Consider the following 57,671-nt stretch of genomic DNA (forward strand, 5'->3'; position numbering starts at 1 on the left):
GCGCCGCTCAGTTCCTCCTGAGCAATCGGCTGGAGGCCTCCTGGTCGCGAATTGCACACGAGGAGCGGGCAGGGGCGGGCGGGGACGGGCTGAGGCGGTTCCGCGCTGACGAGGACGGCGAGGGCGAACGGAGGTCAGCGGGCAGGGGCGGCGGTGCCCCGCTCGGCGACGACGCGTTGTCCGACGACGGCGCTGACGCCGTCCTGACGCATCGAGACGCCGTAGAGGGCGTCGGCGATCTCCATCGTGCGCTTCTGATGCGTGATGACGATGAGCTGGCTCGACTCGCGGAGGTCTTCGAAGATGGTCAGCAACCGGCCGAGGTTGGCGTCGTCGAGGGCCGCCTCGACCTCGTCCATGATGTAGAACGGGCTCGGCCGGGCCTTGAAGATCGCGATCAGCAGCGCCACGGCGGCCAGCGACCGCTCGCCACCCGACAGCAGCGACAGCCGCTCGATCTTCTTGCCGGCCGGTTTCACCGTCACCTCGATGCCGGTCGCCAACAGGTCGTCGGGGTCGGTCAGGTGCAGCGAGCCGCTGCCTCCGGGGAAGAGGATCGGGAAGACCTCGTCGAAGGCGGCCTGGGTGTCGGCGAACGCGCTCGCGAAGATGGTCTGCATCTTGTCGTCGATCTCGTCGATGATCGTCAAGAGGTCCTTGCGGGTGCCGGTCAGGTCGGTCAGCTGCTCGGTCAGGAAGACGTGGCGCTGCTCGAGCGCCGCGAACTCCTCGAGGGCCAGCGGGTTGACCCGCCCGAGCCGGGCGAGCTTCTTCTCGGCCGCGGCGAGCCGGCGCTGCTGGGCCGCCCGGTCGAAGGGCACGCCCCGAGGAGGCGCGGCGTCGTCCTCGCCCGCGGCGTCGCCCTCGCCCGCGGCGTCGCCCTCGCCCGCGGCGTCGCCCTCGCCCGCGGCGTCGCCCTCGTCCGCGGCGTCGTCTTCGCCCGCGGCGTCGACGTCGACCAGGTCGACCTCGTCGTCGACGGACGGTCGGGCCACGACCTCGTCGTCGCTCGGCACGAGCACGTGCGGTCCGTACTCGGCCACGAGGACGTCCTCGACGAGGCCGAGCTCGGAGCCGGCTCGTTCGAGCAGCCCGGACAGGTGCAACTTCTGCTCGTAGATCTCCATCTCGAGGCCGTGCACGCTCTCGGTCACGGTGGCGAGCCGGTCGCGCAGCTCGCGCTCGGCCCGGCGCAGCGCCTGCAGCTCGGTGTTCTGCTCGGCCCGGGCCGCCTCGGCCTCGGCCAGCACCGCGCGCGCCTCGGCCACCGACCGGGCGACCGCGTCCAGGGTCGGCGGCAAGGCCTCGAGCACCGACGACGTGGCGGCCATCTGGCGCTGCCGCACCACCGTCTGACGCGCCTGCAGCTCGGCGGCCGCCCGTTGCTCGTCGAGCTGGCGTTGCAGGGCCTCGGCACGGGCGATCTCGGCCCGGACCCGTTCGCGCACCGTCTCGAGGGCGATGCGGCGCTCGGTCTCGACGGCCCGCGCGGCCTCGACCTCGGCCCGCAGGCCGTCGCGCGCCGACGCGCCGAGCAGCGGCCGCGGGCGGGCGGCGCGCTGGCCGCGGGCGGCCGGGGCCGCGGCGCCGGCGCGGCCCGCGGCGTCGACGGCCTCGACCGACGCGTCGAGGGCGTCCGAGAGACGGTCGACCTCGGCCTCGGCGGCCTCGACCCGGGCACGCAGGCGACCGAGCTGCTGCCCGTGGGAGGTGACCCGCGCCTCCTCGTCCCGGGCGGCTGCCGCCGCCTCTTTCGCATGGGTGCGCGTCGTGGTGAGCCGCTCCCGCAGCTCGGCGAGTTCGGGGGCGAGACGTTCGATCTCGGTGGCCACGCCGGTGAGCCGGTCGGCGGCCGCGTCACGCTCGGCGACGAGCCCGAGGCGCGCCCGCCCGGCGCCCGACCCGCCGCGCAGCACGTAGTCGGTCCGCACCTCGCCCGCCCGCGCGATGACGGTCACGGGGCCCGGGTGGCCGGCGAGGGCCTGCCAGGCCGTGCGCGCGACCACGAGGTCGTCGGCCACGACGGTGGCGGCCAGCAGTCCGAGCACCCCGGGAGGCGCGGTGACGACGGCCGTGGCGGCGACGGCTCCGGTCGGGAGGTCGACGTCGAGCGTCGACAGGGGCCGCACGGGCTCGGCCACGACGACCTCGACCCGGCCGAGCTCGGCCTCGGTGGCGTGCGCGACGGCGTCGACCGCGGCCTCGACGTCGTCGGCCAGCACCGAGTCGACCACGCTGCCGAGCGCCGCGGCGACGGCGGCCTCGTAGCCGGGACGCACCTGCACGTGCTCGGCCACGAGGCCGCGGATGCCCGGTCGGTCTGCGGCCACGAGAGCGGCCGTGGCGTCGTTCTGGTCGAGGGCGAGAGACAGGGCGCTCCGGCGGGCCGCGAGGGCGTCCCGCTCGCGTTCGGCCGCGTGCAGGCGGTCGCGCAGCTCGTCCACGCTCGCCGTGAGAGCCGTCAGTCGCTCTTCGGCCTCGGCCTGGACGGCGGCGTGATCGACCCCGTCGGCGTCGGCACGCGGTGACCGATGCTCGAGCTCGGCGTACTCGGCCCGCCCGGCGTCACGACGCGCCTCGGCGGCCTCGAGCGCGGCACGCTGACGCAGCTGCTCGCCACGGACGGCGGCGAGCCCGGACCGCGCCGTCTCGAGGGCGCCACGCAGGCGGGGCGCCGCGAGGTCGTGCTGCGAGACGAGGACGCTCTGCGCCTGGATCTCGACGTCGAGGGCGTCGAGGGACGCACGGATGGTAGCCAGTTCGGCCCCGGCGGCCCCCACCGCCGCCTCGGCCTGTGAGACGTCGCCGCGCAGACGCTCGGCCTCGTCGCGGGCGTCGGCGACCATGCCCGCGCTGACGGTGGTCGCCACGGCGGGCTGGTCCGCCTGCTGGGCGAGCAGCTGGAGACGCTGCTGCGCGAGACTCGACAGGCGGCGCAGGCGCTCGTGGACCGACTCGAGCCCGAAGACCACCCGGCGGGCGTCGTCGACGGCGTCGCCGATCATGGCCTGCTCGAGGCGGTGCTCACGCTGCTTGTTCTCGTCGAGGCGGTCCTGCAGCACGATGCGCTCGCTCTTGCGCTCGGCCTCGGTGCTCGACCTGGCCGTGAGCGACTCGCGCAGGGCGACGACCTCGTCCGCCAAGAGACGGGCGCGGGCGTCCCGGACGACCGCGGCGATGGTCTGCGCCTCGCGGGCGATCTCGGCCTGGCGCCCGAGCGGTTTGAGTTGACGGCGGAGCTCGCCCGCGAGGTCGCTGAGCCGCGTGAGGTTCGTCTGCATGGCCTCGAGCTTGCGGAGGGTCTTCTCCTTGCGACGACGGTGCTTGAGGATGCCGGCGGCCTCCTCGACGAAGCCCCGGCGGTCCTCCGGGGTGGCACGCAGCACGGCGTCGAGCTGCCCCTGCCCCACGATGACGTGCATCTCGCGGCCGAGGCCGGAGTCGCTGAGCAGCTCTTGCACGTCGAGCAGCCGGCAGCCCTCGCCGTTGATGGCGTACTCACTGCCGCCGTTGCGGAAGAGGGTGCGGCTGATCGTCACCTCGGTGTAGTCGATCGGCAGGGCCCCGTCGGAGTTGTCGATCGTCAACACGACCTGCGCCCGACCGAGCGGGCCGCGGGTGGAGGTGCCGGCGAAGATGACGTCCTCCATCTTGCCGCCGCGGAGGTTCTTCGCCCCCTGCTCCCCCATCACCCAGGCGAGGGCGTCGACGACGTTGCTCTTGCCCGAACCGTTCGGGCCGACGACGCAGGTGACCCCCGGCTCGAAGGCGAACGTGGTCGCCGAGGCGAACGACTTGAAGCCCTTGAGCGTGAGGCTCTTCAGGTACATGCGCCGCGCCTCCTCGGGGCTCGTGACGGGTGGTGGACGGGGCGGACAGGTGCGCCGACGGCCGGTCGTGACCCGTTCTCAAGGATACGGGTGGAGGCCCCGCCGTCCGGGGAGGCGGGCGGCGCCGGACGAGGCAGGGATCAGCGCGTGCGCACCCGCTGGCAGCGGGGGCAGAAGTGGCTCGGGCGGGTCATGAAGGCCTCGCGCACGACGGGGGTGCCGCACCGGGGGCAGGGGCGCCCCTGCTGCCCGTACGCGGCGAGGCTGTGGCTGAAGTAGCCGGACTGGCCGTTGACGTTGACGTACTGGGCGTCGAAGCTCGTCCCGCCCTCGCCGAGCGCCTTGAGCAGCACGACACGCACCTCGGCCAGCAGCACGCGGGCACGCGCCCTCGACAGCGACTCGGTGGGCTGTTCGGGGTGCACCCGCGCGGCCCAGAGGCTCTCGTCGGCGTAGATGTTGCCCACCCCGCTCAGCAGACCCTGGTCGAGGAGCGCACGCTTCACACCGGTGCGTCGGGCCAGCAGCCGGGTGATCACCCGCGACTCGTCGAAGGCCGGGTCGAGCGGGTCGCGAGCGATGTGCGAGACCTGCTGCGGGACCCGGCGCACCCACGCGGCCGGATCGGCGTCGGTCCCGGCGGCGCTGGTCGGCGGGGCGTCCGTACCGGCGTCGTCGGAAGCCTCGACAGCGGCCTCGACAGCGGACCCCAGGAGGCGCGGGCCGGCGAACCCCGCCGCCCGCCCGTCCGGCGTGGGCACGCTCTCGTCGAGGGCCATCGAGCCGAAGATGCGCTGGTCGACGAAGGCGAGTCGCACGGGACCGAGCGAGGGGCTCTCGACCTCGAGCCGGATGCGCATCAGGCGGTCGGGCTCGGCGTCCCGGCTGCGGAGCAGCACCTGACCGCTCATGCCGAGGTGAGCCACGAGGGCCAGGGGCTGCTCGTGCGGCTCGGCCGGCTCGAAGGGGAACCAGAGGAACTTGCCCCGGCGGACGGCCGAGTCGATGGTGCCACCGACTAGCCGGTCGGCGAAGTCGTCGCTCGGACCGCGGTGTCGCTTGAGCGACCGCTGGTCGAGGACGTCGACCGCCGTCACCACGGCACCGGCCACCACGGGGTGCAGACCGGCTCGGACGACCTCGACCTCGGGCAGTTCGGGCACGATCAGTCGGCGGAGGCTGCGGCCCGACGGGCGGCGGCCACCCCGGCGGCCGACGCGTTGAGCGACGTCCAGGCCCCGAGCGCGGCGGCCATCTCGGCCTGCTTCTTGCTGCTACCCGACCCCTCGGCGACGCCCTGCTCGTCACCCAGGGCGACCACGGCGTGGAAGCGCTTGTCGTGATCGGGGCCGCTGTCGGTCACCGAGTACGAGGGCATGCCGCGCCCCAGGGTCGCGGCCAGTTCTTGCAGGCTGGTCTTGGGGTCCATCGCGGCACCGAAGCGATCGGGGTCGACGAGCAGCGGCGCGACGAGACGCAGCACGAGCGCCGTGGCGGCCTCGCCCCCGGCCTCGAGGTAGGTCGCACCGATGATGGCCTCGACGGTGTCGGCCAGGATCGAGTGCTTGTCGCGACCGCCGGTCAACTCTTCGCCGCGACCGAGGCGCAGGTGCGGGCCGAGACCGATGATGCGGGCGACCTCGGCCAGGGCGACGGTGCTGACGAGACTGGCCCGACGCTTGGCGAGGTCACCCTCGTCGAGGTCGGGGTTCTCGGTGAAGAGCATGACCGTGACGGCCTGGCCCAGGATGGAGTCACCGAGGAACTCGAGGCGCTCGTTGTTGCCGACGCCGCCGTGCTCGTACGAGTACGACCGGTGGGTGAGCGCCTGGTCGATCAGGTCGTCGCTGAGCTCGATCTGCAGCCGGGACAAGAGAACAGCCCGGTCGGCACCAGGGCTCGACTCGGGCTGACTCATGCGCTCACCGCGAGGGTGGACGGGTTCACGTCGGTGATCAGACGTCGGCGACCTTGCGGCCCTTGTACTCCATGTACAGGGCGGTGCCGGCGCTGTCCTCGACGACCTTGGCACGGTGCGGGAGGCTGTAGGTGACCTTGCCGTTCTCGATCGTCTTGACGAGCTGGACCGGCGTGGCCTTCCACTGCGAACGACGAGCGTGCGTGTTGGAGCGTGACTGCTTGCGCTTCGGGACGGCCATGGGTTTCTCTTCTCTCTGTCGGCACCCTCACGGGTGCCTGGGTCTGACGATGGTGGGTGACGCGGTGGTGTTCAGTGCTGCTCGTCGGCCGGGCGCCGGTCGTCGTGACCGGTGCCCTGTGACGTGCCGTCGGCGGGTGCCGATTCAGCCTGGAACCCTGCCAGGGCCGACCAGCGGGGGTCGGCGATCTCGCGGGGCTGGTAGTCGGGGATGTCGTCCACGCGCTCGCCCGTTTCGGGGTCGAGGCCCGGACAATCCGGCCGACAAACCGGCTGGAAGGGCAGTGACAGAACCACTGCGTCTCTGACCACGGGTTCAAGATCCACGTGATCGTCTTGAACCTGATAGTCAAAAGCTTCGTCGACATCGTACGCGAAAAGCTCGGCGAAATCGACTTCGACGGGCTCGGAGATGTCACGGAGGCATCGGCTGCACTCACCGACCGCCGTGCCCGAGACGTGCGCGGACACCAGGATGCCGTCGTGCAGCCCCTCGAGCTTGACGTCGATCGCCAGCTCGGCACCCTTCGGCACCGAGATCTGGCCCTCGCCGAGCTTCTCGGGCACGACGACGTCGAGTTCGTGCTCGCGCATCTCGCCCGGACGGTGCACGAGGTCGAACACCGGGACGGTGTAGGGGGTCTGGGTGAAATGAGGCACGAAGAGAGAGTTTACGCCGTCGAGCCGGACGCCGCCTCCGTGCCCCCGACGAGCGATCGCGGCGCGATCGTGGCCGCGACGCGCTGCCCCACGGACGAGGAGGCGCGGAGCCCGTCGATCACGCGACGCGCGTCCGCCTGCACCTGCCGAGCGGCCGGCTCGGCCCCGAAGCGCTCGGCCTGCAGAGCGTCCAGCAGCGCGACCGAGGCGACCCGCGCCTCCTCGGCCCTGGGCGACCGGCCGGAGGACGGTGTCGTCGCCGTTCCGGTCACGGCGCCCCCTGCCCCGAGGCGCTGCGCCAGCAGGTCGGCGACGGCCGACGGGGTCATCGTGGCCGTCACCGGGACACCCAGGTCTCGAGCGGTGTCGACCACCTCGTGCCAGGCGTGCAGCGCCAGGTCGGGCGGGGACGCCGACAGACGACGACGTCGACGGCCGACGCGCAGACCCGAGGGGACGACGAGGGCGGCGAGCACGAGCGCCGCGAGCACCGACAGGGCGATCGACGGGACGGGCCCGACGCCGGAGCCCGGACCCGAGGCGGCGGACGTCGGCGTGGCGCTCGCGCTCGGAGCTGCGCTGGTCGGAGCGGTCGAGGCCGAGGGGGCCGTGCTCGCGTCGGGCGCGGTGCTGGCGTCGTCGCTGGGGACGTCGCTCGGCTCGACACCGGTCTGCTGCAGGTACTGCTGGGGGGCGCCGAGGCCGACGGTCGGCTCGAACGGGACCCAGCCGAGCCCGGCGAAATACAGCTCGGGCCAGGTGTGCAGGTCGTCGCTGCTCACCCGGAACGCGGCGTCGTCACCCACGCCCTGCAGGTCGCCCGGCAGGAAGCCCACGGCCACCCGCGCCGGGATGCCCAGCGTCCGGGCCATGACCGCCATCGCCGAGGCGAAGTGCACGCAGTACCCGCTGCGGACCTGCAGGAACGTCTCGATCGCGTCGAGGCCGCTGCCGTCGTAGCCTCGCTGGACCGGGGTGTCCTCCGAGTACGTGAAGTCGCCGTCGCGGAAGAAGTCCTGCAGCTCGACGGCCGCGTCGAACGGGTTGGCCGAGCCGGCGGTCACCTCGGCGGCGAGGTCGGTGACGGTCTGCGGCACCTCCTCGACCGAGAGGTAGGGCGCCATGTCGGGCCCCGTGTCGTCGAGCGATGCGACGACCTGCGCGGGGCTCGGGTCGACGGGCCGACTCGTCACCTCGTACTCGAGGCCCTGCGTGCCCTCGGAGTCGCTGCGGACGGTGACGCCGCTCTCGTCGACGAAGCGCCACCCGTCGTCGAGGCCCTCGATGGTCGTCGGCGGCACCGGGACGGGCAAGTACGGGCTGCGCAGCGCCCCGATCGTGACGTCGGTCGTGACGTCGCGTCGTGCGGTGCCCGGGTCGATGCCGGGAGCGTCGGGCAGGGTGTCGAGCGTGTTGAGCGGGTCGAGCGGCACGTCGGCGGGACTCCACGTGCGGCCCGAGAAGGCCCCCAGGTCGACGAGCTTGAGGGAGTTTCCCTGCGGGTCGGCGGTCCGGTACGACAGGACGGGGATCGGGGCGCCCCGCCGCAGGTCGTCGCCGAGGCCGATGATCGGGTTCACGCCGGGCGCGAGGCCGGGACCGGCCCCCGAACCGGTCAACGGCGCCACGCCCGTCAGGGGGACTACGGCCGTCAGGAGCCCGGCCACGGCGACCGACGCGGCGGCACCGACGAGGCCGGCACGCGAGGGTCGTCGCCCGGTGGAGACCATGAGCAGCACGAGGTAGGCCAGCACGGTCGCCACCACCCAGGGCCAGCTCGTGACGACGCCCGGCACGAAGGTCGGCACGGCCAGCACGAGGGCCGGGAAGACCCCGGTCACGACCGGCAGCTGCCCCACCGACGACAGCAGGTCGGTGACGACGGCGACCACGAGGACCGAGAGGGCCACCGTGACCAGCAGGCCGTCGTTCACCTCGACGGGGGCCGATCCCTCGACGAGGGCCGCGTTCGCCTGAGCCGAGAGCTCGGGGATGCGCGCGAAGGTCGCCCCCGTCGGCACGACCCCGAGCAGGGCCGTCCCTCCGGAGGCGAAGGCCGTCGTGACGAGCGCGCCGAGGACCGCCCCGCCGACCACGCCCAGCCAGGAGGCGCCTCCCAGCGCCCGGACCGCCAGGGAGCCCCCCAGCACCACGGCGGCCACGACGGCCCCCGCGACCCACCACCCGACCCCGACGAAGACGGGGTGCAGGCCCGCGAGCGAGAGGACGAGCCCGAGCCAGAGCAAGGCCGAGGTCTGCCAGCGGGCCGTGCCCGCGGGCTCGGCCCCGAAGAACCCCACGCGGGTCGGCGAGTCAGTCATCGAGGACCCCCGAGGTCGTGATCAGGCGGCCGCCGTCGACGCTCGAGTCCGTCTCGACGACCCGCCAGCCGGAGTCGCGCAGGGCGCCGGCGACCTCGTCGGGGGCGAGCACGGGGTCGTCGCCCCGGCCCGGACCGTCGGCGAGGCGTGCGGGTCGTGAGGTCAGGCCGGCACCGAGGGGCAGGGCGGCGGTGACGACGACGGCGACCGCCGACGACCCGGGAGCCCTCGAGGCGACGAGCAGCTCGAGATCGAGCCGGCCCAGTCCCGAGACGACCGCCACGACGGGCTCCCGGGGCGACGGGGCGGGAGCCGGTGCCCCGAGCGCGTCGTCGAGCCGCAGGTCGGCGAGGTCGTCGAGGAACCCCGTGGTCGGCGCCGGGTCGTGCCGGGCGACGAGCGTGCCGCCGGGTGTCGTCAGCACGGTCGCCGACCCCGCGTGGCCGACCTCGACCGCGATCGTCGCGGCGAACGAGACCGCCCACTCGAAGGCGTCGCTGACGAGCGGGATCGCGGCGGTCGCCGACCTCGCCCGGACGCCGCTCGTCGGCGGCACCGTCGGGCGCGCGTCGGACCATCCCTCGGCTGCGACGGCGATGACGACCCGCGCGCTGGGCAGGCCGTGCTGCTCTTCTTGTCGGACCATGAGCTCGCCGTGCCGGGCCGTGGCCTTCCAGTGCACCCGACGCATCGGGTCACCCCGGCGGTACTCACGCGTGACCGGATCGTCCTCGCCACCGGCCAGGCTGTGCTCGCGCTGCCGTCTCGACCCGTCGCCCAGGGCACGGGACTCGCGTCCCAGCCCCACCTCGACGACGTCGGGCACGACGACTAACTCGGCCACGCCGGCCGCCACGACCCGTCGCCGGGCGACGCCGTACGACTCGACGAGGTCGACGTGCAGGGGTCCGATGCGGTGCCGACCGCGCGGCAGGTCGTGGTGACGGAAGACCGCCGAGGAGGCACGGCCCGGCACGAGCAGGACGGCCGCGGCCTCGGAGTCGGACAGTCGCCCGAACGGCAGCTGCTCGCGGACCCGCACGGTACCGCTGGTCCGAGCCCCTCGGGGAAGGACCGTGACCGTCTCGACGGCGGACCACCCCGCGACGCCACGGTCGGGAGTGAAGCGACGGGTGACCCGCACGTCGGCCGTGCGGAAGAGCAGGGAGAGCGTGACGGCCACGATCAGGACGACGAGCGTCGAGCCGGCGAAGACGAGGGGCGGGGCCTGCAGCAGCCAGCCCACGAGCACGACGAGCACCCCGGCGGCGAGCACGCCGACGCCACGGCCGGTCGGCCTGGGGACCCCACCCCGTCTCACGGTCAGCGGGCGTCGGTCGCGTCGCCGAGCGGGACGGGGGTCTGTTCGACGACCTCGGCGACGAGGTCGTAGGCCGCCGAGACCGCCCCCGCCCCGGCTCGGCCGGCGAGGATGACCCGGTGGCCGAGGACGGGACCGGTGAGGGCGTCGACGTCGTCGGGGACCACGTAGCCTCGGCCGTTGAGGGCGGCCCAGGACTTGGCCGCCCGCATGAGTTGCAGGGTCGCGCGGGGGCTGGCCCCGAGACGCACGTCGGGGTGGACGCGCGTCGCCTGGACGATCCGCACGGCGTATTCTTCGACCGCCTGCGCGGTGTAGACCGTGCGGACGGCGGCGATCATGCGCGTCAGCTCGTCGAGCGAGACGAGCGGGCGCAGCGTGTCGAGTGGGCTGACCCGCTCGCGCTGCTGCAGCATGCGCAGCTCGCTGCGGGCATCGGGGTAACCCAACGAGATGCGGGCCATGAACCGGTCGCGCTGAGCCTCGGGCAGGTTGTAGGTGCCCTCCATCTCGACGGGGTTCTGCGTCGCCACGACGAGGAAGGGCGAGGGCAGCGGGTGCGTGATGCCGTCGACCGTCACCTGGCGCTCTTCGAGGCTCTCGAGCAGCGCCGACTGCGTCTGCGGCGAGGCGCGGTTGACCTCGGCGCCGATGGCGGCGTTGGGGAGGAGGGGCCGGGGCTTGAACCCGAACCCGCCGCTCTGCCGGTCGTAGACCGAGACGCCCGTGATGTCGCTCGGCAGCAGGTCGGGGGTGAACTGGATGCGGGTGACGGTCGCGTCGACCGCCTTGGCGAGTGCCCGGGCCAGCTGGGTCTTGCCGACGCCCGGGACGTCCTCGATCAACAGGTGACCCTCGGCGAGCAGGACCGTGAGCGCCGTCGAGATGGCGCCGTCCTTGCCGTCGATCACGGTGGCCACGGCCTCGAGGATGCCCCTCGCGCGCTGCTGGACCTCGGCGAGCGACATCGTGGGCCCGGAGCCGGTCGCGCGGACGGCGGCGGGCTCGACGGTGGGGTCGTTGGTCGTGGTCATCGCGGCGTCCTCGTCGGGTGGGGTCGGGGTCAGGTGGTGCTGAGGTAGGCGGCCACGGCCTCGGGCACGTAGGGCGACACGTCCCCGCCGAGCGAGGCCACCTGCCGCACGAGCGAGCTCGACACGTGCGCATGGGCCGGGTCGGGGAGCAGGAAGACGGTCTCGACACCGGCGAGGCTGCGGTTCATGATCGCCATCGGGGTCTCGTAGGCGACGTCGACCTGCGATCGGATGCCCTTGACGAGCACGCTCGCCCCGACCTCGGTGCAGTAGTCGACGAGCAGCCCGACGCTCCAGCTGTGGACCGTGACGGTCTCGGGCAGCCCGGCCGCCCGGAGCGATTCGGTGAGCAGGGAGACGCGCTGCGCGAGGGGCAGGAGCGCACTCTTCTCGGGGTTGTGCACGACGAGGACGTGCACTTCGTCGAAGATGTTGGCGGCCCGGGCGATCACGTCCACGTGACCGAGGGTCACGGGGTCGAACGAACCCGGCACGACGGCGATCCTGCTCATCCGGTCACTGTATCCCGCCGACCCCGGACGGACACCCAGGGCGACGGCGGGGTCGAGGACGCATCACGCACCACGGCGCGCTCAGTTCTTGCCCATGGCCTCGCGGCCCCGGTCGTCGAGTCGACGCGCGATGGCCGCGGCGAGGGCGGGGTGGTCGACCAGGCGGGGATCGGCGTCGAGGACCTCGGCCGCGTGCTCGCGGGCGAGGCCGATGAGGTCGCCGTCGCGCGCCACCCGCAGCAGACGCAGGGACGACCGGCCGCCCGACTGGAGGTTGCCGAGCACGTCGCCCTCGCGACGCAGGTCGAGGTCGACCTGCGCGAGCTCGAAGCCGTCGAGTGTGGCCGCGACCGCGTCGACCCGCTCGCGGGCCACGGTGTCGGCCGCAGCATGGGTGACGAGCAGGCAGAGCCCCGGGTGACCGCCGCGGCCGACGCGACCGCGCAACTGGTGCAGTTGCGAGACGCCGAACCGGTCGGCGTCGAGCACGACCATGGTCGAGGCGTTCGGCACGTCGACCCCCACCTCGATGACCGTCGTCGCGACGAGCACGTCGATGTCACCGGCCGCGAAGCGACGCATGACGTCGTCCTTCTCGTCGGACGACATGCGCCCGTGGAGGGGCTCGACGCGCAGGCCCTGCAGCACGGGGATCGTGGGCACCCGGGCCATGACCCCCTCGACGCTCGCGCGTTCGGGTGCCGGAGCGACCGACGCGTCGGCCCCGGGCTGATCGTCGCCGGGTCCGACGTCGGCGTCGGGCGGGTCGCCGGGTTCGGCCGTGACCGCGTCGATCGCCGGGCAGACGACGAACACCTGTCGCCCCTTCGCCACCTCCTCGGCCGAGCGCTGCCAGATGCGGCCGCCCCAGGTCGGGTGGTCGGCGAGGGGCACGACGAAGGACTCGATCGGCTGGCGGCCCTTCGGCAGTTCGGCGATGGTCGACACGTCGAGGTCGCCGAAGACCGTCATGGCCACGGTGCGCGGGATCGGCGTCGCGGTCAGGACGAGCACGTGCGGCGGCGTGGCGCCTTTCTTCCGCAGCGCCTCACGCTGGTCGACGCCGAAGCGGTGCTGCTCGTCGACGACGACGAGGCCGAGGTCGAAGAACTCGACGGTCTCGCTGATCAGGGCGTGGGTGCCCACGACGACGTGCGCCTGGCCGCTGACGATCGACAGCAGCGCTTTCTTGCGCTGGGCGACCGTCATCTGACCGGTCAGCAGGGTCGGGCGCAGTCGGGCCGCCAGGTCGGGCCCGAGTGTGGCCGTGATCGACCGCAGGTGCTGTGCCGCGAGCACCTCGGTCGGGGCCAGCAGGGCCGACTGGCCACCGCTCTCGGCCACCGCGAGCATCGCCCGCAGGGCGACGAGGGTCTTGCCCGAGCCGACCTCGCCCTGCACGAGGCGGTTCATGGGCACCTCGGCCTCGAGGTCGCGGGTGATCTCGTCGCCGACGAGGCGCTGGTCGCCCGTCCGGTCGAAGGGCAGGGCGGCGTCGAAGGTGGCGAGCAGGCCGTCGGGCGTGGCACGGCGTGGGGTGGCGGCCGATCGACGCACGAGCGCCCGCTGCTGGAGCAGGGCGCTCTGCAGCACGAAGGCCTCGTCGAACCGCAGGGTGTCACGGGCCGTGAGGTGGTCACGGTCGGTCTCGGGACGGTGGATGCGCTCGTACGCCTCGGACACGGGCATGAGGTCGAGCTCGGACCGGACCGACGCCGGCACCACGTCGTCGATCGGCGGCAGGCCGTCGAGCAGCACCTCGACCGACTTCTGCACCTGCCAGGACGCGACGGAGGCGCTGGCCGGGTAGATCGGGATGGGCTGCTTCGCCCACTTCTGGGCCTGCTGGTCGCCGACCCCGGCGACGGCCTCGTGAGAGGCGTCGAACAGCTCGTAGTCGGGGTGAGCCAGCTGACGGAGCCCCCGGTAGTCGCCGACCTTGCCGGCGAAGATGCCCCGAGCACCCGGCACCAGGTCTTTGGCCCGCCAGGCCTGGTTGAAGAAGGTGAGCGTCAGGATGCCCTGGCCGTCGCCGATGCGCACCTCGAGGATCGACCCGCGCCGGGCGCGCATCGTGCGTTCGCGCACGTCGAGCACCTGGGCCACGATCGTGACGGACTCGCCGAGGGGCAGTTGGTCGAGCGCCGTGAGCTCGCCCCGACGGGCGTAGCGCCGGGGGAAGTGCGTCAGCAGGTCGCCGACCGTGCGCAGGCCGAAGGCCTTCTGCAGGGCGGTGGCCGTCCGGCCGCCGAGGGCCCCGGCCAGCGACGCGTCGAGGGGTGAGTCGGGCACGGACACCACGCTAGCGCCCGCCCCCGACAGCGCCCGCGCCAGGCTGCGCCGGACCCCGTCGGGCCCGCCCGTGATCAGAGCGAGAAGGAGTACCCGCCGGAGGCGCGGGTCGACTTCGCGAGGTCGGCCACGTGCCCGTCGTCGTTCACCTCGAGGGCCCGCAGCTGCCGTCCCACTCCGCGGGCGGACTGCTTGCAGAAGCCGACGGCCAGGTGACGCTCGGCGTCGGAGTCGGCCCGCGCCTCCTGCAGGGCCGTCGAGGCCCGGGAGAGGACGGCCGTCTGCGCGTAGATGCCGCTCGCCGCGTCGGCGAGGCGCTTCTGGACGAGCTGCCTCTCTTGCACCTTCTTGCCGTGCTTGCGGAGCGCCCCCTCGGTGCGCTCGCGCAGCCGCGAGACCTGGTCGCCGAGCTCGGCGGCCTGCTTGGCGAGCGCGGGATGGACCCCGACCGGCCGCTCGGGCCGGATGCGTCGCTGCACGCGCCCTGCGACGTACGGCGCGAGCACCCCGAGCGCCCGACCGGGGTCGCCGAGTCGCAGCGACGCGACGTCGGGCAGCTCCTCGCTGAGCGTCTTGAGGCCGTTCAGGGCGACGAACGCGCGCAGGACGTCGTTGGCCCCCTCGAAGATCGGGAAGATGCGGAAGTCGCGCAGGGCCTTCGACAGCGGGTGCCCCTCCATGTACGCCTCACCGCCGTGCAGCTGCACGGCCCGGTTGAGGGCGTACCAGCCGGTGTCGCTCGCGGCGACCTTGGTCAGGGCGGACTCGAGCGCGAAGTCGGTGTCGCCGCGGTCGACGAGGCCCGTGGTCAGGTACGACATCGACTCGACGCCGTAGATCTGCTGCGTCATCCAGGCGAGCTTGTCGCCGACCATCTCGAAGTCGGCGAGCGGTCTGCCGAACTGGTGCCGCGCCTCCGTGTGTTCGAGGCTCAGCTCGAGGAACCGCTTCATGCCGCCCGCGATGGCCGTGCCCATCGACATGCGACCGTTGTTGAGCGTGTTGACCGCGATGCGGAAGCCGTCACCCGGCTCGCCGAGCAAGTTCTCGGCGGGCACCCGGACGTCCTTGAAGTGCACGCGCTGCAGGTGGTTGGCCTTGAGGCCGTGGGTCTCGAACCGCGGGCCGGTGCTCAGCCCCTCCATGCCCTTCTCGACGATCAGCGCGACGTGTCCGAGGTCGCTCTGCGCGAAGACGGTCAGGACGTCCTTGTCGCCGTTGCCGATCCACCGTTTCTCGCCGTTCAGCAGCCAGCTGCCGTCGCTCTGCCGCTCGGCCCGGGTCTCGAGCGCGTAGGCGTCGCTGCCCACGTTCGGCTCGGTGAGCACGAACGCCGCGAGCTTCCGGCCGCTCGCCAGGTCGGGCAGCCACCGCGCCTTCTGGTCGTCGGTGCCGTAGAGGTGCAGGGGCTTCGTCCCGATCGACTGGTGCACCCCCATGACGGTGGCCAGGGTGCCGTCGACCCGACCGAACTCCTCGTACACGCGGCAGTAGGCGCTCTGGCCGAGCCCGAGACCGCCGTACTCCTCGGAGACGAAGAGTCCCATCAGACCCCGCTCGCCCAGTTCGCGCACGAGGTCGTCGCCGATCCACCCGTCGCGTTCGGCCTTCAGCGGGTCGTAGCCGGCGAGCACCTCGCGGGCGGACGCCGAGACCGTCTCGACCCGGGCCTTCTCGGCCGCGGTCATCTGCGGGTACGGGAAGACGAGTTCGGAGGCGATGCGCCCGGCGAACAGCGACTTCGTGAACGAGGGCCTCACAGTACGATCAACGCTGGTCATGGCACCGATGCTGCCGACGTCGGCGGGCACCGCCAACTCGGTTGTGCAGGTCCGACGACCGGGCGGGGTGGTCGACGGTGATGCGTTGTCGGGATGCTCGAACCACGTGCGTGCCGGGTGCGCGCCCGGTGCGCGCCGGGTGTCGCGTGTCGACCTGGCATGGTTGACCCCATGTCCCGCATCATCTCCGGCTTCGCCGACAACCTCTCGCTCGTCGTCCCCAAGGTCGGGACGCGGCCCACGAGCGACCGGGTGCGTGAGGCGCTGTTCTCGTCGCTCGACGCACGCGACGAGATCCGGGGCCGGCGCGTGCTCGACCTCTACGCCGGCACGGGCGGCCTCGGGCTCGAGGCGGCGTCGCGGGGTGCCGCCTCGGTCGTCCTGGTCGAGAAGGCCCCGGCCGCCGCGAAGGTGCTGCGCCGCAACGTCGAGTCGGTCCTGGCACGGGCACCCCGACCGCCCCGGGGCACTCCCCCGCGAGTCGACGTCGTCGCCCAGCCCGTGCGGTCGTACCTCGAGGGCGGCTCGGCGCTCGTCGACCTCGTCTTCTTCGACCCGCCCTACGAGCTGTCGGCCGCCGACCTCACCGCCGACCTCACGGCCCTGCTGCCCTCGCTCGACGAGCAGGCCCTCGTCGTCGTCGAGCGCGCCTCGCGCGACGGCGAACCGGGCTGGCCCGACGGCCTCACCCTCGACGTGAAGAAGCAGTACGGCGACACGACGGTCTGGTTCGCGCTGCGCGACTGACCCTGGCCAGGAGGCGCGGGTCGGCTCGTCAGCCCTGCGCCCCGGACCACAGGCGGTACGGGGCCCCCCCGCCGGCCACGCCGAGGTCGGGACCGGCGCCGGTGACGCGGGGCGCGCCTCCGGCCGGATCGCGGACCGTGCCGACGGCGCGGAAACCACCGGGCAAGGCGCCGTCGGGCGGGAACGTGGCGAACAGGGAGTGGTCCTCGCCGCCCGAGAGGGCGAGCCGGGGGTCGTCGCCCAGCGCCCGGGCCGACAGGTCGACCACGACGCCGGAGGCGCGGGCCACCCGACCGGCGTCGAGGGCGAGGCCGTCGGACAGGTCGAGCATCGCGGTCGCCCCGGCCGAGGCCGCCGAGCGGCCGTCGGCCACGGGCGGGGTGGGGGCGAGGTGCCAGCCGACGTCCGGGTCCCGCTCGCGCAGGGCGGCGGCCGCGGCGGTGTCGGGCACCCCCTCGTGGTCGCCACCGAGACGGAACAGCAGGTCGAGTCCGCGCGCCGAACGGCCGAGCGCACCCGACACCGCGACGACGTCGCCGACGCGCGCACCGTCCCGCCGCACCGGCGCGCGCCCCTCGAGGTCGCCGAACGCCGTCACCGCGACCGTGAAGGTCGGCGAGACCGAGAGGTCGCCGCCGACGACACCCGCGCCCGGGGCCATCGCGGAACAGCCCTCGCGGAGGCCGTCCGCGAAGGCCTCGAGCTCGGTCACGCGCGTGTCACCGGGCACCGCGAGGGCGACGACCAGCGCCGTGGGCCGCGCGCCCATCGCCGCCACGTCGGACAGGTTCGACGCCGCGGCCTTCCAGCCGAGGTCGTACGACGTCGACCAGGCACGACGGAAGTCGGGGCCGTGCACCATGAGGTCGGTCGTCACCACGAACCGGCCGTCGGGCGCCGCGACCAGGGCGGCGTCGTCGCCGGGACCGAGCAGAGTGTCGTCGCCCCGGGGCAGGCGCGGCAGGATGCGGGCCAGGGTGGCGAGCTCGCCGACGCCCTCGACGGTGTCGGCGTCGTCCGGGCGGGGGTCGGTGGAGCGTCGTTCCATGTGCTGAACGGTAGCCTGGATGCGATGTCGAACCCGTCCTCGCGCCTCGCCGCGCGCCTCCGTCCCCGTCTTCGCGTCTCGGCCCTCGTGCTCGTCGGGGCCGGTCTCGCGACGACGCTCGTCGGCTGCTCGCAAGCCGTCCCGATGCAGCCCGCCGCGGGGGCGAACGACCCGGCCTGCGCCCAGGTCACCGTCCACCTGCCCGAGGTCGTCGACGACGGGCAAGGCCGCCGCGAGACCGACGCCCAGGCGACCGGTGCCTGGGGTTCGCCGACGAGCGTGCTGCTGCACTGCGGCGTCGAGACGCCCGCCGTGTCCGACCTGCCCTGCTACGACATCCAGGGCGTCGACTGGCTCGTCGATCAAGACCCGGACGACGCCGAGACCTCGATCCTCACGACGTACGGCCGCGAACCCGGCGTCCAGGTGGTCGTCGACACCACCAAGGCGAACGGCGGCAACGTGCTGCGCGACCTGGCCGACGCGGTCGGCTACCTGCCGAACGACGGCAAGAAGTGCGTCGGGGCCGGCGACCTGCCCGGCTCGGCCGGGTCGGCCGACGAGCCCTCGGCGACGCCCACGCCGACGCCGACCCCGGCGCCGTAGGGCAGGTCGCGGGGGCGCCCGCTCTCCGTCAGCGTCGGTCTCCGTCAGCGCTGTGCCGCCGTCAGCGCTCGGTCTCGAGGCCGAGCGCGATGAGTTCGTCGATCAGCTCGGGGTAGCTGAGGCCGCTCGCGAGCCAGCAGGCGGGGAACATCGAGATGGGCGTGAAGCCGGGCATGGTGTTGACCTCGTTGATCACCCAGCCGTCCTCGGTCAGGAAGAAGTCGACGCGAGCCAGGCCCGTGCCGTCGAGGGCCTGGACGGCCAGCGCGCCCAGCCGCTGCATCTCGGCCAGGTCGCCCGGGGCGAGGTCGGCCGGGCAGACCAGGTCGGCCCCGGGCGCACCGAGGTACTTCGACTCGAAGTCGTAGAAGGTGTCGCTCGCGAGGACGATCTCACCCGCGACCGAGGTGCGGGGCGCCGCCCCGTCGCGTCCACCGAGCACGGCGCACTCGATCTCGCGGCCGACGACCGCGGACTCGACGAGGACCTTGTGGTCCTCGGCGAAGGCCGTGGCCGTGGCCGTGGCGAGGTCGGCGGGCACGGCGACGCGCGACACCCCCACGCTCGACCCGGCTCGGGCGGGCTTGACGAACATCGGGTAGCCGAGCGGCTCGACGTCGGCGGCCACCCGCTCGGGCGCGGCGTCCCAGTCACGACGACGGACGGTGCGCCACGGGGCGACGGCCACGCCGGCGGCCTGCAGCACCGTCTTCGCGAAGTGCTTGCCCATGCCGAGAGACGAGGCGAGCACGCCCGCCCCGACGTAGGGCAGCCCGGTCAGTTCGAGCAGGCCCTGCACCGTGCCGTCCTCGCCGAACGGACCGTGCAGGATCGGGAACACCACGTCGACCTCGCCCAGCAGGCGCGTCGTACCGTCGGGCTCGGTGACGGTCAGCTCGCGGGTGGCGGACGACTCGGGCCAGTGCACGCGGGTGCCGTTGTCGACGACGGTCGGCAGCGTCTCGGCGTCGAGCGCGAACCTCGCCGCGTCGTCGGGCTGCAGGGTGAACGCCCCGTCGACGGTGATGCCCACGGGCACCACGTCGTAGCGGGCGCGGTCGATCGCCGAGAGGACTCCCCCGGCCGTCGCGCAGCTGATCGAGTGCTCGCTCGACCGGCCGCCGAAGAGGACGACCACGACGGTCTTGGCCGCCTCGGGTGCCGAAGCACCGACCGGCGAGACGTCGACCGACGAGGCGTCGGTCGAGGCGACGCGCGCGGTCGTGGTGGGCTCGGTGCTCGCCATGAGGGGCCTTTCGTCGGTGTCACGGCCCGCAGGCCGACCCGCGGTGAGCGGGCTCTGGTCGTCGCACGCCCCCGGCGAGGACGACCAGCGGTCACTCGCCCTGCGGCTCGTCCGTCTCGGTGAGGTGCGGGGCGATGTTGCGCGGGTCGAGTGTACCGGCGAGCACCTCGGCCACCTGCTGGACGATGGGCATGTCGACGCCGCGCGACCGCGCGAGTTCGAGGATCGGCGCGACGGAGGCCAGCCCCTCGGCGGTCTGGTTCATCTGGCGCACGACGTCGCCGAAGGCGTAACCCTGCCCGAGCAGTCGCCCCGCGGTGTTGTTGCGTGAGAGCGGCGACTCGCACGTGGCGATGAGGTCGCCCAGCCCGGCGAGACCGGCGAGGGTCTCGGCCTTGGCCCCGAACGACACCGCGAAGGCGGTCATCTCGGCCAGCCCGCGCGTGATGATCGACGCCTTGGTGTTCTCGCCGTACCCCACGCCGTCGACGATGCCGATCGCGACGGCGATCAGGTTCTTGAGGACGCCGCCGAACTCGGTCCCGATCACGTCGGTGTTGACGAACGAGCGGAAGTACGGGTTGGTGGCGGTGGCCGCCACCAGGGTCGCCGTGTCGAGGCTGTACGACGACACGACGGCGGCCGTGGGCTGCCGCTTCGCGATCTCGAGCGCGAGGTTGGGCCCCGACGCGACGGCGATCAGGTCGCGGACGATGCCGAGCTCGGCCTCGATCACCTCGCTCATGCGCAACCCGGTGGCCTTCTCGACGCCCTTCATCAGGCTGACGACCGGCACCCCGGACGGGACCATGCCGCGGATGGCCGTCAGGTTGTCGCGCAACGTCTGGCTGGGGACCGACAGGTAGACCTGCTCGGCACCCGCCAGGGCCTGCTCGACCGACGGGGTCGCGACGAGGGTGCGGGGCAGGTTGATGCCCGGCAGGTAGTCGCTGTTGCGCTTGCTCTCGGTGATCTCGCGGGCCACCTCGGGTCGACGGGCCCAGAGGGTGACGTCGGCGCCGCCCTCGGCGAGGACCTTGGCGAAGGTGGTGCCCCAGCTGCCCGATCCCAGGACGGCCACCCGGCGAGGGATCGAGTCGCGCATGACGATCGAGATCGCCTCGGTCGTGACCGCTCCTTCTCCGAGAGCCTCGATGGCGCCTTCGCGTGACTCGGAGCTACTCAAAGCGGCCTGTCTCCTTCTGGTGGTTCTTGGTCGGGTTCCAGCGTTCGACGGGTGCCTTCTCGGCCCGCAGCCGTTCGACGAGCTCGGTCACGGCGTCCATCACCACGGCGGTGGCGGCCGTGACGGAGGCCTGGTCGAGCGGACGATCGCGGTAGGCAGAGAGGTCGACCGGATCGCCGATCACGACGGTGATGCGCTTGCGCGGGAAGGGGTGCAGCCGACTCGAGTAGCGGCCCATGAGGTGCTGACTGCCCCAGTGCGCCATCGGGATGAGAGGGACCCCGGCGGCGAGGGCGAGCCGGACGGCGCCGCTCTTGCCCTTCATCGGCCAGAGGTCGGGGTCGCGGGTCAGCGTGCCCTCGGGGTAGACGATCACGCCGCCGCCCCGGGCGACGAGCAGGCGACCGGCCGCCAGAGGGTCGTGGTCGTGCGTGCGGCCCGCCCGTTCGACGGGGATGTGCCCCATGGCGTGCATCAAGCGGCCGAACACCGGCACCCGGAACAGGGATGCCTTGGCCAGGAAGCGCGGCACGCGCCCGAGAGACCACATCACACGACCGACGACCACCGGGTCGATGTTCGTGTAGTGGTTCGGGGTCAGCACGAAGGCGCCCCCGGCCGGCAGCTTGTCGCCGTCGACGATGTCGATCCGGGCCATCAGGTCGAAGAGGGGCGCGGCAGGGGTCGCGAGGACGCGGAAGAACGCGCCTTTCTCCTTGCGACGCCTGCGCGCCGGGACCGGGACGACGGGCGCGTCGGGGTCGGCTGTGGACACCGGTCGATCAGCCCTTGAAGTCGAAGTCGGCACCCAGCTTGCGCAGCTTCGCGATGAAGTGCTCGTAGCCACGGCTGATGATGCCGACGTTGCTGATCTTCGACTCGCCCTCGGCGGTCAGGGCCGCGATGAGGTGGCTGAACCCGCCGCGCAGGTCGGGCACGCGGATGTCGGCTCCGTGCAGGGCCGTCGGGCCGTTGATGACCGCGGCCTGCTCGAACTCGCGACGTGCGACACGGCGGTCGTGGTCGGGCAGTCCGTCTTTGTGGACCGTGATGTCGGCGCCCATGTCGTTGAGGGCCTCGGTGAACTGGAAGCGGTTCTCGTAGACCGTCTCGTGGACGACCGAGGTGCCCTGTGCCTGGGTGAGGGCGACGATGAGCGGCTGCTGCCAGTCGGTCATGAAGCCGGGGTGGACGTCGGTCTCGACGACGACGGGCTTGAGCTCGCCACCGGGGTGGAAGAAGCGGATGCCGTCCTCGTGGACGTCGAAGTCGCCGCCGACCTTGCGGAAGACGTTGAGGAACGTCATCAGGTCTTTCTGGTCGGCGCCCTCGACGAAGATGTCGCCCTTGGTCGCGAGTGCGGCCGAGGCCCAGCTCGCGGCCTCGTTGCGGTCGTTGATCGCCCGGTGCGTGTAGCCGCGGAGCTTCTCGACGCCCTCGATGAAGATGACGCGGTTCGGCTCGACCGAGACGACGGCGCCCATCTTCTGCAGGATGGCGATGAGGTCCATGATCTCGGGCTCGATCGCGGCGTTGCGCAGTTCGGTGACGCCCTTGGCGAGCACCGCGGTCAGCAGCACCTGCTCGGTGGCGCCGACGCTCGGGTAGGGCAGCTCGATGTTGGCCCCGGTGAGGCCGTTGGGCGCGGTGAGGTGGATGCCGTTGTACGACTTGTCGACGACGGCACCGAAGGCACGCAGGGCGTCGAGGTGGAAGTCGATGGGCCGGTCGCCGATGCGGCAGCCACCGAGGTCGGGGATGAACGCCTCGCCCAGGCGGTGCAGCAGCGGTCCGCAGAAGAGGATCGGGATGCGGCTCGAGCCGGCGTGGGCGTCGATCTCGGCGAAGTGGGCCGACTCGACGGCGGAGGGGTCGAGGATCATCTCGCCGCGAGCCGGGTCGGTGATGCGCACGCCGTGCACCGAGAGCAGGCCACGAACGACGTTGACGTCGCTGATGTCCGGGACGTCCTTCAGGATGCTGGGGGTGTCGCCCAGGAGGGCCGCGACCATGGCCTTCGTGGCCAGGTTCTTGGCACCACGCACCTCGATGCGACCGATCAGCGGTTTGCCGCCCCGGATGACGATCTCATCGGAGGTCAACCCCACACGGGCACCTGCTGCTGCTGCGTCTTGGACGAGAGAGTTCACTTACTTCACCGGCAATGTCTTCGGGCGCCAGGCGGCGCGGCGGGATTCGAATTCTGTGATGGCCGCTTCGTCGCGGAGGGTCAGGCCGATGTCGTCGAGGCCTTCGAGGAGACGCCACTTAGTGTAGGCATCGACTTCGAATCCGACGGTGAGGCTGCCGACCGTGGCGGTCTGTGCCACGAGGTCGACCGTGATCTCGACGCCCGGCCGGCCGTCGATCTCGGCCCAGATGCGCTCGACGTCGTCCTCGGCGACGGCCGCGGCGAGCAGCCCCTGCTTGCCGGAGTTGCCCCGGAAGATGTCGCCGAACCGCGAGCTGATGATGACGTCGAAGCCGAAGTCGCGCAGCGCCCACACGGCGTGCTCACGACTCGAGCCGGTGCCGAAGTCGGGTCCGGCGACGAGGACGCGCGCACCCTGGAACTCGGGCCGGTTGAGCACGAACTCGGGGTCGTTGCGCCACCCGAAGAACAGGGCGTCCTCGAAGCCGGTCTTGGTGACCCGCTTGAGGAACTGCGCCGGGATGATCTGGTCGGTGTCGACGTTCGAACGCTTCAGCGGAGCGGCGACACCGGTGACTGTGGTGAACTTCTGCATCAGAGGGCCCTTGCTCGATCGGTGCCGTCGGCGAGGACGGGTTCGTCGGTCGCCCGGACGTCGGCGGAGGCCGCCACGACGTGGTCGTCGTCGGCCTGGAGGTCCCACGGCGACGACAGCGTCCCACGCACCGCGGTGGCCGCGGCGACGAGGGGCGACACGAGGTGCGTGCGACCGCCCTTGCCCTGGCGACCTTCGAAGTTGCGGTTCGAGGTTGACGCGCACCGCTCGCCCGGTGCGAGCTGGTCGGGGTTCATGCCGAGGCACATCGAGCACCCGGCGAAGCGCCATTCGGCGCCGAAGTCGGTGAATACCCGGTCGAGCCCCTCGGCCTCGGCCTCGAGGCGGACGCGAGCCGACCCCGGCACGACCATGACGCGCACGCCCTCGGCCTTGGTGCGGCCACGGATGATCGACGCGAACGCGCGCAGGTCTTCGATGCGACTGTTGGTGCACGACCCCATGAACACGGCGTCGACCGGGATGGCCTTCATCGGCGTGCCGGCCTCGAGGGCCATGTACTCGAGCGCACGCGTCGCCGCGGCCTTCTCGTTGGGGTCGACGACCGACTCGGGGTCGGGCACGGAGTCGCTGAGCGACACGCCCTGGCCCGGGTTGGTGCCCCACGTGACGAACGGCTCGAGCGTGTCGGCGTCGAGGAAGATCTCGGCGTCGAACACGGCGTCGTCGTCGGTCGGCAGGGTGTCCCAGTAGGCGACGGCTTCGTCCCAGTCGGCACCCGTCGGAGCGTGCGGCCGACCCTGCAGGTAGTCGTACGTGGTCTGGTCGGGCGCGACCATGCCCGCCCGGGCGCCCGCCTCGATCGACATGTTGCAGATCGTCATGCGCCCCTCCATCGAGAGGGCGCGGATCGCGCTGCCGCGGTACTCGAGCACGTAGCCCTGACCACCGCCGGTGCCGATCTGGGCGATGACGGCGAGGATGATGTCCTTCGCGGTGACGCCGGGGCGGAGCGTCCCTTCGACGGTGACCGCCATGGTCTTGAAGGGTTTGAGCGGCAGCGTCTGCGTCGCCATGACGTGCTCGACCTCGCTCGTGCCGATGCCGAACGCCATGGCCCCGAAGGCCCCGTGGGTCGAGGTGTGCGAGTCGCCGCAGACGACGGTGATGCCCGGCATGGTCAGGCCGAGCTGCGGGCCGACCACGTGCACGATGCCCTGCTCGGCGTCGCCCAGCGGGTGGAGACGGACGCCGAACTCGGCCGTGTTGCGGCGGAGCGTCTCGATCTGCGTGCGACTGGTGAGGTCGGCGATCGGCTTGTCGATCGCCAGGGTCGGCGTGTTGTGGTCTTCGGTCGCGATCGTCAGGTCGGTGCGACGCAGCGGCCGGTCGGCCTGACGCAGTCCGTCGAACGCCTGGGGGCTGGTGACCTCGTGCACGAGGTGGAGGTCGATGTAGAGAAGGTCGGGGGCGCCGTCTTCGCCCTTGACGACGACGTGGTCGTCCCACACTTTCTCGGCCAGCGTCCTACCCACGGGCACGCCCTTTCTCTTGTATCGACGGCAAGATGATCCGTGGAGTCTACGCCAGTGTTTCGGGCAGGTTTCTCGACGGTCGTGGGGTGAACCCGGCCCCGACGACGGCCATTCCCGGCGCACCCGACGGCCGCGGCGAGCGCCCGGGGCGAGGGCTCCGAATAGCATGACGACACCCGTCGGGCGGACGACGGGCGCGCTCGACGAGGAGGCCGACCATGAGCCACCCCGAGCGCGCGCGCGACCACCCCCGGGAGGCGCGGGTCGCCGGCCGCTGGCACCGCGCCTCCCCTGGTCGTCGCCTCGTCGGCGTGGTAGGCGCCCTGGTCGTGGCGTCCACGCTCGTGGCCGCCGGGGCGGTCTCGGTGGCTCCGCACTACGGCGACGGCCGCCCCTGGACGGGGCTCGCGGTCGACGACCTGAGGCGGTCGCCGGACGCGACCGGCTGGACGCTCGGCCTGGCGGCGACGCCCGCGCCGGGCGCGCCGCGTCGGGGCCTCAACTTCTGGGCGGCCCCGGCGGTCGACGGACTCGTGGCGGTCGGCACCTCGGTCGACCTGGACTTCGGCGACGCGTTGGGCGCCCCGGCCTGCCGCTCGTACGCGTCCGAGGCGGGCCCGCGCCTGATCGGGCTGGTGGAGACGGCCACGGGCACGGTCCGCTGGGTGCACGACCTGGCCCGTGACGTCCCCGACACCGACGCGCTGAGCATCCCCGCGACGCAGGTCGTCCCCTCGGCCGGTCGCGTGCTGGTGCAGACCCAGACCACGGGGGCGACCGTGCTGGCCGCCCTCGACCTGCGCGACGGTTCGCTCGTCGAGTCGACCCGCGGTCGGCGCGACCTGCCCAGCGTCAGCGTCGACTCGCGGGGAGCCCTGCAGTTGCGCACGTTCTCGGGCATCGCCGGGTCGGGCGATCGGTACCAACTCGTGGAGGCCTCGCGTCTCGCCGACCCGGTGTGGGAGGGCGGGGTCGACTCGGGCAGTTCGCCGGCGCTCCTGAACGACGGCGCCCTCGTGTCGCGGGGCGGCGAGACCGTGTTCGTCGACGCCGCCACGGGTCGGGAACGACCGTTCGCGGCGTCACCGGACGAGATCGCCGTGCCGCCCGTCGGCTCGTCCGTGACGACGGACGACGGACGCCACGTCGTCGCCTTCGGCATCGATCGCACCCGCGCGAACGGCACCGTCGAGGCCCTCGACGACGACGGTGAGGCCGTCTGGAGCCGTCCGACCGGCGGACGCCGCCTGGCGGTCACGCCCTCCTGCGTGATCGTCGTCACCGGCGGCGACACGGAGGCGGAGTGCCTCGACCCCCGCGACGGCACGGTGCGCTGGACGACCGACCTGGGCGCCCCGTTCGCGGTCGAGGCCGTGCCGGGTCAGCGCGCGGCCGACGTGTTCGTCGTCGTGCAGCGATCGGGTGGGTCACGACTGCTCGCCCTCGACGGCGCCGACGGGCACACCCGTTTCAGCTCGTCCGTCGGACTGCTCGACGACCTCGCGGCGGCGGGCCGCTCGGTGCTCTACCTGCAGACGGACGACGGTCGCTCGTCGGGGCGGGACGTGGCGGCCCTCGACCTGGACGACGGCCGGCCGCTCTGGTCGACCTCGACGTCGGGCACCGTGGCGTTCTGGGGCGGTCATCTCGTGCGGATCGACGAGCAGGGGGTCGCCCGGCGGCTCGTCGACACCGCCCGCGTCGGGGCGACGTCGTGAGGCCGGGACGCAGGCTCGCCGTGACCTACGCCGCCGTGGCCCTGGCCGCGCTCGCGACCACGGTGCTCGTCACGCCGACGCAGCCCGGCTACGGGGCCGACCCGCCCTGGCAGGGCATCTCGGTCGACGACCTCCGGCAGGAACCCGGCACGACCGGGTGGCGGGTCGACCTGCGGGCCGCCCTCGCACCCGAGGCCCCGGCCGAGTGCCTCCGCTACCGGGCCACACCCGTGGCGCAGGGGCTCGCGCTCGTGAGCGCCGCGGGGGCCTGGACCTACGGCTTCGCCAACGACGGCGACTGCGCCACCCCGACCCAGGGAGTGGGCACGCGCATCGGCGCGCTCGACGTCGACCGCGGTGCCTTCCGTTGGGTGCACGACGTCGCGGACGACCTCGACGGGCGCGGCCTGACCGGCCCCGCCCTCGTGTCGTCCGTGACGGCGGTGCCCGAGGCGGGACCCGTGCTCGTCCGGGCGGCGGGCGACGGCGGGCCGGTGCTGGCGACGCTGTCCCCCGGGACCGGGCGTCCCGTCGAGGTGGTCGAGACCGGCTCGGCCGGTGACGGGGACCAGTTCCAGACCGTGGGAGCCGTGGTGGTCACCGGCCGGCAGCAGGGCGTCGGCGGCGTCTACCGCTACGACCTGCGCGACGCGCGGGACCTCGACCGGGTGGTGTGGAGCGGGACCGCCTCGACCACGGGCGTCGCCCTCGCCCTGAGCGACCGGCTCGTCGTGGCCCGGGCGGACGGCTCGGTCCAGGTCGACCTGGCCACCGGCGTCGAACGCCCCTGGGGCGCCCGACTCGACCGGCTGATCGGCTACGTCGTCCACGACGACGTCGTCTACGCCCCCCGAGGAGGCGCGGCCACGGGACGTGGGGACGCGGGCTTCGTCGCGTTGACCGCCGGCGGGGAGCGCCTCTGGAGCTCGGACCGGGACGTCCGGGGCGGCTACTCGGTGACGAGGTCGTGCCTCGCCGTCACCGACGTGCGCTCGCGGACGGTGACGTGCCTCGACCTCGCGACGGGAGACGTGCGCTGGACCGACCCGGCGTCGAGCTCGTCCGCCCTCGAGGGCCTGCCCGGCCAGACCGACGACCGCGTGTTCGCGACGTCGACGGCCGCGGGCCCCGGCCCGGTCGTGGTCCGCGTGCTCGACGGGTCCCCCGGCTCGGCCGGTGCCCGGGTGTCGCTGCCCGACGGGGCCGTCCTCGCGGCGGCGGGTCGGCCGGTCGGCTACGCCCTGGCGTACGGCAGTTCGGGCGGGCGGTCGACCCTCGTGGCGTTCGACCTCTCGAGCGGGCGGACCCTCTGGCAGCACGCCGCGCAGCTCCAGGTCTACGCGTGGGCGGGGCGCCTGGTCGACGTGGACGTCGACGGGGTCGCGCGCGAGCTGGTCTCGCCTGCGCGCTTCGCGGTCCCAACGGGCTCTGGCGGTGGGTGACTCCGCCACCGATCGTCATTCGAACGGGTGTTCGAATCTGGCGTAGGGTGTCGACATGAGCACCCCCTTCACCGCCTCGCTGCTCGACGGCCTGTGGGACGGTCCCGACCTCGCGCCGCTCGTCGGGCGCGTCGACCACCTCGACCTGGGCGAGGGCGCCTGGCTCGACGTCGTCCCCGGCTGGGCGTCGAGTTCCGACGCCCTCTTCGAGCGCCTCGTGACCGACGTGCCGTGGCGGGCCGACCGACGGCAGATGTACGACCGGGTGGTCGAGGTGCCGCGGCTGGTCTCGTCCTACGGCGCGGGCGACCCGCTGCCCGACCCGGTGCTGGCCCGGGCACGGGACGACCTCAACGACTACTACGCGCACGAGCGCGGTGCCCCCGCCGAGCAGCGCTTCGACCGGGCGGGGCTGTGCTTCTACCGGACGGGCGACGACAGCATCGCCTGGCACGGCGACAGCGTCGGGCGCACGATCGACCGCGACACGATGGTCGGCATCCTCTCGCTCGGGGCGCCGCGCACGCTCGCGGTCCGGTCCCGGTCGACCGGCACGACCCGGCGGTTCCCGCTCGGCCACGGCGACCTGCTCGTCATGGGCGGCAGCTGCCAACGGACCCACGAACACGCCATCGCGAAGACCAAGAAGGCCGTCGGTCCTCGAATCAGCGTGCAGTTCCGACCGGTGTGGCCCACCTGACCCATCCCTGACGAGCCCCTCCGCCGCGCGGACCGTGAGGCCGTCGCTCGTATGCTGTGCACACGATCGACGACGAGGTGGACGAGAATGCCGGCAACCCGTGACGACGTGGCGCGTCTGGCAGGCGTCTCGTCGAGCACCGTGTCGTACGCCATCAGCGGGCGACGGACCATCTCGGCCGCCACCCGCCGTCGCGTCGAGGCGGCGATGGCCGAGTTGAACTACACGCCCAACGCGTTCGCCCGGGGTCTCGCCGGTGCGCGGGGCGGGATCCTCGCCCTGCACTACCCGTACGGGCGCCGCGGAGTCACGTCGTCCGAGTTCGAGTACGTGGCGGCGGCCACCGACCGGGCGAGGCGCCGGGGCTACCACCTGCTGCTGTGGTCGAACCCCATCGACGACGTCGAGGGACTCGGCAGCCTCGTGAGCGAGGGCCTGGTCGACGGGGTGATCCTCATGGAGCTCACGGCGCGCGACGACCGCGTCGCCGTGCTGTCGCGGTCCCGCCTGCCGTTCACGAACATCGGGCGCCCCGACGACGTCGACGGGCTCTGGTTCGTCGACGCCGACTACGACTCGCTGGCTCGTCAGGCGGTCGACCACCTCGCCGACCTCGGTCACCGACGCGCGTTCTTCCTCGGGCAGAGCATCCGAACCCCCGAGCGCGGCTCCGGTCCGCTCGACCGGACGACGAGGGCGCTGGTCCGCCCCGTCGGCGAGAGGGGCTTGACGCTCGAGGTGCATGCGGCCGACGACTCCGTCTCGGGTGGCCGCCGGGCCTTCGACGCCTTCGTCACCTCGGCAGCCCGGCCGACGGCGGTGCTCGCCTTCAACGAGATGGCGCTCGCCGGCTTCGTGCAGGCCGCCGCGACGGCCGGCCGGTCGATCCCGGACGACCTCACGGTGGTCGCGCTGAGCATCGGCGACCTGGCCGCCGAGATGACCTCACCGCCGCTCACCACCGTCAACCCGCCCGGCGCCGACATCGCCGCCGCCGCGGTCGACGACCTCGTCGATCGCATCGAGGGGCGACGCCACGACGCCCCTCACGTCCTCGTGGCACCACGTCTCGTCGTGCGGGGCACCTCGGCCGCCGCGCCCCTCGAACGGACGACGTAGCAGACCCGGTTGCGCGCCTCCTGCGAGTATGTGACACTCATCGTCGACGCGCGTCGACGACGACGTGCGGCGGACGATCACCCCGACAGCACGGGCCGTCCGCTCTTGCGACTCAACGAGGAGACACCAATGCGAGCATCCCTGCACCGCCGCTTCACGGGCCCCCTGGCCATCCTGGCGGCGTCCAGCTTCCTGTTGGCCGGAGGCTCCGGCACGGCCGCCCCCAACGCCCCGAACGCCGGGGGCGCGGGCGCCGGTGACGTCGGAACCGCCGACGGCGTCGTCAACGTCTACGGCACCATCAACGGCGACGAGGCCACGCTCCTCGAGCAGTCCTGGGCCGACTGGGAAAAAGCCAACGACATCGAGATCAAGTACACGGGCGACAAGGAGTTCGAGAAGCAGATCGGCATCAAGGTCCAGGGTGGCGACACCCCCGACCTGGCGATCTTCCCCCAGCCCGGCCTGCTGGCCGACACGGTCGCCTCCGGCAAGGTGCAAGAACTGCCCGCCGACGCTCTGGCCAACGTCAAGGAGGGCTGGTCGGAAGACTGGCAGAAGTACGGCCAGGTCGACGGCAAGCAGTACGGCGCCCCCCTGATGGCCAGCGTCAAGGGCTACGTCTGGTACTCCCCCGCCAAGTTCGAGGAGTGGGGTGTCGAGGTCCCCAAGACCTACGACGAGCTCATCGCCCTGTCGAAGACCATCCAGGAGAAGACCGGCGGCCCGTCGTGGTGCGCCGGCTTCAACTCGGGCGAGGCCTCGGGCTGGCCGGGCACCGACTGGGTCGAGGACCTCGTCCTGCGCGAGGCCGGTCCCGACGCCTACGACTCGTGGGTCGCGGGTGACACGAAGTTCACCGACCCCGAGATCAAGGCGGCCTTCGACTCGGTGGGCGACATCCTGCTCGACCCGAGCCTCGTGAACGCCGGTTACGGCGACGTCAAGTCGATCAACTCGACCGCCTTCGGCGACGTCGCGACGAACGTGGCGAACGGCAGCTGCGCCCTGACCCACCAGGCCTCGTTCTTCGAGGGCTTCCTGACGGCCGCGAACAACGCGAGCGGTCAGCCGGCGACGGTCGCCGAGGACGGCGACGTCTGGGCCTTCCTCACCCCGCCGATGAAGGAGGACGACCCGGCAGCCGTCACCGGTGGCGGTGAGTTCGTGGCCGCGTTCTCCAACGACGACGACACCGCGAAGGTGCAGGCGTACCTCGCCAGTGCCGACTGGGCCAACAGCCGCGTCTCCCTCGGTGGCGTCATCTCCGCGAACAAGGGCCTCGACCCCGAGAACGCCGGCAGCGACCTGCTCAAGGGCGCCGTCGAGATCCTCCAGGGCACCGACACCACCTTCCGCTTCGACGGTTCCGACCTGATGCCCAAGTCGGTCGGCTCCGACAGCTTCTGGAAGGGCATGGTCGACTGGATCGACGGCACCGACACCGACACGGTGCTCGACGAGATCCAGGCCGGCTACACCTCGTAACACCCGCGCCACAGGGGCCACCGCGCGTCGGTGGCCCCTGACCCCGCGCCCGCTCGCCACCCCGCTCGCCGCCCCGGGCGACGGCGACCGGCCCCGTCCTGCTCGGACCCGAACGTGAAAGGACAGAGATGTCCAGTTTCTTCCAGTGGCTGGCGGGAATCCCGCCCCTGGCGCAGATCCCCTTGATCCTCGTCGCCTTCACCGCCCTCGTGGCCGTGGTGCTCGTCTTCGTCGAGTTCGCCCCCCGTCGAGGCCCGCAGTACACGATCATCCGACTGGCCGTCTGCGTGGTCGTCCCGGTCGTCGTGCTTCTGGCGTTCGGCCTCTACAACTCGGTCATCTGGGTCGCCGCCATCGCGGCCGTCCTGGGCGGTGGACTGTTCCTGCTCGACTACCGCTCGAAGCGCGGTGCCGGGTACTCGCTGCAGTTGATCGCCTTCATGGCACCCGCGGTCTTCTTCCTGATCATCGGGCTCATCTACCCGACGATCACGACCGCCGGCCAGGCCTTCATGAAGAACGACGGCTCGGGCTTCGCCGGCCTCGACAACTTCGTCTGGGTGTTCACGAGCCCCGACGGCCTCACCGCCTTCGGCAACACGCTGATCTGGGTGCTGCTCGCCCCGATCACGGCGACCGCGATCGGTCTCGCCTACGCCGTCTTCATCGACAAGAGCCGGGGAGAGAAGTTCCTCAAGCTGCTCGTGTTCATGCCGATGGCCATCTCCTTCGTCGGCGCCTCGATCATCTTCAAGTTCTTCTACGACATCCGCCAGGGCGAGCAGATCGGTCTGCTCAACGGCATCCTCGTCGCCTTCGGCGGTCAGCCGGTCGACTGGCTGGGGCTCGAGCCGTGGAACACGCTCCTGCTCGTGATCGTGCTGATCTGGACGCAGGCCGGGTTCGCCATGACGGTGCTGTCGGCCGCCATCAAGGGAGTCCCCGCCGAACAGCTCGAGGCGGCGTCGCTCGACGGCACCAACGGGTTCCAGGCGTTCCGGCACATCACCGTCCCCGGCATCCGCACGACGATCATCGTCGTGCTCACGACGATCTCGATCGCGTCGCTCAAGGTCTACGACATCGTCTCGGCCATGACCGGCGGACGCAACGACACGACGATCCTCGCGTTCGAGATGGTCCGGCAGTTCCAGCTCGGCAGCCGCACCGGCTACAGCTCGGCGCTGGCCGTCATCCTGTTCGTGCTGGTGCTGCCGATCGTGATCTACAACGCCCGTCAGATCCAGAAGCAGAGGGAGATCCGATGACCGCCACGCCCACCCCGGTCGGGGTCGCCGTCACCCCGCGCACCGAGAGCCAGCTGAAGCGCGGCGTCGCGAAGATCGAGAACTCGAGCGGCAAGCTGAAGAAGGGCTCGACGAGCCGCGGCGCGACCATCGCCGCGCTGATCATCGCCGTGATCTGGACCCTGCCCACGGCCGGCCTGTTCATCTCGTCGTTCCGCCCCGCGAACGACATCAAGACCACCGGCTGGTGGACCGTCTTCGCCAACCCGGGGTTCACGCTCGACAACTACGTGAACGCCCTGAACTCGGGCGACAGCCTCACGCTCGGTAAGGCGTTCCTGAACTCGCTGGTGATCACGTTGCCGGCGGCACTCATCCCGATCACGATCGCGAGCCTCGCGGCGTACGCGTTCGCCTGGATCGACTTCAAGGGACGCAACACGATGTTCGTGCTGGTGTTCGCCCTGCAGATCGTCCCGATCCAGATGGCACTCGTGCCGTTGCTCCGCCTGTTCTCGGACGGCCTGCGCATCGGTGGCCTGTACATCCTGCCGGGGCTCGGCGTGAACGGCCTCGACGGTTCGTTCGCGAAGGTCTGGATCGCGCACACGATCTTCGCCCTGCCGCTGGCGATCTTCATGCTGCACAACTTCATCTCGGAGATCCCGGCCGAGGTGATCGAGGCCGCCCGCATGGACGGCGCCGGTCACGGACAGGTGTTCTTCCGCATCGTCTTGCCGCTGTCGATGCCCGCGATCGCCTCGTTCGGCATCTTCCAGTTCCTGTGGGTCTGGAACGACCTGCTCGTGGCCACCGTCTTCACGTCCGGGCAGGGACTGCCGATCACGAAGGCCCTGCAAGACCTCTCGGGGTCGTACGGCCAGTCGTGGGAGCTGCTGACGGCCGGCGCGTTCATCTCGATCATCGTGCCGCTGATCGTGTTCTTCGCCCTGCAGCGGTTCTTCGTGCGCGGCCTGCTGGCAGGTGCCACGAAGGGCTGACCCACCACGCAGGACACGAGACCGCCGGGCGAGAGCCCGGCGGTCTCGTGCGTGTCGGGCCGTCTCATGCGGTGGCCGGAAACGAAGAAACCGCCAGGCGAAAGCCTGGCGGTTTCTTGTCGGTGCTTGTGGTGACCCCAACGGGATTCGAACCCGTGTTACCGCCGTGAGAGGGCGACGTACTAGGCCGCTATACGATGGGGCCGTATTTGCAACTCGTCGAGTATGCCACACCCCGCGAGTCCGTCACAAATCGAGACACCGGCGCGTCGAGATCGACCCACCCGACGCGCGTACAGTCGCTCTCATGCGCCTCACGAAGCTCGAACACGCCTGCCTGATCCTCGAGAAGGACGGGCGCAAGCTCGTCGTCGACCCCGGGTCGTTCACGGCCCCCCTGGTCGACCTGCACGACGTCGACGCCGTCGTGGTCACCCACGAGCACGCCGACCACTGGACCCCCGACCAGCTGACCCACCTGCTCGCCACGAACCCCGACGCGACCGTCTACGGCCCGGCGGGCGTGGCCACGGCCGCCGAGGGCTTCGACGTGCACGTCGTCGCCGACGGCGACACCGTCGAGGTCGGCCCCTTCACACTCGCGTTCCACGGCTCGCGCCACGCGGTCATCCACGAGAGCATCCCGGTCATCGACAACGTCGGCGTGCTCGTCGACGGCTCGCTGTTCTACCCGGGCGACCAGTTCACGGTCCCACCGGTGCCGGTCGACGTCCTCGCGACCCCCGTCGGGGCGCCGTGGCTCAAGGTGGCCGAGGTGATCGACTACGTCGCGGCGGTCAAGCCCCGACTGGCCTTCCCGACCCACGAGCAGACTCTCTCCGCGCCCGGACTCGCCATGCACTTCGACCGCATGAAGGCCTCCGCACAGTCGGTCGGCGGTGACGCCGTGAAGCTCGAGGCGCACGAGTCGCTCGACCTGTAGGCCCGCCGACACCGGGCAGTCCCCCGACGACGAACCGCCCCTCTCCGGTCTGACCGGATGAGGGGCGGTTCGTCGTCGGGCGCCGTGACTAGAGCGTGACGTCGATCTCGCGCAGCGTCTTCGCGTCGATGGCGACACGCACCTTCTCGACGAGTTCGTCGGGCGCGGGGCTGTCGATGGTGAGGACGCTGAGGGCCTGCCCGCCGGCGCTCTGCCGGGCGATCTGCATGCCGGCGATGTTGATGCCGGCGTCGCCGAACTCGCGACCGTAGACCGCGACGATGCCGGGGCGGTCCGTGTAGACCATGACGAGGTGGTGGGCCGCGATGGGGACCTCGACGTCGTAACCGTTGATCTCGACGATCTTCTCGACCTGCTTCGTCCCGGTGAGGGTGCCCGAGACCGAGATCTGCGAACCGTCGCTCAACGAGCCGCGCAGGGTGATGACGTTGCGGTACTCGTCGCTGGTCGGATCGGTGAGCAGACGCACGGTGATGCCGCGCTGCTCGGCCAGCACCGGTGCGTTCACGTAGCTGACCGACTCGCTGACGATGTTCGTGAAGATGCCCTTCAGGGCCGCCAGCTTGAGCACGCTGACGTCGTACTCGACCAGGTCGCCTCGAACCTCGACGTCGACGCTCGTCAACGGGCTGTCGGCGAGGCCCGAGAACACCTGGCCGATCTTCTCGACCAGGGGGATGCCGGGACGCACGTAGGGGTCGATGACGCCGCCGGCGACGTTGACCGCGTCGGGCACCAGCTCGCCGCCGAGTGCGAGCCGCACCGAACGGGCGACCGAGACGCCGGCCTTCTCTTGTGCCTCGTCCGTCGAGGCACCGAGGTGGGGGGTGACCACGACGTTCTCGAGACCGAGCAGCTTCTGGTCGACCGGGGGCTCTTTCACGAACACGTCGAGCCCGGCGCCGGCGATCTCACCGGTCGTGAGGGCCTCGTACAGCCCGTCCTCGTCGATGAGGCCACCGCGGGCGACGTTGACGACGAACGCCGACTTCTTCATGGCCTTCATCTGCTCGAGGCCGATCATGCCCGTGGTCTCGGGGGTCTTGGGCATGTGGATCGTCACGAAGTCGCTCGTGGCGAGCAGCTCGTCGAGCGACAGCAGCGTGACCCCGAGCTGCTGCGCGCGGGCCGGCGTGACGTAGGGGTCGTAGGCCACGACGTTCACACCGAAGGCCTGCAGCCGCGCCGTGATCAGGGCGCCGATGCGGCCGAGGCCGACGATGCCGACCGTCTTCTCGTACAACTCGACGCCGGTGTACTTCGACCGCTTCCACTGCCCCTGCGCCAGGGCGGAGTGCGCCGCCGGGATGTGCCGGGCAAGACTGAGGATGTGCCCGACCGTCAGCTCGGCGGCCGAGATGATGTTCGACGTCGGGGCGTTGACGACCATGACGCCGGCCGTGGTGGCCGCCTTGATGTCGACGTTGTCGAGCCCGACGCCGGCGCGCGCGACGACCTTGAGCGACGGGGCGGCGGCGATGGCCTCGGCGTCGACCTGCGTCGCCGACCGCACGAGGATGGCGTCGGCGTCGGCCAGGGCTGCCAGCAGCGCGGGGCGGTCGGTGCCGTCCACCGACCGCACGTCGAAGTCGGGCCCGAGGGCGTCGACGGTGGCGGGTGAGAGTTCTTCTGCGATCAACACGACGGGCTTGGCCACGGGGCGGACGTCCTTCTTTGGGTGGTGTTCGGTGAGGGGCCGCGACGCGCCGTGGGCGCGGCTGCTGACGACTCTATCGACTCGCGCGGATCGTTACGTCCGGATGACGCCGTCCCCGGTGGACGGCGTCGACGACCCGACCCGCGCCTCCTCGGCTTGCTCAGACGGTCGTGACGTACGCCGTCAGGGTCAGCGACACGGCCGCCACGAGACCCAGGGCCGCGAACAGCGCCAGCGTGAACTTCCACAGTTCACGACGGCGGCCCACCACGATCGCGGCGACGAACGCCAGCGGCGGCACGACGACCCCGACGATCAGAGGCACCCAGGGCGGCGACACCACGAGGCCGTCCAGGCCGTTCTCACGGTAGAAGTCGTTGTTCTGCGTGAAGACCTGCGGCACGAGCACGAGGTTCGAGATCGCCTCGAACAGGTCGAAGGCGAAGAAGACGGCGAAGACGATCGCGACCGCGAGGTAGAAGAAGAAGGAGGCGCGGCCCGGTTCGCTCGCGTCGCCGGCCGTCACCGAGACGGCGTCGTGCTCGTGGTCGCTCATGCGGAGCCTCCGATCACGAGGGGCCAGGGGGCGACGAGGAGCGCTCCGAGGGCCATCCAGGCGAGACGGCGGCCGGTGCGATCGACGGGGACGAGCACGATGACCGCCACGAACCACGCGATCGGGGCCACCACGGCGAACAGCTCGCCGAGGTTCCACATGAGCGACGAGATCGCGTCGGTGAACGGGTTCGTGAAGTCGCCCACGGCGACGATCCAGCCCGCGGCCCAGAGGAGGAACACGCCGCCGAGCACGCCGTGCACGACCAGCGACGCCGAGCTCATCACGGCCGGGCCGTCGTCGACGTCGTCCTCGTCGTCCTCGTCGCCCGAGTCCGGCTCGCCCGACTCGTCGTCGACGTCGGCGCCGGTGGCGTCGGACCGTCTGCCCCGACGAGGGCGACCCGTGGGCGTGGGCCCCTCGACGTGACTGCTGTCGGCCTCGTCACCCCAGGTCAGGGCATCGTCGGCGTCGCCGCCGACCGGCACCTGCGGCTCGGCTGGCGTCATGCGGTGAGCTTGGACGAGACCGCCGCGAGCAACGCGGGGAACAACGGGTGGTCGTCCTGGACGCCCGTCAGCGTGCGGGTGAGCTCGTCGGCCCCGAGGCCCGAGCTCAGCAGCGACTGCAGCTCGACGCTCTCGACGTCGTCGGGCACCGAGAAGTCGAGGGCGGCACGCACGGCGCGCACGAGGGCGTCGTAGGGCAGCCCGCGCTCGGCAGCCTGGGCCGCGGGTCCGACGAACCGCTCGTGCCGGCGGAGCTTGCGGGGCGGGTTGCGTCCGACGCGTTCGGTGGTGTCGGGGAGGTGCGGGTTGGCGATGCGGACGAGGTTCTTCTCGATGTAGGCCTGCTGCTCGTCGGCGTCGAGCTCGTGCTTGGCCACGAGCAGACCTTTGGTCTCGGCGAGGACGCCGCGGACCTCGGCCATGACCTCGGCGTCGTCGAGGGCCTCGCGGATGCTCGCGAGCCCCTTGCGGAACCCGTGGTAGGCGGCCGCGGCGTGGGCGGTGTTGACCGTGAAGAGCTTGCGCTCGATGAAGGGCTCGAGGTCGGCGACCCACGTGACGCCCTCGATGTCGGGACGGTGCTCGCCGAACGGCGTGCTCTCGACGACCCACTCGAAGAACGACTCGATGGTGACGTCGAGCGTGCCGCCGGCCTGCTCGGGCACGATGCGGTCGATGGCGCAGTTCGCGAAGACGGCGTTCTCGGCAGGGTCGTGCTCACGTACGGCGGCCGCGAGCGAGTCGGTCGCGTTGATGGCGTTCTCGCACGCGATGACGGAGAGCGGGGCCAGGTCGGCCGACCGCTGGGCCAGGCCCTTGGCGATGACCGGGGCGACGAACGGCAGGATGCGGGCGCCGACCGCGGTGGTCACGACGTCGGCGGTCGCGATCTCGGCGACGAGGGCCGCCTCGTCGGTGCGGCTGTTGATCGCTCGGTAGCCGTCGACGACCGTCGTCCGGCTTTCTTCGCCGACCTCGTGGACCTCGAACGACGACTGCGATCGCAGCGCCCCGATCAGGTCGTCGTTCACGTCGGCGAAGATGACCTCGTAGCCGCTCGCGTGGAGGAACTGGGCGACGAAGCCGCGGCCGATGTTGCCGGCGCCGAAGTGCACTGCTTTCTTGCTCTGAGCCATGCCTTAGATCATGCCACGACGTCACCTGGCCGACGGACGGCGAGAGGGCCCCGCACCGGGTGGTGCGGGGCCCTCTCGGGTGGTTCCGGTGTCGCCTCGGGTCAGCGGGCGGCGCTGCCGTCGCCCGTCGGCGAAGCCGACCGAGATGGCCTGCGTCGCCCCGGCTGCGTCGACGTCAGCGCGCGGCGCTGCCGTCGACGTAGTCGGAGTCCTGCTGCTTCCAGGCGAACAGGGCACGCAGCTCTTGGCCGGTGGCCTCGATCGGGTGCTCCTCGCCTTTCTTGCGCAGCTGCTGGAACTCGGGGGCGCCGGCGTCCTGGTCGTCGATGAAGCGCTTCGCGAAGGCACCCGACTGGATGTCGGCGAGGACGGCCTTCATGTTGTCCTTGACGTCGGGGGTGATGACGCGGGGGCCCGAGACGTAGTCGCCGTACTCGGCGGTGTCGGAGACGCTCCAGCGCTGCTTGGCCAGGCCGCCCTCCCAGATCAGGTCGACGATCAGCTTCAGCTCGTGGAGCACCTCGAAGTAGGCGATCTGCGGCTGGTAACCGGCCTCGGTCAGGGTCTCGAAACCGTACTGGATCAGCTGCGAGGTGCCACCGCAGAGCACGGCCTGCTCGCCGAAGAGGTCGGTCTCGGTCTCTTCGGTGAAGGTCGTCTTGATGCCGCCGGCACGCAGGCCGCCGATGCCCTTGGAGTACGACCACGCGAGGTCCCAGGCCGAACCCGAGGCGTCCTTCTCGACGGCGACGATGACGGGGACGCCACGGCCGGCCTCGAACTCGCGACGGACGGTGTGGCCGGGACCCTTGGGGGCGACGAGGACCACGTCGACGCCCTCGGGCGCCTCGATGTAGCCGAAGCGGATGTTGAAGCCGTGCCCGAAGACGAGGGCCTTGCCGTCGGCGAGGTTGGGGGCGATGTCGTCGGCGTACACGTGGCGCTGCACCTGGTCGGGGGCGAGGATCACGATGACGTCGCCCCAGGCCGAGGCCTCGGCGGGTGTCTGCACGGTGAAGCCGGCCTCCTCGGCCTTGGCACGGCTCTTCGAGCCCTCCTTCAGCCCGACGACGACCTCGACGCCCGAGTCGCGGAGGTTCAGCGCGTGGGCGTGGCCCTGCGAGCCGTAGCCGATGACGGCGACCTTCTTGCCCTGGATGATCGACAGGTCGGCGTCGTTGTCGTAGACGATTTCAGTCACGGTGTGGGTTCTCCTTGGGTGGTGACGGTGGGGTGTCGGAGCGAGGAGGCGCGGTGCGCGGCCCCTCGCGGGGTCAGTTCTTGAAGACGCGGTCGGTGATCGACTTCGCGCCGCGGCCGATGGCCAGCAGGCCCGACTGCGAGATCTCCTTGATGCCGTAGGGCTCGAGCACCCGGAGCAACGCGGTCGTCTTGCCGGTGTCGCCCGTGACCTCGATGACGAGGGCGTCGGTCGACACGTCGACGACCGAGGCGCGGAAGAGGGTGACGGCCTCGAGCACCTGCGAGCGGGTCGTGTTGTCGACGCGCACCTTGATCAGCAGGTGCTCGCGCTGCACGGACTGCGAGTAGTCGAGCTCGACGATCTTGATCACGTTGATCAGCTTGTTCAGCTGCTTGGTGACCTGCTCGAGCGGCAGTTCTTCGACGTCGACGACGACCGTGATGCGGCTCAGGCCCTCGACCTCGCTCTTGCCGACGGCGAGGCTCTCGATGTTGAACCCGCGCCGGGCGAAGAGCCCGGCGACGCGGGTCAGCAGACCGGGCTTGTCTTCGACGAGCAGGGACAGGACGTGGCTCATGCGTGTTCTCCGGTCATGTCGCCGTCACGGGTGGTGTCGGAGGCGCTCGTGCCGGGCGCCTCGTCGTCCCACTCGGGAGCGAGGGCACGGGCGTGCTGGATCTCGGAGTTCGAGACCCCTTGCGGCACCATCGGCCAGACCATCGCGTCGCGGCTGACCACGAAGTCGATGACGACCGGTCGGTCGTTGGTCGCGAGGGCGAGCTCGATGGCCGCATCGACCTCGTCCTCGGTGCGGACCCGGATGCCGAGCGCACCGTAGGCGTCGGCGAGCTTGACGAAGTCCGGCACCATGCGCGTCTCGTGACCGGTGTTGAGGTCGGTGAACGAGTGGCGTCCCTCGTAGAAGAGCGTCTGCCACTGCCGCACCATGCCGAGCGACGAGTTGTTGATGATCGCGACCTTGATCGGGATGTCGTTGATGACGCAGGTCGCCAGCTCTTGGTTGGTCATCTGGAAGCAACCGTCGCCGTCGATCGCCCACACCACGCGGTCGGGCTGGGCGACCTTGGCCCCCATGGCGGCCGGTACCGAGTAGCCCATCGTGCCCGCGCCTCCGGAGTTGAGCCAGGCGTGCGGTCGCTCGTACTCGATGAACTGGGCCGCCCACATCTGGTGCTGGCCGACGCCGGAGGCGTAGATCGCCTCGGGGCCGGAGAGCTGTCCGATGCGCTGGATGATCGCCTGCGGGGACAGCAGGCCGTCGTCGGGCTGGGTGTAGCCGAGCGGGAACTGCTCGCGCAGCCCGTCGAGGTGCTCCCACCAGGCCGCGATGTCGGGCTTCACGCCGCCCGTGACCTCAGCGAACGCGTTCGTGAGGTCGGGGATGACGATCTTCGCGTCACCCACGATCGGCACGTCGGCGATGCGGATCTTCGAGATCTCGGCCGGGTCGATGTCGACGTGGACGACCTTCGCATCGGGCGCGAACAATTCGGCTTTGCCGGTGACCCGGTCGTCGAACCGAGCGCCGAGGGCGATGATGAGGTCGCTCTCTTGCAGGCCGAGCACGGCCGGGACCGTGCCGTGCATGCCGGGCATCCCGAGGTGCTGCGGGTGGGTGTCGGGGAACGCACCGCGGGCCATCAGGGTCGTGACGACGGGAGCCCCGGTGAGCTCGACGAGGGCCTTCAGTTCGGCCGACGCACCGGCGCGGATCACACCGCCACCGACGTAGAAGACGGGCTTCTTCGCGTCCGCGATCATCTGGGCCGCGGCGGTGATCTGCTTGCCGTGCGCCCTCGTGACCGGCCGGTAGCCCGGCAGGTCGACGACGGGTGGCCAGATGAAGGGGGCGCTGTTCTGCTGTGCGTCCTTCGTGATGTCGACGAGCACCGGGCCGGGACGACCCGTGCTCGCGATCTGGTACGCCGCGGCGAGCGTCGCCGGGATGTCCTCGGGCTTCGTCACCAGGAACGAGTGCTTCGTGATCGGCATCGTGATGCCGACGATGTCCGCCTCTTGGAAGGCATCGGTGCCCATGAGGGTCGAGAAGACCTGCCCGGTGATGGCCAGCAGCGGCATGCTGTCCATGTAGGCGTCGGCGATGGCCGTGACGAGGTTCGTCGCACCGGGGCCGGACGTCGCGATCGCGACGCCGACGCGGCCCGACGCGGCCGCGTAGCCCTCGGCGGCGTGGCCGGCGCCCTGCTCGTGGCGGACCAGGATGTGCCGGATCGCGGTGGAGGCCATCAACTCGGCGTAGAACGGGAAGATGGGGCCGCCGGGCAACCCGAAGACGTCGGTCACGCCGAGGTGCTCGAGCGACTTGAGGATGGCACCCGACCCGGTCAGCACGGGGGGCGCGGGGGGCGACCCGACGGACGCGCCGGCGCTCGGCCGGGCCGTCCGTGTCGCGGTGCCGGGCGTGGGGGTGGACTCTGCAGGCATCAGTGCCGGTTCCCTGTTCGTGGTCGGTGATCGATGGTGACGGTACGGGACGCGGCCGTGCACGGGGGTGAGACGACGCGTCGGCTCGGCCCGGGGGCGGGAGACGTCAGTAGGTGACGGCGCCCTCGGCCGCGGAACGGACCTGGCGTGCGTACTTCGCGAGGACACCGCGTGTGTAGCGCGGGGGAAGCGGTGCCCAGCCGTCTCGGCGGGCGTCCAGCTCTGCGGCGTCGACGAGTAGGTCGATCGAGCGAGCGGCGATGTCGACCCGAATCAAGTCACCATCGCGCACGAAGGCGATCGGACCGGAGTCGACCGCTTCGGGTGCTATGTGGCCGATGCACAGGCCGGTTGTGCCGCCTGAGAATCGTCCGTCCGTCAAGAGTAGTACATCTTTGCCGAGCCCAGCGCCCTTGATGGCTGCCGTGATGGCGAGCATCTCGCGCATGCCCGGGCCGCCCTTCGGGCCCTCGTAGCGGATCACGACCACGTCGCCGGCCTCGATGCGCCCCTCGGTGAGGGCGTCCATCGCGCCACGCTCGCGTTCGAAGACCTTCGCCGGGCCCTCGAACACGGAGGCGTCGAAGCCGGCCGTCTTGACGACGGCGCCCTCGGGTGCCATCGAGCCGCTGAGGACCGTGAGGCCGCCGGTCGCGTGGATCGGGTTGTCGAGCGTGCGCAACACTTCGCCGTCGAGCGGCTTCGGTTTGATCGACTCGAGGTTCTCGGCCACGGTCTTGCCCGTGACGGTCAGGCAGTCGCCGTGCAGCAGACCCGCGTCGAGCAGGGCCTTCATGACGACGGGTACACCGCCCATGCGGTCGACGTCGTTCATGACGTACTTGCCGAAGGGCTTGAGGTCGCCGATGTGCGGCACCTTGTCGCCGATGCGGTTGAAGTCGTCGATGGTGAGGTCGACCTCGGCCTCGTACGCGATGGCGAGCAGGTGCAACACGACGTTGGTCGAGCCACCGAACGCCATCGCCACGGCGATGGCGTTCTCGAACGCCTTCTTCGTGAGGATGTCGCGCGTCGTGATGCCCAGGCGGAGCATCTCGACGACGGCCTCGCCCGAGCGGTGGGCGAAGTAGTCGCGGCGACGGTCGGCCGATGGCGGGGCCGCGGAACCGGGGAGGCTCATGCCGAGGGCCTCGGCCACGCTGGCCATGGTGTTGGCGGTGTACATGCCGCCGCAGGCGCCCTCACCCGGGACGATGGCGCACTCGATCGCCTTGAGGTCTTCGTCGCTCATGTTGCCGGCCTTGTGGGCGCCGACCGCCTCGAACGAGTCGATGATCGTGACGTTCTTCTCGGTGCCGTCGCTCAGCTTGACCCAACCGGGGGCGACGCTGCCGGCGTAGAGGAAGACGCTGGCGAGGTCGAGCCGGGCCGCGGCCATCAGCATGCCGGGCAGCGACTTGTCGCAGCCCGCGAGCAGCACCGACCCGTCGAGTCGCTCGGCGTTCATGACGACCTCGACGCTGTCGGCGATCACCTCACGCGAGACGAGCGAGAAGTGCATGCCCTCGTGGCCCATCGAGATGCCGTCGGACACCGAGACGGTGCCGAACTGGAGCGGGTAGCCACCGCCGGCGTGGACGCCCTCTTTGGCGCCCTGGGCCAGACGGTCGAGCGACAGGTTGCAGGGGGTGATCTCGTTCCAGCTGCTGGCGATGCCGATCTGGGGCTTGCTCCAGTCCTCGTCGCCCATGCCGACGGCACGGAGCATGCCTCGCGACGTGGTGGCCTCGACGCCGTCGGTGACGACGCGGCTGCGGGGTTTGATGTCGATCCCGTCCGGGGTGGGCTTCTCTGGCATGGGTCGAGTTTAGGCCGTGGCCGGGCCCGCGCCGTCCACCGTGGCCGGAGGCCTCAGAGCTCGCCCGGCTCCCCCGCCGCGGCATCACGTGACCGGGTGCGCCGGCCCTCGTGGTCGCGGGCCTCGTCGTCGCCCTCGCTGTCGTCCAGCCCGGACGAGTCGCCCACCCTGTCCATCTCGACGGCCAGGGCGTCGGCCGACCCGACGGGCAGGTCGGACACGTCGAGATCGGCCACGTCGCCCTCGGTGGTCTCGGCGATCTCGCCTGCCGCCCGTGCCACGGCGTCGTCGAGTTCGTCGACGACCAGCTGGTCCCGCAGCAGGTCGCCGTTGCGATACCCCGCCCGCCCGATCATGTGGGCCGAGATGGGGGCGGTGAGCATCTGGAAGACGAGGACGACGACGAGGGACGCGATCGTGCCCACCGTGTGCTGGTCGAGCGCGATCGCCGCGAGCACGAGGATGAGGCCGAAGATCTGCGGTTTGGTCGCGGCGTGCATGCGTGACAGGGCGTCGGGGAACCTCAGAAGGCCGATGCCCGCCGCGACGGACAGCAGCGCGCCGCCGATCAGCATGATCGAGGCAGCGACCTCGTAGACCGCCTCGGGGATCACGACGGGTCCTGCTTCGAGACGTAGCGCGCCACCGTGATCGAGCCGAGGACGGCTGTCAGCGCGAGCGCGAGGATGACCGGGATGGTCCGGGTGTGTCCGTTGAACACCATGTCGGCGGCGAGGACGCAGATCAGGGTGGTCAGCAGCATGTCGGACGCGATCATGCGGTCGAGGATCGACGGCCCCCGCACGATGCGGATGACCGACGCGAGTCCGGCGAACGCGAACAGCGCACCGACGACGTAGGCGACGACGGTCACGAGGGACCTCCTTCGTGGGACGAGGACGGGCTGACCGGTTCGTGGACCTCGGCGGCGGCCGGGGTGCCGTCGGTTATGCGACGTCGGTCGTCGTCGCTGCCGAGCACCCGGACGAGGCGGGCCTCGACGACCAGGACGCCGTCGCGGACGTCCTCGACCCCGGCGAGGTCCTCGACGGCGAGGGCGTGCAGGTAGAGGATCGACCTCTCGCGGTCGGCCTCGACCACGAGCGACCCGGGCACGAGCGAGATCGCCTCGGCGACCAGGGTCATGATGAAGTCCGACCTCGTGTGCAGCTGGACGGCGACGATGGCGTTCGAGGTCACCCCGCGCGGACGTACGGCCTGCCAGGCGACGATGACGGAGGCGCGCACCAGGTCGACCACGAAGTGCGCCAGGAAGACCACGGCGTACCAGATGTTGAACCGGCCGCTCAGTTCGACCGGCGGCAGGAAGAACACCCGGGTCACGAGCAGCGCCACCGCGACGCCGGTGACGAAGGCCAGGACGGTGAACTGGTTCCACAGGGCCATCCAGAGGACGACCAGTCCGACGAGCAGGGGCAGCTGCCGGGCGAGGCTGCGGCCGACCTCGCCACGGGTGGGACGACCGGTCACGGTGTGCTCCCCTCGTCGGCGGAGTCGGAGGCGGGTTCGGGCTCGGGCGACGAGGGGTCGGACGTCGTCTCGCCCTGCCCGTCGGGGAAGACCGTCTGCACGTAGTCGTTCGATCCGTAGACCCGACCGGCCGCGCGCTCGGCGACGCCGTAGAGCGGGCCGGCGGCGAAGGTGAGGGCGAGCGAGACGAGCACCATGCCGGCGGTCGCGCCCACCATGGTGCGCGGGTTGGTGCGACGCTGTTGGACGGCCACCCGACCCGGGGCCTCCTCGAGGTGTTCGGTGAACGGCGACTCGTGGTCGTCGACGTCGGCCTTGGGTCGCCAGAACGCGAGGTTCCAGGCACGCATCAGGGCGTAGAGCGTGAGCAGCGACGTGAGCGCCCCGGCTCCGATGAGCACGTAGACGAGCGGGTCGTCGAGCCGGGCGCCGGCCTCGAAGAGTGCGACCTTGCCGATGAACCCCGAGAACGGCGGGATGCCGCCCAGGTTCAGCGCCGGGATGAAGAAGAGGACGGCCACGATCGGCGCCGCCTTCAGCAGACCGCCCAGACGGGTGATCGACGCCGTGCCGCCTCGTCGTTCGATCAACCCCGCCCCCAGGAAGAGCGTGGTCTGCACCGTGATGTGGTGCACGACGTAGTAGATCGTCGCCGCGAGACCCTCGACGGTGCCGAGGGCGATGCCGAAGATCATGTAGCCGATGTGGCTGACCAGGGTGAACGAGAGCAGTCGCTTGATGTCGGCCTGGGCCACCGCTCCGAGGATGCCCACGATCATCGTCAGCAACGCGATGATGAGCAAGTAGACGTTCACGTTGCTCTCGACGAACAACACCGTCTCGGTGCGGATGATGGCGTACACGCCGACCTTGGTCAGCAACCCGGCGAACACGGCGGTCACGGGGGCCGGAGCGGTCGGGTAGGAGTCGGGCAGCCAGAACGACAGCGGGAAGATCGCCGCCTTGATGCCGAAGGCCGTCAGCAGCATGACGTGGATGATCGTCTGCACGTCGGGTGGGATGGTGTCCATCTTCTGGGCGATGTCGGCGATGTTGACCGTGCCGAGCGCCCCGTAGATCATCGCGATGGACGCGAGGAACAGCACGGACGACACCAGGCTGACGACGATGTAGACCACGCCGGCCCGGATGCGTTGCTCGGTGCCGCCGAGGGTGATCAGCACGTAACTGGCCACCAGGAGGATCTCGAAGCCCACGTAGAGGTTGAAGAGGTCACCCGCGATGAAGGCGTTGAACACGCCCGTGGCGAGGATGAGGTAGGTCGGGTTGTAGATCGAGACCGGGGCCTCGCCGTCACCGTCGGCCTGGCCCTGCCCGACCGAGAACACGAAGACCGCCAGCAGGACGATCGACGAGATGCTGAGCATGAGCGCGGCGAGGCGGTCGACGACGAGCGTGATGCCGAACGGCGCCTGCCACCCGCCCACCTGCACGGCGATCGCTCCCTGCGTGTCCACGACGACGAGCAGCACCAGGCTGATGACGACGACGAGGGCCAGGGCGACGATCGAGACGACGGCCTGCAGCCGGGGCCGCCGACCGGCGATCAGCGCCGTCGCGGCGCCGAGCAGCGGGATCAGGACGACGAGCGGCACGAGGTAGCTGGTGGTCATGCTCGCTGCCCTTTCTCGTCGTGGTGGGTCCGGTCGTCACGGGACTGCCGGTCGTCGCCCGCCCGCCGGTCGTCGGCCGGGACGGCCGCCTCTGCGCGGCTGCCGAACTCGCTGTCGCCGCCGGCCTCGTCGTCGCCGTCGCCCTGCTCGGACTCTTCTTCGGCCGGGACGCCTCGACGTCCGATCTCGAGGTCCTCGGCGTCGTCCGCGAGGGTGTCGCCCTGGGCGAGTCGCCACGACCGGTAGATCAGTGCGAGCATGAAGGCCGAGATGCCGAAGGTGATGACGATGGCCGTCAGCACGAAAGCCTGCGGCAGCGGGTCGGCGAAGTCGGCCGGATCGGCCTGGCCGTCGACCACGGGGGCCGCGCCGCGTCGGCCGGACATGAGCAGGATGAGGATGTTCGTGGCGTTGCCGACGAGCAGGAAGCCCAGCAGCACCCGGGTCATGCTGCGCTCGAGCAGCAGGTAGACGCCGCAGGCGTACAGCGCGGCCATGACGACGATCAGGACGAGGGAGACGCTCATGCGCGCCCCCGCTCGGTCGGGGGCGTACCGGCGACGGACACGGGGAGCGACTCCTCTTCGGGTTCGGACACCTCGCTCGGGTGGCCGAACGCGTCTTCTTCTTCTTGCCGGTCGACCTCGGCTCCGAGGCTGCGCAGCACGTCGAGCACGAGTCCGACCACGACCAGGTAGACGCCGACGTCGAAGAACGTCGACGTGACGAACTCGACGTGGCCGAGCAGCGGCACCTCGGCCTCGAACCAGGTCGACGTGAGGGCGTCGACGCCGAAGAAGAGCGGGACGAGTGCTGTCGCGGCGACCGTCAGGAGACCGGCACCCAGGAGCTTGCCTGCGTCGAGGGGCGCGGCCGCGCCGAGTTCGTACCGCCCGCCGGCGAGGTACCGCGCCACGAAGGCGAAGCCCGCGACCAGACCGCCGGCGAAACCACCGCCGGGCAGGTTGTGACCGGCGAAGAGCAGGTAGATCGAGACGACGATGATGGCGTGGAAGATCAGCCGGACGACGACCTCGAGCAGGATCGACCGGTTCTGCGGAGCGAGTTTGCGCCCGGCCAGCAGCCAGGCCCGCCGGTCGCCTTCGGTGCTGTCGCCGATCTGCGCCGTCGCCCCGCCGACGGGCACGACCGGGGCCGGCTCGCGCACGGGTCGGACCCGGGCCAGGAAGCGCTGCGCCCGCGTGCGCCGCTCGGGCCGGGGCAGGACGTCGGCGCGGGAGGTCAGGAAGACGAGGCTCGCCACGCCCGTGGCGGCGACGATGAGGACGGCGATCTCGCCCATGGTGTCCCACCCGCGGATGTCCACGAGCGTCACGTTCACGACGTTGCGGCCGTGACCACCGTCGACGGCGAGATCGGGGAAGGCGCCGGAGATGGTGGGGATCGATCGCGCCCCGAGGGCGACGACGGCGATGGCGGCCATGACGGATCCGACCGAGATGCCGATGACGGCTCGGGCCGCCCGGTGGGTGCGCCCGTTGCGCTCGCCCAGGCGGGCCGGCAGCCGACGCAGCACGAGGACGAACGCGATGAGGGTGATGGTCTCGATGAGGGCTTGTGTCAGGGCCAGGTCGGGAGCCCCGTGCAGGGCGAAGAGCGCGGCCATGCCGTAGCCGGTCACGCCGACGAGGACGACGGCCTGGAACCTCTTGTTCGACAGCGCCGACGCGATGGCGCCGATGATCATCAACGCGCCGATGGCGAGCTGGGCCGGGTAGTCCCAGAGCACGGCGGTGGTCGGCCAATCGCTGTTGAGCGCCAGCGTCACCGCCGACGAGGCGATGAAGACGATGAGGATGGTGGCGAGGTAGAACGGCAGCGAGCCGCGCTGCGTCGTCGCGGTCGTCCGGGACGCGGTGCGGTCGATGGTCGCCATGATGCGCACGTACCCGTCGGAGGCGCGGGGCAGGAACGAGACGGCCTTCTGCACCTGCGACACCCGGTCGCGCTGCCAGAAGAGCAGACCGCCGACGGCGAGCGAGATCGCGGTGAAGCCGAGCGCGGGCTCGAGTCCGTGCCACAGCGCCAGGTAGTAGGGCTCGTGCTCGCCCGGTGCGGCGGGGAGCGTGTCGGCGTAGCGCGCGAACACCGGGCCGACCTGGTACGAGACCAGACCGAGCACCACGCCGGCGACGGCGAGGACGATCGGTGACGCGAGGAAGTCCACGTGCTCGCGGACGAAGTCGACCGGCTCGACGCCCTTCTTGCGGCCGAACGCCCCCCAGAGGAAGCGCAGGCTGTACGCGGTGGTCAGGATCGAACCGACGACGACGCCGACCAGGGCGATCACGCCCCAGGCCGACCCGGTCACGGCGTCGTCGTAGAGCGCCGTGAGCACGGCCTCTTTCGCGACGAAGCCGAAGGTCGGCGGCACGCCGGCCATCGAGGCGAGGGCGAGGATCGTGACCACGAGGAGGACGGGCGCCTGGCGACCCAGCCCGCAGAGCTTGCGGAGGTCACGTGTGCCGGTCCGGTGGTCGACGACGCCGACCACCAGGAAGAGCGTCGACTTGAACAGGGCGTGCGCGACCAGCAGGGCGAGCCCGGCGAGTGCGGCGTCTCGGGTGCCGAAACCGACCACGATCGTCAGGAAGCCGAGCTGGCTCACCGTGCCGTAGGCCAGGACGAGCTTCAGGTCGTGCTGGCGGAGGGCGCGGTACCCGCCCAGGATCATCGTGACGACCCCGACGGTCACGATGATCTCCCGCCAGCCGGGCTGGTCGTGGTAGCCGGGGGCGAGCCGGGCGACGAGGTAGATGCCCGCCTTGACCATCGCGGCGGCGTGCAGGTAGGCGCTGACCGGCGTCGGTGCGGCCATCGCGGCCGGGAGCCAGAAGTGGAACGGCACGAGGGCCGACTTCGAGAGGGCTCCGACGAGCACGAGCACGACGGCCACCGTGACGACCGTGCCGGTGGGTGGCTGCTCGACGAGCTGCGACAACGAGCTCGTGCCGCCCTGGACGGCGAGGATCACGAGGCCGACGAGCATCGCGAGCCCACCGGCGGTCGTGACGATGAGGGCCTGCAAGGCGGCCCCACGGCTGGCCTGCTTCGCCGTGTAGTGCCCGATCAGCAGGTACGAGAAGACGCTCGTGGCCTCCCAGAAGACGAACAGGACGAAGACGTCGTCGCTCGTCACGAGACCGTACATGGCCCCGGCGAAGGCGACGAGCACGGCGGCGAACCGGGCGCGGCCGGCCTCGTCGCGCTCGAAGTACCGGGCGCAGTAGACGAGCACGAGGCCGCCGACGCCGGTCACGACGAGCGCGAGCACCCAGGCGAGCACGTCCATGCGCAACGTGAGCGAGATGGCGAGCTGGGGAATCCACGGAACGGCCTCGGTGGGCACCTCGCCCGACAGCACCGCGGGCCCCTGGAACGCCGTGAAGACGAAGGCGGCGAAGGGCACGACGGACGCCCAGAGGAAGAGCGAGCGGCCGAGTCGCCCGCCGACGCAGGCCACGACGACGGCCGCCACGGCGAACGTTGTCAGGACTACGATCACGGGGACCTCCGTCGGCTGGCGACCTCGTCGAACCGGCTCGGCTGAGCGGCGGCGGGGAGTCGCGGCGGGGGGTCCAGACTACCTTGCAGTCGGCTGGGAATGCTCAGATCCGGGCATCACACCCGTGCAAGTCATGCGGTGTCAGGCATGCCCCAGGTGCTCGCGCAGACCGGCCAGTTCGACGAGCAGGTCGGCCATCGCGGCGGGATCGGCGACACGGTGCATCGCCCCTGTCTCGCCCGGGCCGACCTTGATCGACAGGTCGCCCTCGCCGAGCGCCCGGAAGCCGTCCTCGTCCGTCACGTCGTCCCCCGCGTAGAGGACGCCCGTGGCCTCGACGGCCTCACGGAGTCGGTCGATGCCGTCGTTCTTGCCGGTCGCCCGGACGGCGAACTCGAGGACGTTCTTGCCGACCCGCTCGTGCATGCCGCCGAGGGCGCCGACGGCCTCGCGGGCCGCCGTGTGGACGGCCTCGGTCGTCGCGACGTCCGCGAGCCGTGTGTGCAGGGCGAGGCCTGCGGGCTTCTCTTCCACGAAGACGCCCTCACGCCCCTCGGCCGCACCGTGGACGGCGTCGGACAGGCGCGCGCGGGCAGCCTGCTCGTCGTCGGTCAGCGAGGTCTCGTGGCCGTCGACCCGCACCTCGATGCCGTGCGAGCCGACCAGCAGCACCTCGTCGGGGGTCTGGCTGACCTCGACCAACGACGCGAGGTCGCGTCCGGACACCAGGGCCACCGTGGTCTGGTCGAGGGCCGAGAGACGCGTGATCGCGTCCAGGGCCGCCGGCAGCGCCCGGGCCTGCAGGGGCGCGTCGACCTCGGGGGCCAGGGTGCCGTCGAAGTCGAGGGCCACGAGGAGGCGCGGGGTCGTGGCGAGACGACCGAGCGCGTCGCTGAGCGCCAGGGAGTCGGAACCGGTCACGAGGCGTCGCCGCCCTTCGCGCCCGAGGCCGGTGCCGGCGTGATCTGCTGCCCCGGTCGCACGTTCTCGAGGGCCTGGAGGAAGGACGCCGACCACTTGGCCACGTCGTTCTCGAGCACACGACGGCGGAGGGCCCGCATGCGCGTGGTGCGGTCCCGCTTGGGCATCTCGATGGCGCGCATGATCGTGTTCTTGAGGCCGCCGATGTCGTGCGGGTTGATCAGCAGGGCGCTCTTGAGCTCGTCGGCCGCACCGGCGAACTCGCTGAGCACGAGCACGCCGTCGTTGTCGCGACGCACCGCCACGTACTCTTTCGCGACCAGGTTCATGCCGTCGCGCAGGGCCGTGACCAGCATGATGTCGGCGGCGAGGTACAGCGCCACCATCTCTTCGCGGGGGTAGCCGTGGTGGTGGTAGCTGATGGCCGTGTGGCTCATGGTGCCGTAGTCGCCGTTCACACGGCCGACGGTCAGCTCGATCTCGTCGCGCAGCTGCTTGTACGTCTCGACCCGCTCGCGGCTCGGGCTCGCGACCTGCACGAGCGTGGCGTCCTCGACGCTGAGCCGACCGTCGGCGAGCAGCTCGCCGAACGCCTTCATGCGATGCCGGATGCCCTTGGTGTAGTCGAGCCGGTCGACGCCGAGCATGATCGTCTTGGGGTTGCCGAGGCCCTCGCGGATCTCGCGGGCCCTGGCCTGGACGTCGGGTCGGGCGGCGAGCTCTTCGTAGCTGGCGGCGTCGATCGAGATCGGGAAGTGCTTCGCGAGCACCCGGCGCACCTTCGTGCCGCGGCGCGACACGGGCGCGGACTCGTCGTCGACCGGCACCTCGATGTAGGGGCGCGTCGTCGAGTAGCCGAGCAGGTGGCGGACGGCGCGCGAGAAGTTCGACGCGTCGTCGGCCCGCTGGAAGCCGATGACGTCGGCGCCGAGCAGGCCCTCGACGATCTGCTGCCGCCAGGGCAGCTGCGAGAAGATGCCGAGCGGCGGGAACGGGAGGTGGGCGAAGAACCCGATGGTGACGTCGGGTCGGGCCTCGCGCAGCATCTTCGGCACGAGCTGCAGCTGGTAGTCCTGCACCCAGATGGTGCCGCCCTCTTCGGTGATCTCGGCGGCCCGGTCCGCGAAGCGCTGGTTGACCTGCACGTAGGACTCCCACCAGACCCGGTGGTAGGTCGGGGCCGCGATGACATCGTGGTAGAGCGGCCACAGCGTGTCGTTGCTGAAGCCCTCGTAGTAGCGCTGCACCTCGTCGGCGCTGAGCAGCACGGGCACGATCTCGATCCCGTCCGCCTCGAAGGGCTCGCACTCGAGGCCGGGTTGCCCCGCCCAGCCCACCCACGCACCGTCGTTGGCCTTCATGACGGGCTCGAGGGCCGTGACGAGACCGCCGGGCGAGTGCTGCCACGACGCCGCTCCGTCGTCGGCGACGACCCGGTCGACGGGCAGGCGGTTGGAGACGACGACGAAGCCGTAACGTTCGGGGGGGTCAGGCATGGGGGTGGGTCAGCTCCTGTCGGATCGCCCGCACGAGCGCGGGACGGCCAGATTATCAGCGGGGTCCCCCGCCCCCCCGGTCGCCCGGCGGCACCCCGCCCCGACCGGGTCCGGCGCGGCGCAGGGGCGCCTGAGCCGCCCTGACCAACGCCACGCCGTAGCTCGGCCCGTGACCGGCGGCGTGCACGGCCAGCGGCTGCAGCTGGCGGAGGGGCACGCGGCCCTGCCACCCCTCCCCCAGCGGCGAGCGAGCCTCGTAGCCGGCCAGTACGTCGTCGAGGTGCGGGCAGCCGAACAACGCCAGCATCGCCAGGTCGGTCTCGGGGTGCCCGCCGTGGGCGGCCGGGTCGATGAGCACGACTCCGCCGCCGTCGAAGAGCACGTTGCCGGCCCACAGGTCGCCGTGGAGGCGAGCCGGCGGAACCTCGTCGTCGAAGGCGCCGTCCGCGACGACGCGGCACGCATGCTCGACGACCTCGAGGCCCGCCCGGTCGAGGTTGCCCGCCTCGACGGCGACGCGGGCGTACGGCAGGACCCGCTGCTCGGCGTAGAAGACGCCCCAGGTCGCCTTCGGTCGCACGGTCAAGGACCGGCTGCCGATGAAGCACGGGCCCGTCCACCCCCGAGGAGGCGCGCCGAACGCGTCCGCGCCGCTCGCATGGGTCACCGCGAGCGCCTCACCGAAGGCCCGGGCGGCCTCGGCCGTGGGGCGGACCTCGTGCACGGGATCGAGATCGATGCGCCCCGGGGACGCGGACTGCACGCCCACGGTGCGCGCGCCTCCTCGGGGCGTGGCCTCGGCGAGCCAGGCGAGCCCGGCCGCCTCGGCCTCGAAGAACCCTGCGGGGGCGTCGGCACGCTGCTTCGTGTACGAGGTCACGGGAATAGCATGCGCCTCATGACCGACCCCGTCCCCCGCGCACCGAGGGGCCCCACGACACCGCCGACGAGGGCCACGAGTCCGACACGACCATCGTCACGCGCGCCTGCCGCGGGGGCGAGCTGATCGCCCACGACTTCCCGCTGCACGAGGTGAGCGACCACCTCGAGACCGACGGCTGCCACGTGTGGATCGATCTCACCGACCCGACCGCCGCCGACCGCGCCGCGCTCGAGGACGAGCTCGGCCTGCACGAGCTCGCCGTCGAGGACGCCCTGCAGGACGGGCAGCGGCCCAAGATCGACCGCTACGACAACCATCTGTTCACGGCCCTCTACGACGTGCGCTTCGACCGTGCCAGCGGCGTGCTCGACACGAGCGAGGTGAAGGCGTTCATCACCGAGCGCGCCCTCGTGACGATCCACCATCCCGAGTTCGACGTCGCCCGGCTGCAGGCGACCTTCGACCAGAACCGCGACCTGGCGTCGCACGGCGTCTCGTACTTCCTCTGGGGGCTGCTCGACTGCGTCGTGGACCGGCACTTCGACGCCACGGACGCGCTCGACGACGAGATCGAGGGCATCGCCGACGACCTCTTCGACCCGGCTCCCCGCACCATCGACGTGCAGAAGCGCTCGTTCGCCCTGCGCAAGAGCCTCGTCCAGCTGCGGCGGGTGGCGTCGCCGATGCGCGAGGTGCTGAACACCCTGCTGCGCCGCGACCTGAAAGAGGTCGACTCCGACATGCAGCCGTACTTCCAGGACGTCTACGACCACGTCCTGCGCGTGGCCGAGCAGAACGACTCGCTGCGCGACCTCGTCTCGACCATCCTCGACACGAACCTCAACCTGCAGTCCAACCGCATGAACCTCATCATGAAGAAGGTGACGAGCTGGGCGGCCATCATCGCCGTCCCCACGGCGATCACGGGGTTCTACGGGCAGAACGTGCCGTACCCGGGGTTCCAGTCCCCCGCCGGCTTCGTCACGTCGTGCGTGCTGATCGTGGCGATCGGCGGCCTGCTCTGGTGGCAGTTCAAGCGTCGCGACTGGCTGTAGTCCGCCGTTCCCGCACTGTTCACCGCGGGGTCGACGCCGCCCTGCCGTACCGGTCGTAGCCTGGCCGCGTGATCACGGTCGGAATGAGCACGTCCTGCGTCTTCCCGCTGTCGACCGACGAGGCCTTCCGGCTCGCTCGGCTCACCGGCTTCGACGGGGTCGAGGTGATGGTGACGGCCGACCGGACGACCCGGCGCGCCGCCCCCCTCCGTGCGACGACCGCGCGCTGGGGCCTGCCCGTGCTCCCGGTGCACGCCCCCGTGCTGCCCGCCGCCCACTCCGCCTTCGGCCGGGACCAGGTCGACAAGCTCCGCCGGTCGGCCGAGCTGGCCCGCGAGCTGGGCGCCTCGACCGTCGTCGTCCACCCGCCGTTCGTCTGGCAGAGGTCGTTCGCGGCCCGCTTCGTCGCCGTCGTCCGCGAGATCGCCGCGGCGACGGGCGTCACCCTGGCGGTCGAGAACATGTTCCCCCTCCGGTTCGGGCCGGTGGGGTTCGACGCCTACCGCCCCGGGCCCGACCCCGTGGCGAGCGACGTCGACGCGGCCACCCTCGACTTCTCGCACGCCGCCGCCGCCGCACGCGACGCCCTCGACCTCGCCCTGGCGCTCGGGCCCCGGTTGCGCCACGTCCACCTGACCGACGGCGTCGTGTCGTCCCGGCCGGGAGGGCTGCACGACCAGCACCTCGTCCCGGGCCGCGGGACGCAGCCGGTCGCCGAGGTGCCCACCCACCTGGCCCGGTCGGGCTGGTCCGGCGTCGTCGCCGCCGAGGTGCACACCGCCGGGGACGAGGAGGCGCGGCTCGGCCAGCTGAGGCGGACGCTCGCCTTCGCGCGTCGTCGCCTCGCGGCCGCCCCCGCGCCGGGCGTGAGCGCCCGACGCCCGCAGCCGCCCAGGACCGTCGCGACGACCGCGCGCGGCACGGCGACCGCCGCCACCCCGAGCCCGGCGAGCACGAACCGTCCCCACGCGACCTCGACGCCCATCGACGACAACCGGGAGTGCCAGAGCAGCGTCGCGAGCGAGGCCCACGGCGTGACGAGGCAGCCGATGTTCACCCCGACGAGCACGGCGACGAGCCGCAACGGTGATCCGGCCACCGGCTCGAGGGCGAGGTAGGCCGGCGGGGTGGGCGCGACGTTCGCGGCGGCGGCGCTGCCCCCCGCGGGCCGCAGCAGGGCGGGCAGCTGGTCACCCGGGCCCCCCACGGCGCCGGGCAGATCGGCGAGGCCGGGCGGGGGGGCGGCCTCGACGACGAGGAAGGGCCCGCCGGCGAAGGGCAGGGTGCCCCACGGCACCAGACCGAGCCGCAGGACGCCCCGACGCCGTACGGCCGTGGCCACGACGAGCACGAGCGCCGCGACCGCTGCGGGGATCCACACCTCGACGCCCGAGACGAGAGCCGGCACGAGCAGTCCCGTCGCGACCGCGGCCACACCGAAGAGCACGCGATCGGCCACGGGCTCGGACGACGGCGCCTCGAACCGGCCGACCAGCTGACGGCGGTAGCGCAGTCCGATCGCCACGACCGGGACGACGACGCCCACCACGGCGGCCGGCGCGACCAGGGCGGCGAACTGCACGGGGGCCGGCGAGCCGAGCTCGTGCAGGGCGAGCAGGTTGGTGAGGTTCGAGACGGGCAGCAGCATCGAGGCGCAGTTCGCGAGCCACACCGTGGTCAGGGCGAACGGCATCGGCGGCAGGCCCGCGTGCCGGGCGACGATCACGACCACCGGCGTGAGCAACACGGCCGTCGTGTCGAGCGAGAGAAACACCGTGCACAGCACGGCGAGCGCCACGACCAGGAGCCACAACACGACCACCCGGCCGCCGGCGAGTCGGGCCGAGGCGGACGCCAGCCAGGCGAAGAGTCCGGCCTCCGCCGCCAGCTCGGCGACGATCGGCAGGCCGACGACGAACCCCAGCACGGGCGCGACCCGCTCGACGAGGGCGAGCAGTTCGTCGCCGGTGAGGACCCCGGTGACCACGGCCACGAGGCCGATCGCCACGAACACTCCTCCGAGCACGGCAGTGCGCACGGCATCCTCCTCCGACCGCGGGACGCACCGGCACGGGACGCCGGGCAGCTCAACCTACCCCCACCCGGACTCGTGCGACGTCACGCGGTACCGTGGTCCAAACGACCCCTGGGAGCCCCACCGTGCGCAAATTCCTCTTCAACGGCGCGATCATCAGCGCGATCTTCTCCGGCATCAGCCTCCTCAAGAGCCTGAGCGCCGGGCCGCGTGACTGGCGCCTCGCCCTCATGGCGATCAGCTGGGCGGCGTCCACCGCGATCGCCGTGGGCAACGTCATCGAGGCCGCGAACGACGACGACTGACGTCCGCCGAGACACCGAGGAGGCGCGTCCCGCTCTGGCGGGGCGCGCCTCCTCGTCCGTGTGGTCGCCTCAGCGACGCTCGCCGACGCCGGGCGTCGGCCCGGCCGGGTCACCGTCGGGACGGCCGACGGGCAGGCCGCCGGGTCGGCCCGCGACGTGCGGGTCGTGTTCCGCCTCGGCGCCGAGCGAGGCCTCGTACTCGGCGATGTCGTGGATCGGGATGGCCGCCGTGAAGAGCGCGGTGCGCTCGGAGTCGGCGTTGTCGCCGCTGAACAGACCCGAGGCGTCCGACGTCGAGCGGGGAGCCCGCCCGG

48 protein-coding genes, 1 tRNA gene and 2 pseudogenes (1 of these 51 running past the window's edge) are annotated in these 57,671 nt (G+C 71.6%); 13 read left to right on the forward strand and 38 right to left on the reverse strand.

What is annotated here, in order from left to right; all coding sequences use genetic code 11:
- Window positions 1-134: 134 nt before the first annotated feature.
- The 11 genes from smc to AEQ27_RS04850 form a co-directional block, all read right to left on the reverse strand.
- Window positions 135-3,830, reverse strand: coding sequence for a chromosome segregation protein SMC (gene smc / locus AEQ27_RS04800; protein WP_054145626.1), 3,696 nt, complete (start codon window positions 3,828-3,830; stop codon window positions 135-137).
- 140 nt (window positions 3,831-3,970) lie between these two features.
- Window positions 3,971-4,993: a DNA-formamidopyrimidine glycosylase family protein gene (locus tag AEQ27_RS04805; RefSeq protein WP_054145627.1), complete on the reverse strand. Its 1,023-nt coding sequence runs from the start codon at window positions 4,991-4,993 to the stop codon at window positions 3,971-3,973.
- Window positions 4,994-4,995: 2 nt separating this feature from the next.
- On the reverse strand, window positions 4,996-5,748 hold the full coding sequence (gene rnc / locus AEQ27_RS04810; protein ID WP_054145628.1) for a ribonuclease III: 753 nt from the start codon (window positions 5,746-5,748) through the stop codon (window positions 4,996-4,998).
- A 37-nt stretch (window positions 5,749-5,785) separates the two neighbouring features.
- Window positions 5,786-5,989, reverse strand: a complete 204-nt coding sequence (gene rpmF, locus AEQ27_RS04815) for a 50S ribosomal protein L32 (RefSeq protein ID WP_043593937.1) — start codon at window positions 5,987-5,989, stop codon at window positions 5,786-5,788.
- Window positions 5,990-6,060: 71 nt separating this feature from the next.
- A complete protein-coding gene (locus AEQ27_RS04820; protein WP_082383265.1) occupies window positions 6,061-6,582 on the reverse strand; it encodes a DUF177 domain-containing protein in 522 nt (173 codons plus the stop codon).
- 77 nt (window positions 6,583-6,659) lie between these two features.
- Complete coding sequence (locus AEQ27_RS04825) at window positions 6,660-8,969, reverse strand: transglutaminaseTgpA domain-containing protein (protein WP_054145629.1); 2,310 nt, start codon at window positions 8,967-8,969, stop codon at window positions 6,660-6,662.
- Window positions 8,962-10,245 (reverse strand): DUF58 domain-containing protein, encoded by a 1,284-nt coding sequence (locus AEQ27_RS04830; RefSeq protein WP_054145630.1) that lies wholly within the window; start codon window positions 10,243-10,245, stop codon window positions 8,962-8,964. The genes AEQ27_RS04825 and AEQ27_RS04830 overlap by 8 nt, the downstream gene beginning before the upstream one ends.
- Window positions 10,246-10,292: 47 nt before the next feature.
- Complete coding sequence (locus tag AEQ27_RS04835) at window positions 10,293-11,324, reverse strand: AAA family ATPase (protein ID WP_369813589.1); 1,032 nt, start codon at window positions 11,322-11,324, stop codon at window positions 10,293-10,295.
- Window positions 11,325-11,353: 29 nt separating this feature from the next.
- A complete protein-coding gene (gene coaD / locus AEQ27_RS04840) occupies window positions 11,354-11,836 on the reverse strand; it encodes a pantetheine-phosphate adenylyltransferase (RefSeq protein WP_054145631.1) in 483 nt (160 codons plus the stop codon).
- 81 nt (window positions 11,837-11,917) lie between these two features.
- A complete protein-coding gene (locus tag AEQ27_RS04845; protein ID WP_054145674.1) occupies window positions 11,918-14,128 on the reverse strand; it encodes an ATP-dependent DNA helicase RecG in 2,211 nt (736 codons plus the stop codon).
- 74 nt (window positions 14,129-14,202) lie between these two features.
- Window positions 14,203-15,909 (reverse strand): acyl-CoA dehydrogenase family protein, encoded by a 1,707-nt coding sequence (locus tag AEQ27_RS04850; protein ID WP_152970170.1) that lies wholly within the window; start codon window positions 15,907-15,909, stop codon window positions 14,203-14,205.
- Between the two features lie 171 nt (window positions 15,910-16,080).
- On the opposite strand from AEQ27_RS04850, the gene rsmD reads away from it, so the two are divergent.
- Complete coding sequence (gene rsmD, locus AEQ27_RS04855) at window positions 16,081-16,656, forward strand: 16S rRNA (guanine(966)-N(2))-methyltransferase RsmD (protein ID WP_054145633.1); 576 nt, start codon at window positions 16,081-16,083, stop codon at window positions 16,654-16,656.
- Between the two features lie 28 nt (window positions 16,657-16,684).
- Here rsmD and thiL read toward each other — a convergent pair whose 3' ends face one another.
- Window positions 16,685-17,704 (reverse strand): thiamine-phosphate kinase, encoded by a 1,020-nt coding sequence (thiL, locus tag AEQ27_RS04860; protein ID WP_054145634.1) that lies wholly within the window; start codon window positions 17,702-17,704, stop codon window positions 16,685-16,687.
- A gap of 24 nt (window positions 17,705-17,728) precedes the next feature.
- Here thiL and AEQ27_RS04865 point away from each other — a divergent pair, with 24 nt between their 5' ends.
- On the forward strand, window positions 17,729-18,310 hold the full coding sequence (locus tag AEQ27_RS04865) for a DUF3515 family protein (protein ID WP_082383254.1): 582 nt from the start codon (window positions 17,729-17,731) through the stop codon (window positions 18,308-18,310).
- 61 nt (window positions 18,311-18,371) lie between these two features.
- Here AEQ27_RS04865 and AEQ27_RS04870 read toward each other — a convergent pair whose 3' ends face one another.
- The 6 genes from AEQ27_RS04870 to leuC all read right to left on the reverse strand — a co-directional run bounded on the left by AEQ27_RS04870 (window position 18,372) and on the right by leuC (window position 24,985).
- Window positions 18,372-19,556: a D-alanine--D-alanine ligase family protein gene (locus AEQ27_RS04870; RefSeq protein ID WP_082383255.1), complete on the reverse strand. Its 1,185-nt coding sequence runs from the start codon at window positions 19,554-19,556 to the stop codon at window positions 18,372-18,374.
- Window positions 19,557-19,647: 91 nt separating this feature from the next.
- Window positions 19,648-20,661 (reverse strand): NAD(P)H-dependent glycerol-3-phosphate dehydrogenase, encoded by a 1,014-nt coding sequence (locus tag AEQ27_RS04875; protein WP_054145676.1) that lies wholly within the window; start codon window positions 20,659-20,661, stop codon window positions 19,648-19,650.
- A gap of 73 nt (window positions 20,662-20,734) precedes the next feature.
- Complete coding sequence (locus tag AEQ27_RS04880; protein WP_054145635.1) at window positions 20,735-21,517, reverse strand: 1-acyl-sn-glycerol-3-phosphate acyltransferase; 783 nt, start codon at window positions 21,515-21,517, stop codon at window positions 20,735-20,737.
- Window positions 21,518-21,524: 7 nt separating this feature from the next.
- A complete protein-coding gene (gene murA, locus AEQ27_RS04885; protein WP_054145636.1) occupies window positions 21,525-22,892 on the reverse strand; it encodes a UDP-N-acetylglucosamine 1-carboxyvinyltransferase in 1,368 nt (455 codons plus the stop codon).
- Window positions 22,893-23,489 carry a 3-isopropylmalate dehydratase small subunit gene (gene leuD / locus AEQ27_RS04890; RefSeq protein WP_054145637.1) on the reverse strand — a complete coding sequence of 199 codons (597 nt, stop codon included), beginning with the start codon at window positions 23,487-23,489 and terminating at the stop codon, window positions 22,893-22,895.
- The gene (gene leuC / locus AEQ27_RS04895) at window positions 23,489-24,985 is read right to left on the reverse strand and encodes a 3-isopropylmalate dehydratase large subunit (RefSeq protein ID WP_054145638.1); all 1,497 of its coding nucleotides are present in this window, start codon (window positions 24,983-24,985) and stop codon (window positions 23,489-23,491) included. Before leuC ends, leuD begins: the two co-directional genes overlap by 1 nt.
- Before the next feature lie 218 nt (window positions 24,986-25,203).
- Between leuC and AEQ27_RS04900 the strand changes: the two genes are divergently transcribed.
- The 7 genes from AEQ27_RS04900 (at window position 25,204) to AEQ27_RS04930 (ending at window position 33,700) form a co-directional block, all read left to right on the forward strand.
- The gene (locus tag AEQ27_RS04900; RefSeq protein WP_054145639.1) at window positions 25,204-26,703 is read left to right on the forward strand and encodes a PQQ-binding-like beta-propeller repeat protein; all 1,500 of its coding nucleotides are present in this window, start codon (window positions 25,204-25,206) and stop codon (window positions 26,701-26,703) included.
- A gap of 20 nt (window positions 26,704-26,723) precedes the next feature.
- Window positions 26,724-28,145, forward strand: coding sequence for a PQQ-binding-like beta-propeller repeat protein (locus tag AEQ27_RS04905; RefSeq protein WP_054145640.1), 1,422 nt, complete (start codon window positions 26,724-26,726; stop codon window positions 28,143-28,145).
- 55 nt (window positions 28,146-28,200) lie between these two features.
- On the forward strand, window positions 28,201-28,845 hold the full coding sequence (locus AEQ27_RS04910) for an alpha-ketoglutarate-dependent dioxygenase AlkB (protein WP_054145641.1): 645 nt from the start codon (window positions 28,201-28,203) through the stop codon (window positions 28,843-28,845).
- An 87-nt stretch (window positions 28,846-28,932) separates the two neighbouring features.
- Window positions 28,933-29,964, forward strand: a complete 1,032-nt coding sequence (locus AEQ27_RS04915) for a LacI family DNA-binding transcriptional regulator (protein ID WP_054145642.1) — start codon at window positions 28,933-28,935, stop codon at window positions 29,962-29,964.
- A 129-nt stretch (window positions 29,965-30,093) separates the two neighbouring features.
- Complete coding sequence (locus tag AEQ27_RS04920) at window positions 30,094-31,452, forward strand: ABC transporter substrate-binding protein (protein ID WP_054145677.1); 1,359 nt, start codon at window positions 30,094-30,096, stop codon at window positions 31,450-31,452.
- Window positions 31,453-31,580: 128 nt separating this feature from the next.
- Complete coding sequence (locus AEQ27_RS04925) at window positions 31,581-32,720, forward strand: carbohydrate ABC transporter permease (protein WP_054145643.1); 1,140 nt, start codon at window positions 31,581-31,583, stop codon at window positions 32,718-32,720.
- A complete protein-coding gene (locus tag AEQ27_RS04930; protein WP_054145644.1) occupies window positions 32,717-33,700 on the forward strand; it encodes a carbohydrate ABC transporter permease in 984 nt (327 codons plus the stop codon). The genes AEQ27_RS04925 and AEQ27_RS04930 overlap by 4 nt, the downstream gene beginning before the upstream one ends.
- Window positions 33,701-33,829: 129 nt before the next feature.
- On the opposite strand, the gene AEQ27_RS04935 is transcribed toward AEQ27_RS04930, so the two are convergent.
- Window positions 33,830-33,905, reverse strand: a tRNA-Glu gene (locus AEQ27_RS04935).
- A gap of 102 nt (window positions 33,906-34,007) precedes the next feature.
- Between AEQ27_RS04935 and AEQ27_RS04940 the strand changes: the two genes are divergently transcribed.
- Window positions 34,008-34,643, forward strand: a complete 636-nt coding sequence (locus AEQ27_RS04940) for an MBL fold metallo-hydrolase (RefSeq protein WP_054145645.1) — start codon at window positions 34,008-34,010, stop codon at window positions 34,641-34,643.
- 88 nt (window positions 34,644-34,731) lie between these two features.
- Here the strand turns inward: AEQ27_RS04940 and serA are convergent, their stop codons facing one another.
- The 17 genes from serA to AEQ27_RS05025 all read right to left on the reverse strand — a co-directional run bounded on the left by serA (window position 34,732) and on the right by AEQ27_RS05025 (window position 53,959).
- On the reverse strand, window positions 34,732-36,321 hold the full coding sequence (gene serA, locus AEQ27_RS04945; protein WP_054145646.1) for a phosphoglycerate dehydrogenase: 1,590 nt from the start codon (window positions 36,319-36,321) through the stop codon (window positions 34,732-34,734).
- 160 nt (window positions 36,322-36,481) lie between these two features.
- Complete coding sequence (locus AEQ27_RS04950) at window positions 36,482-36,877, reverse strand: hypothetical protein (protein ID WP_054145647.1); 396 nt, start codon at window positions 36,875-36,877, stop codon at window positions 36,482-36,484.
- Window positions 36,874-37,386: a hypothetical protein gene (locus tag AEQ27_RS04955; RefSeq protein WP_054145648.1), complete on the reverse strand. Its 513-nt coding sequence runs from the start codon at window positions 37,384-37,386 to the stop codon at window positions 36,874-36,876. The genes AEQ27_RS04950 and AEQ27_RS04955 overlap by 4 nt, the downstream gene beginning before the upstream one ends.
- Entirely contained in the window at window positions 37,383-38,522 is a 1,140-nt protein-coding gene (locus AEQ27_RS04960; RefSeq protein ID WP_054145649.1) for a mannitol-1-phosphate 5-dehydrogenase, read from the reverse strand. Before AEQ27_RS04960 ends, AEQ27_RS04955 begins: the two co-directional genes overlap by 4 nt.
- A 175-nt stretch (window positions 38,523-38,697) precedes the next feature.
- Complete coding sequence (gene ilvC / locus AEQ27_RS04965) at window positions 38,698-39,723, reverse strand: ketol-acid reductoisomerase (protein WP_054145650.1); 1,026 nt, start codon at window positions 39,721-39,723, stop codon at window positions 38,698-38,700.
- A gap of 73 nt (window positions 39,724-39,796) precedes the next feature.
- Window positions 39,797-40,303, reverse strand: a complete 507-nt coding sequence (ilvN, locus tag AEQ27_RS04970) for an acetolactate synthase small subunit (protein WP_043593980.1) — start codon at window positions 40,301-40,303, stop codon at window positions 39,797-39,799.
- Window positions 40,300-42,192 carry an acetolactate synthase large subunit gene (locus AEQ27_RS04975; protein ID WP_082383257.1) on the reverse strand — a complete coding sequence of 631 codons (1,893 nt, stop codon included), beginning with the start codon at window positions 42,190-42,192 and terminating at the stop codon, window positions 40,300-40,302. The genes ilvN and AEQ27_RS04975 overlap by 4 nt, the downstream gene beginning before the upstream one ends.
- Window positions 42,193-42,298: 106 nt before the next feature.
- Window positions 42,299-44,011: a dihydroxy-acid dehydratase gene (gene ilvD, locus AEQ27_RS04980; RefSeq protein WP_054145651.1), complete on the reverse strand. Its 1,713-nt coding sequence runs from the start codon at window positions 44,009-44,011 to the stop codon at window positions 42,299-42,301.
- A gap of 53 nt (window positions 44,012-44,064) precedes the next feature.
- Window positions 44,065-44,625 carry a monovalent cation/H(+) antiporter subunit G gene (gene mnhG, locus AEQ27_RS16435; protein ID WP_235450980.1) on the reverse strand — a complete coding sequence of 187 codons (561 nt, stop codon included), beginning with the start codon at window positions 44,623-44,625 and terminating at the stop codon, window positions 44,065-44,067.
- Window positions 44,622-44,885: a monovalent cation/H+ antiporter complex subunit F gene (locus AEQ27_RS04990; RefSeq protein WP_054145652.1), complete on the reverse strand. Its 264-nt coding sequence runs from the start codon at window positions 44,883-44,885 to the stop codon at window positions 44,622-44,624. The genes mnhG and AEQ27_RS04990 overlap by 4 nt, the downstream gene beginning before the upstream one ends.
- Window positions 44,882-45,502, reverse strand: coding sequence for a Na+/H+ antiporter subunit E (locus AEQ27_RS04995; RefSeq protein WP_054145653.1), 621 nt, complete (start codon window positions 45,500-45,502; stop codon window positions 44,882-44,884). Before AEQ27_RS04995 ends, AEQ27_RS04990 begins: the two co-directional genes overlap by 4 nt.
- Window positions 45,499-47,136, reverse strand: coding sequence for a Na+/H+ antiporter subunit D (locus AEQ27_RS05000; protein ID WP_082383258.1), 1,638 nt, complete (start codon window positions 47,134-47,136; stop codon window positions 45,499-45,501). Before AEQ27_RS05000 ends, AEQ27_RS04995 begins: the two co-directional genes overlap by 4 nt.
- The gene (locus tag AEQ27_RS05005; RefSeq protein ID WP_054145654.1) at window positions 47,133-47,663 is read right to left on the reverse strand and encodes a Na(+)/H(+) antiporter subunit C; all 531 of its coding nucleotides are present in this window, start codon (window positions 47,661-47,663) and stop codon (window positions 47,133-47,135) included. The genes AEQ27_RS05000 and AEQ27_RS05005 overlap by 4 nt, the downstream gene beginning before the upstream one ends.
- Window positions 47,660-50,662, reverse strand: coding sequence for a Na+/H+ antiporter subunit A (locus AEQ27_RS05010; RefSeq protein WP_082383259.1), 3,003 nt, complete (start codon window positions 50,660-50,662; stop codon window positions 47,660-47,662). Before AEQ27_RS05010 ends, AEQ27_RS05005 begins: the two co-directional genes overlap by 4 nt.
- A 141-nt stretch (window positions 50,663-50,803) precedes the next feature.
- Window positions 50,804-51,583, reverse strand: a complete 780-nt coding sequence (otsB, locus tag AEQ27_RS05015; protein ID WP_054145655.1) for a trehalose-phosphatase — start codon at window positions 51,581-51,583, stop codon at window positions 50,804-50,806.
- A complete protein-coding gene (gene otsA / locus AEQ27_RS05020; protein WP_054145656.1) occupies window positions 51,580-53,079 on the reverse strand; it encodes an alpha,alpha-trehalose-phosphate synthase (UDP-forming) in 1,500 nt (499 codons plus the stop codon). The genes otsB and otsA overlap by 4 nt, the downstream gene beginning before the upstream one ends.
- Before the next feature lie 55 nt (window positions 53,080-53,134).
- Window positions 53,135-53,959, reverse strand: coding sequence for a fructosamine kinase family protein (locus AEQ27_RS05025; protein WP_082383260.1), 825 nt, complete (start codon window positions 53,957-53,959; stop codon window positions 53,135-53,137).
- Between the two features lie 152 nt (window positions 53,960-54,111).
- Between AEQ27_RS05025 and AEQ27_RS05030 the strand changes: the two genes are divergently transcribed.
- Both AEQ27_RS05030 and AEQ27_RS17110 read left to right on the forward strand, forming a co-directional pair.
- Complete coding sequence (locus AEQ27_RS05030) at window positions 54,112-55,017, forward strand: magnesium transporter CorA family protein (RefSeq protein ID WP_200908321.1); 906 nt, start codon at window positions 54,112-54,114, stop codon at window positions 55,015-55,017.
- Window positions 55,018-55,184: 167 nt separating this feature from the next.
- Window positions 55,185-55,775 (forward strand): annotated as a pseudogene (locus AEQ27_RS17110) (sugar phosphate isomerase/epimerase family protein); the annotation flags it as partial.
- Between the two features lie 188 nt (window positions 55,776-55,963).
- Here AEQ27_RS17110 and AEQ27_RS05040 read toward each other — a convergent pair.
- Window positions 55,964-57,055, reverse strand: a pseudogene (locus tag AEQ27_RS05040) (SLC13 family permease); the annotation flags it as partial.
- Window positions 57,056-57,177: 122 nt separating this feature from the next.
- Between AEQ27_RS05040 and AEQ27_RS05045 the strand changes: the two are divergent.
- Window positions 57,178-57,357: a hypothetical protein gene (locus AEQ27_RS05045; RefSeq protein WP_043593989.1), complete on the forward strand. Its 180-nt coding sequence runs from the start codon at window positions 57,178-57,180 to the stop codon at window positions 57,355-57,357.
- A 69-nt stretch (window positions 57,358-57,426) separates the two neighbouring features.
- Here AEQ27_RS05045 and AEQ27_RS05050 read toward each other — a convergent pair whose 3' ends face one another.
- Window positions 57,427-57,671, reverse strand: partial view of a mechanosensitive ion channel family protein gene (locus AEQ27_RS05050; protein WP_082383262.1) — the final stretch only. It continues 1,048 nt past the right edge of the window; the window shows 245 of its 1,293 coding nt (coding positions 1,049-1,293); its start codon lies beyond the right edge, outside the window — the gene reads right to left on this strand; its stop codon occupies window positions 57,427-57,429.

This window comes from Frigoribacterium sp. RIT-PI-h (assembly GCF_001297205.1).
GTDB lineage: Bacteria > Actinomycetota > Actinomycetes > Actinomycetales > Microbacteriaceae > Frigoribacterium.

What these genes read in the sequence shown, in the direction of transcription:
- AEQ27_RS04925 (WP_054145643.1), top strand. Translation starts at nt 31,581, where the DNA reads ATGTCCAGTTTCTTCCAGTGGCTGGCGGGAATCCCGCCCCTGGCGCAG.
- thiL (WP_054145634.1), bottom strand. Translation starts at nt 17,704, where the DNA reads ATGGAACGACGCTCCACCGACCCCCGCCCGGACGACGCCGACACCGTC.
- AEQ27_RS04900 (WP_054145639.1), top strand. Translation starts at nt 25,204, where the DNA reads ATGAGCCACCCCGAGCGCGCGCGCGACCACCCCCGGGAGGCGCGGGTC.
- AEQ27_RS04930 (WP_054145644.1), top strand. Translation starts at nt 32,717, where the DNA reads ATGACCGCCACGCCCACCCCGGTCGGGGTCGCCGTCACCCCGCGCACC.
- ilvN (WP_043593980.1), bottom strand. Translation starts at nt 40,303, where the DNA reads ATGAGCCACGTCCTGTCCCTGCTCGTCGAAGACAAGCCCGGTCTGCTG.
- AEQ27_RS04870 (WP_082383255.1), bottom strand. Translation starts at nt 19,556, where the DNA reads ATGGCGAGCACCGAGCCCACCACGACCGCGCGCGTCGCCTCGACCGAC.
- AEQ27_RS04940 (WP_054145645.1), top strand. Translation starts at nt 34,008, where the DNA reads ATGCGCCTCACGAAGCTCGAACACGCCTGCCTGATCCTCGAGAAGGAC.
- ilvD (WP_054145651.1), bottom strand. Translation starts at nt 44,011, where the DNA reads ATGCCAGAGAAGCCCACCCCGGACGGGATCGACATCAAACCCCGCAGC.
- coaD (WP_054145631.1), bottom strand. Translation starts at nt 11,836, where the DNA reads ATGAGCAGGATCGCCGTCGTGCCGGGTTCGTTCGACCCCGTGACCCTC.
- AEQ27_RS04850 (WP_152970170.1), bottom strand. Translation starts at nt 15,909, where the DNA reads ATGACCAGCGTTGATCGTACTGTGAGGCCCTCGTTCACGAAGTCGCTG.
- AEQ27_RS04835 (WP_369813589.1), bottom strand. Translation starts at nt 11,324, where the DNA reads ATGACCACGACCAACGACCCCACCGTCGAGCCCGCCGCCGTCCGCGCG.
- AEQ27_RS04955 (WP_054145648.1), bottom strand. Translation starts at nt 37,386, where the DNA reads ATGACGCCAGCCGAGCCGCAGGTGCCGGTCGGCGGCGACGCCGACGAT.
- AEQ27_RS04820 (WP_082383265.1), bottom strand. Translation starts at nt 6,582, where the DNA reads ATGCGCGAGCACGAACTCGACGTCGTCGTGCCCGAGAAGCTCGGCGAG.
- AEQ27_RS04910 (WP_054145641.1), top strand. Translation starts at nt 28,201, where the DNA reads ATGAGCACCCCCTTCACCGCCTCGCTGCTCGACGGCCTGTGGGACGGT.
- AEQ27_RS05000 (WP_082383258.1), bottom strand. Translation starts at nt 47,136, where the DNA reads ATGACCACCAGCTACCTCGTGCCGCTCGTCGTCCTGATCCCGCTGCTC.
- AEQ27_RS04975 (WP_082383257.1), bottom strand. Translation starts at nt 42,192, where the DNA reads ATGCCTGCAGAGTCCACCCCCACGCCCGGCACCGCGACACGGACGGCC.
- AEQ27_RS04875 (WP_054145676.1), bottom strand. Translation starts at nt 20,661, where the DNA reads ATGCGCGACTCGATCCCTCGCCGGGTGGCCGTCCTGGGATCGGGCAGC.
- rnc (WP_054145628.1), bottom strand. Translation starts at nt 5,748, where the DNA reads ATGAGTCAGCCCGAGTCGAGCCCTGGTGCCGACCGGGCTGTTCTCTTG.
- AEQ27_RS05005 (WP_054145654.1), bottom strand. Translation starts at nt 47,663, where the DNA reads ATGAGCGTCTCCCTCGTCCTGATCGTCGTCATGGCCGCGCTGTACGCC.
- otsA (WP_054145656.1), bottom strand. Translation starts at nt 53,079, where the DNA reads ATGCCTGACCCCCCCGAACGTTACGGCTTCGTCGTCGTCTCCAACCGC.
- AEQ27_RS04920 (WP_054145677.1), top strand. Translation starts at nt 30,094, where the DNA reads ATGCGAGCATCCCTGCACCGCCGCTTCACGGGCCCCCTGGCCATCCTG.
- AEQ27_RS04915 (WP_054145642.1), top strand. Translation starts at nt 28,933, where the DNA reads ATGCCGGCAACCCGTGACGACGTGGCGCGTCTGGCAGGCGTCTCGTCG.
- rsmD (WP_054145633.1), top strand. Translation starts at nt 16,081, where the DNA reads ATGTCCCGCATCATCTCCGGCTTCGCCGACAACCTCTCGCTCGTCGTC.
- AEQ27_RS04950 (WP_054145647.1), bottom strand. Translation starts at nt 36,877, where the DNA reads ATGAGCGACCACGAGCACGACGCCGTCTCGGTGACGGCCGGCGACGCG.
- AEQ27_RS04865 (WP_082383254.1), top strand. Translation starts at nt 17,729, where the DNA reads ATGTCGAACCCGTCCTCGCGCCTCGCCGCGCGCCTCCGTCCCCGTCTT.
- AEQ27_RS04960 (WP_054145649.1), bottom strand. Translation starts at nt 38,522, where the DNA reads ATGGCTCAGAGCAAGAAAGCAGTGCACTTCGGCGCCGGCAACATCGGC.
- AEQ27_RS04825 (WP_054145629.1), bottom strand. Translation starts at nt 8,969, where the DNA reads ATGACTGACTCGCCGACCCGCGTGGGGTTCTTCGGGGCCGAGCCCGCG.
- leuD (WP_054145637.1), bottom strand. Translation starts at nt 23,489, where the DNA reads ATGCAGAAGTTCACCACAGTCACCGGTGTCGCCGCTCCGCTGAAGCGT.
- smc (WP_054145626.1), bottom strand. Translation starts at nt 3,830, where the DNA reads ATGTACCTGAAGAGCCTCACGCTCAAGGGCTTCAAGTCGTTCGCCTCG.
- rpmF (WP_043593937.1), bottom strand. Translation starts at nt 5,989, where the DNA reads ATGGCCGTCCCGAAGCGCAAGCAGTCACGCTCCAACACGCACGCTCGT.